This is a genomic window from Halalkalibacter okhensis (genome assembly GCF_000787375.1).
GTDB lineage: Bacteria > Bacillota > Bacilli > Bacillales > Bacillaceae_D > Halalkalibacter > Halalkalibacter okhensis.
In genome coordinates this window covers 1-57,671 of record NZ_JRJU01000002.1, presented here as the reverse complement: position 1 = coordinate 57,671, position 57,671 = coordinate 1, and the positions used below count along the sequence as shown (strand labels likewise).

The 57,671-nt window shown below is 37.4% G+C and carries 54 protein-coding genes and 8 pseudogenes (1 of these 62 running past the window's edge); 40 read left to right on the top strand and 22 right to left on the bottom strand.

What is annotated here, in order from left to right; genetic code table 11:
- A pseudogene (locus LQ50_RS24790) lies at window positions 1–3 on the top strand (transposase) (its annotated part extends 245 nt beyond the left edge of the window); the annotation flags it as partial.
- A 40-nt stretch (window positions 4–43) separates the two neighbouring features.
- Here LQ50_RS24790 and dndA read toward each other — a convergent pair.
- From dndA to dndB, 5 genes are read right to left on the bottom strand one after another with little or no spacing between them, the layout of a single operon-like run.
- The gene (dndA, locus tag LQ50_RS02050) at window positions 44–1,165 is read right to left on the bottom strand and encodes a cysteine desulfurase DndA (RefSeq protein ID WP_034625578.1); all 1,122 of its coding nucleotides are present in this window, start codon (window positions 1,163–1,165) and stop codon (window positions 44–46) included.
- An 11-nt stretch (window positions 1,166–1,176) separates the two neighbouring features.
- On the bottom strand, window positions 1,177–1,545 hold the full coding sequence (gene dndE / locus LQ50_RS02045; RefSeq protein WP_034625575.1) for a DNA sulfur modification protein DndE: 369 nt from the start codon (window positions 1,543–1,545) through the stop codon (window positions 1,177–1,179).
- On the bottom strand, window positions 1,542–3,521 hold the full coding sequence (dndD, locus tag LQ50_RS02040; RefSeq protein WP_034625566.1) for a DNA sulfur modification protein DndD: 1,980 nt from the start codon (window positions 3,519–3,521) through the stop codon (window positions 1,542–1,544). Before dndD ends, dndE begins: the two co-directional genes overlap by 4 nt.
- A 16-nt stretch (window positions 3,522–3,537) precedes the next feature.
- Entirely contained in the window at window positions 3,538–5,103 is a 1,566-nt protein-coding gene (gene dndC, locus LQ50_RS02035; RefSeq protein WP_034625564.1) for a DNA phosphorothioation system sulfurtransferase DndC, read from the bottom strand.
- Between the two features lies 1 nt (window position 5,104).
- Window positions 5,105–6,199 (bottom strand): DNA sulfur modification protein DndB, encoded by a 1,095-nt coding sequence (dndB, locus tag LQ50_RS02030; protein ID WP_034625561.1) that lies wholly within the window; start codon window positions 6,197–6,199, stop codon window positions 5,105–5,107.
- A gap of 201 nt (window positions 6,200–6,400) precedes the next feature.
- Between dndB and LQ50_RS02025 the strand changes: the two are divergent.
- Both LQ50_RS02025 and LQ50_RS02020 read left to right on the top strand, forming a co-directional pair.
- Window positions 6,401–8,113, top strand: a pseudogene (locus LQ50_RS02025) (MrcB family domain-containing protein); the annotation flags it as partial.
- Entirely contained in the window at window positions 8,082–10,547 is a 2,466-nt protein-coding gene (locus LQ50_RS02020) for a restriction endonuclease-like protein (protein WP_034625559.1), read from the top strand. The pseudogene LQ50_RS02025 and the gene LQ50_RS02020, both read left to right, overlap by 32 nt.
- Window positions 10,548–10,601: 54 nt before the next feature.
- Here LQ50_RS02020 and LQ50_RS24785 read toward each other — a convergent pair whose 3' ends face one another.
- Window positions 10,602–10,721 carry a DUF4023 domain-containing protein gene (locus LQ50_RS24785; protein ID WP_084138602.1) on the bottom strand — a complete coding sequence of 40 codons (120 nt, stop codon included), beginning with the start codon at window positions 10,719–10,721 and terminating at the stop codon, window positions 10,602–10,604.
- A gap of 105 nt (window positions 10,722–10,826) precedes the next feature.
- Between LQ50_RS24785 and LQ50_RS24780 the strand changes: the two are divergent.
- The 10 genes and pseudogenes from LQ50_RS24780 to LQ50_RS25660 all read left to right on the top strand — a co-directional run.
- Window positions 10,827–10,940 (top strand): annotated as a pseudogene (locus LQ50_RS24780) (DUF1048 domain-containing protein); the annotation flags it as partial.
- A gap of 353 nt (window positions 10,941–11,293) precedes the next feature.
- The gene (locus LQ50_RS02015) at window positions 11,294–12,307 is read left to right on the top strand and encodes a tRNA dihydrouridine synthase (RefSeq protein ID WP_034626015.1); all 1,014 of its coding nucleotides are present in this window, start codon (window positions 11,294–11,296) and stop codon (window positions 12,305–12,307) included.
- Between the two features lie 43 nt (window positions 12,308–12,350).
- On the top strand, window positions 12,351–12,551 hold the full coding sequence (locus LQ50_RS02010) for a hypothetical protein (protein WP_034625556.1): 201 nt from the start codon (window positions 12,351–12,353) through the stop codon (window positions 12,549–12,551).
- A gap of 590 nt (window positions 12,552–13,141) precedes the next feature.
- The gene (locus tag LQ50_RS26575) at window positions 13,142–13,342 is read left to right on the top strand and encodes a site-specific integrase (protein ID WP_308417910.1); all 201 of its coding nucleotides are present in this window, start codon (window positions 13,142–13,144) and stop codon (window positions 13,340–13,342) included.
- Window positions 13,287–13,709 carry a tyrosine-type recombinase/integrase gene (locus LQ50_RS02005; RefSeq protein WP_308417909.1) on the top strand — a complete coding sequence of 141 codons (423 nt, stop codon included), beginning with the start codon at window positions 13,287–13,289 and terminating at the stop codon, window positions 13,707–13,709. The genes LQ50_RS26575 and LQ50_RS02005 overlap by 56 nt, the downstream gene beginning before the upstream one ends.
- Window positions 13,710–13,751: 42 nt before the next feature.
- Window positions 13,752–15,218 (top strand): potassium/proton antiporter, encoded by a 1,467-nt coding sequence (locus LQ50_RS02000; protein ID WP_052144531.1) that lies wholly within the window; start codon window positions 13,752–13,754, stop codon window positions 15,216–15,218.
- A gap of 88 nt (window positions 15,219–15,306) precedes the next feature.
- Window positions 15,307–15,471, top strand: coding sequence for a hypothetical protein (locus LQ50_RS25300; RefSeq protein WP_161784648.1), 165 nt, complete (start codon window positions 15,307–15,309; stop codon window positions 15,469–15,471).
- A complete protein-coding gene (locus LQ50_RS25145) occupies window positions 15,468–15,644 on the top strand; it encodes a phosphatase PAP2 family protein (RefSeq protein ID WP_161784647.1) in 177 nt (58 codons plus the stop codon). The genes LQ50_RS25300 and LQ50_RS25145 overlap by 4 nt, the downstream gene beginning before the upstream one ends.
- A gap of 196 nt (window positions 15,645–15,840) precedes the next feature.
- Window positions 15,841–16,125, top strand: coding sequence for a MerR family transcriptional regulator (locus LQ50_RS25665; protein WP_237563620.1), 285 nt, complete (start codon window positions 15,841–15,843; stop codon window positions 16,123–16,125).
- A gap of 44 nt (window positions 16,126–16,169) precedes the next feature.
- The gene (locus tag LQ50_RS25660; protein ID WP_202595339.1) at window positions 16,170–16,571 is read left to right on the top strand and encodes a TipAS antibiotic-recognition domain-containing protein; all 402 of its coding nucleotides are present in this window, start codon (window positions 16,170–16,172) and stop codon (window positions 16,569–16,571) included.
- Between the two features lie 214 nt (window positions 16,572–16,785).
- Here LQ50_RS25660 and LQ50_RS01990 read toward each other — a convergent pair whose 3' ends face one another.
- The 5 genes and pseudogenes from LQ50_RS01990 to LQ50_RS01975 all read right to left on the bottom strand — a co-directional run bounded on the left by LQ50_RS01990 (window position 16,786) and on the right by LQ50_RS01975 (window position 22,482).
- Window positions 16,786–18,201 (bottom strand): MATE family efflux transporter, encoded by a 1,416-nt coding sequence (locus LQ50_RS01990; protein ID WP_034625553.1) that lies wholly within the window; start codon window positions 18,199–18,201, stop codon window positions 16,786–16,788.
- Window positions 18,202–18,259: 58 nt separating this feature from the next.
- Entirely contained in the window at window positions 18,260–19,156 is an 897-nt protein-coding gene (locus LQ50_RS01985) for a macrolide 2'-phosphotransferase (protein ID WP_034625550.1), read from the bottom strand.
- Window positions 19,157–19,178: 22 nt separating this feature from the next.
- Window positions 19,179–20,642 carry an Msr family ABC-F type ribosomal protection protein gene (locus LQ50_RS01980; protein ID WP_034625548.1) on the bottom strand — a complete coding sequence of 488 codons (1,464 nt, stop codon included), beginning with the start codon at window positions 20,640–20,642 and terminating at the stop codon, window positions 19,179–19,181.
- A 428-nt stretch (window positions 20,643–21,070) separates the two neighbouring features.
- A pseudogene (locus LQ50_RS25910) lies at window positions 21,071–21,217 on the bottom strand (NAD(+)--rifampin ADP-ribosyltransferase); the annotation flags it as partial.
- 44 nt (window positions 21,218–21,261) lie between these two features.
- Window positions 21,262–22,482 (bottom strand): MFS transporter, encoded by a 1,221-nt coding sequence (locus tag LQ50_RS01975; protein WP_034625545.1) that lies wholly within the window; start codon window positions 22,480–22,482, stop codon window positions 21,262–21,264.
- Between the two features lie 166 nt (window positions 22,483–22,648).
- On the opposite strand from LQ50_RS01975, the gene LQ50_RS01970 reads away from it, so the two are divergent.
- The 3 genes from LQ50_RS01970 to LQ50_RS01960 all read left to right on the top strand — a co-directional run bounded on the left by LQ50_RS01970 (window position 22,649) and on the right by LQ50_RS01960 (window position 25,521).
- Window positions 22,649–23,449 carry a MerR family transcriptional regulator gene (locus tag LQ50_RS01970; RefSeq protein ID WP_034625544.1) on the top strand — a complete coding sequence of 267 codons (801 nt, stop codon included), beginning with the start codon at window positions 22,649–22,651 and terminating at the stop codon, window positions 23,447–23,449.
- 696 nt (window positions 23,450–24,145) lie between these two features.
- Window positions 24,146–24,496, top strand: coding sequence for an ArsR/SmtB family transcription factor (locus tag LQ50_RS01965; protein WP_034625541.1), 351 nt, complete (start codon window positions 24,146–24,148; stop codon window positions 24,494–24,496).
- 26 nt (window positions 24,497–24,522) lie between these two features.
- Window positions 24,523–25,521 carry an NADP-dependent oxidoreductase gene (locus LQ50_RS01960; protein WP_034625540.1) on the top strand — a complete coding sequence of 333 codons (999 nt, stop codon included), beginning with the start codon at window positions 24,523–24,525 and terminating at the stop codon, window positions 25,519–25,521.
- Window positions 25,522–25,904: 383 nt separating this feature from the next.
- Here LQ50_RS01960 and LQ50_RS01955 read toward each other — a convergent pair whose 3' ends face one another.
- Window positions 25,905–26,696 (bottom strand): Cof-type HAD-IIB family hydrolase, encoded by a 792-nt coding sequence (locus LQ50_RS01955; protein WP_034625538.1) that lies wholly within the window; start codon window positions 26,694–26,696, stop codon window positions 25,905–25,907.
- A gap of 303 nt (window positions 26,697–26,999) precedes the next feature.
- Between LQ50_RS01955 and LQ50_RS01950 the strand changes: the two genes are divergently transcribed.
- Complete coding sequence (locus LQ50_RS01950; protein WP_034625535.1) at window positions 27,000–27,584, top strand: TetR/AcrR family transcriptional regulator; 585 nt, start codon at window positions 27,000–27,002, stop codon at window positions 27,582–27,584.
- Window positions 27,585–27,605: 21 nt separating this feature from the next.
- Window positions 27,606–28,526 carry a cation diffusion facilitator family transporter gene (locus tag LQ50_RS01945; RefSeq protein ID WP_052144530.1) on the top strand — a complete coding sequence of 307 codons (921 nt, stop codon included), beginning with the start codon at window positions 27,606–27,608 and terminating at the stop codon, window positions 28,524–28,526.
- Between the two features lie 434 nt (window positions 28,527–28,960).
- On the opposite strand, the gene LQ50_RS01940 is transcribed toward LQ50_RS01945, so the two are convergent.
- The 3 genes from LQ50_RS01940 to LQ50_RS26615 all read right to left on the bottom strand — a co-directional run bounded on the left by LQ50_RS01940 (window position 28,961) and on the right by LQ50_RS26615 (window position 30,193).
- Window positions 28,961–29,329: a DUF4180 domain-containing protein gene (locus LQ50_RS01940; protein ID WP_052144529.1), complete on the bottom strand. Its 369-nt coding sequence runs from the start codon at window positions 29,327–29,329 to the stop codon at window positions 28,961–28,963.
- Window positions 29,330–29,583: 254 nt separating this feature from the next.
- Complete coding sequence (locus LQ50_RS25655; RefSeq protein ID WP_034625533.1) at window positions 29,584–29,769, bottom strand: hypothetical protein; 186 nt, start codon at window positions 29,767–29,769, stop codon at window positions 29,584–29,586.
- 217 nt (window positions 29,770–29,986) lie between these two features.
- Window positions 29,987–30,193, bottom strand: a complete 207-nt coding sequence (locus LQ50_RS26615; protein ID WP_505669560.1) for a DUF6442 family protein — start codon at window positions 30,191–30,193, stop codon at window positions 29,987–29,989.
- A gap of 206 nt (window positions 30,194–30,399) precedes the next feature.
- Here LQ50_RS26615 and LQ50_RS01925 point away from each other — a divergent pair, with 206 nt between their 5' ends.
- The 5 genes and pseudogenes from LQ50_RS01925 (at window position 30,400) to LQ50_RS01905 (ending at window position 33,854) form a co-directional block, all read left to right on the top strand.
- Window positions 30,400–30,738: a PadR family transcriptional regulator gene (locus LQ50_RS01925; RefSeq protein ID WP_034626003.1), complete on the top strand. Its 339-nt coding sequence runs from the start codon at window positions 30,400–30,402 to the stop codon at window positions 30,736–30,738.
- A 2-nt stretch (window positions 30,739–30,740) separates the two neighbouring features.
- Window positions 30,741–31,079 carry a DUF1048 domain-containing protein gene (locus LQ50_RS01920; RefSeq protein WP_034625530.1) on the top strand — a complete coding sequence of 113 codons (339 nt, stop codon included), beginning with the start codon at window positions 30,741–30,743 and terminating at the stop codon, window positions 31,077–31,079.
- A 170-nt stretch (window positions 31,080–31,249) separates the two neighbouring features.
- Window positions 31,250–32,010, top strand: a pseudogene (locus LQ50_RS01915) (ABC transporter ATP-binding protein).
- The gene (locus LQ50_RS01910; protein ID WP_034625527.1) at window positions 32,011–32,760 is read left to right on the top strand and encodes an ABC transporter permease; all 750 of its coding nucleotides are present in this window, start codon (window positions 32,011–32,013) and stop codon (window positions 32,758–32,760) included.
- 386 nt (window positions 32,761–33,146) lie between these two features.
- Entirely contained in the window at window positions 33,147–33,854 is a 708-nt protein-coding gene (locus tag LQ50_RS01905; RefSeq protein ID WP_034625524.1) for an HAD family hydrolase, read from the top strand.
- 187 nt (window positions 33,855–34,041) lie between these two features.
- Here the strand turns inward: LQ50_RS01905 and LQ50_RS01900 are convergent, their stop codons facing one another.
- A complete protein-coding gene (locus tag LQ50_RS01900) occupies window positions 34,042–34,632 on the bottom strand; it encodes a molybdopterin-dependent oxidoreductase (protein ID WP_034625522.1) in 591 nt (196 codons plus the stop codon).
- Window positions 34,633–34,992: 360 nt separating this feature from the next.
- Here LQ50_RS01900 and LQ50_RS01895 point away from each other — a divergent pair, with 360 nt between their 5' ends.
- The 10 genes and pseudogenes from LQ50_RS01895 (at window position 34,993) to LQ50_RS01850 (ending at window position 43,909) form a co-directional block, all read left to right on the top strand.
- Window positions 34,993–36,003 (top strand): LLM class flavin-dependent oxidoreductase, encoded by a 1,011-nt coding sequence (locus tag LQ50_RS01895; RefSeq protein ID WP_034625519.1) that lies wholly within the window; start codon window positions 34,993–34,995, stop codon window positions 36,001–36,003.
- A gap of 514 nt (window positions 36,004–36,517) precedes the next feature.
- Window positions 36,518–36,970, top strand: a complete 453-nt coding sequence (locus LQ50_RS01890) for a MarR family winged helix-turn-helix transcriptional regulator (protein ID WP_034625517.1) — start codon at window positions 36,518–36,520, stop codon at window positions 36,968–36,970.
- Window positions 36,971–36,996: 26 nt separating this feature from the next.
- Window positions 36,997–37,515, top strand: a complete 519-nt coding sequence (gene paiA / locus LQ50_RS01885) for a spermidine/spermine N(1)-acetyltransferase (protein ID WP_034625514.1) — start codon at window positions 36,997–36,999, stop codon at window positions 37,513–37,515.
- A 22-nt stretch (window positions 37,516–37,537) separates the two neighbouring features.
- Window positions 37,538–38,137 (top strand): annotated as a pseudogene (locus LQ50_RS01880) (FMN-binding negative transcriptional regulator).
- A gap of 226 nt (window positions 38,138–38,363) precedes the next feature.
- A complete protein-coding gene (locus LQ50_RS01875) occupies window positions 38,364–38,963 on the top strand; it encodes a TetR/AcrR family transcriptional regulator (protein WP_034625511.1) in 600 nt (199 codons plus the stop codon).
- Between the two features lie 80 nt (window positions 38,964–39,043).
- The gene (locus LQ50_RS01870) at window positions 39,044–39,946 is read left to right on the top strand and encodes an Mph(B) family macrolide 2'-phosphotransferase (protein ID WP_034625508.1); all 903 of its coding nucleotides are present in this window, start codon (window positions 39,044–39,046) and stop codon (window positions 39,944–39,946) included.
- Between the two features lie 436 nt (window positions 39,947–40,382).
- Window positions 40,383–42,749, top strand: a complete 2,367-nt coding sequence (helD, locus tag LQ50_RS01865) for an RNA polymerase recycling motor HelD (RefSeq protein WP_034625505.1) — start codon at window positions 40,383–40,385, stop codon at window positions 42,747–42,749.
- Between the two features lie 267 nt (window positions 42,750–43,016).
- Window positions 43,017–43,286 carry an AbrB/MazE/SpoVT family DNA-binding domain-containing protein gene (locus tag LQ50_RS01860; protein WP_034625502.1) on the top strand — a complete coding sequence of 90 codons (270 nt, stop codon included), beginning with the start codon at window positions 43,017–43,019 and terminating at the stop codon, window positions 43,284–43,286.
- A complete protein-coding gene (locus tag LQ50_RS01855; protein ID WP_034625499.1) occupies window positions 43,279–43,689 on the top strand; it encodes a type II toxin-antitoxin system VapC family toxin in 411 nt (136 codons plus the stop codon). The genes LQ50_RS01860 and LQ50_RS01855 overlap by 8 nt, the downstream gene beginning before the upstream one ends.
- A gap of 19 nt (window positions 43,690–43,708) precedes the next feature.
- Window positions 43,709–43,909: an NUDIX hydrolase gene (locus tag LQ50_RS01850; RefSeq protein ID WP_052144527.1), complete on the top strand. Its 201-nt coding sequence runs from the start codon at window positions 43,709–43,711 to the stop codon at window positions 43,907–43,909.
- Between the two features lie 96 nt (window positions 43,910–44,005).
- Here LQ50_RS01850 and LQ50_RS01845 read toward each other — a convergent pair whose 3' ends face one another.
- On the bottom strand, window positions 44,006–44,467 hold the full coding sequence (locus LQ50_RS01845; protein ID WP_034625497.1) for a hypothetical protein: 462 nt from the start codon (window positions 44,465–44,467) through the stop codon (window positions 44,006–44,008).
- Between the two features lie 286 nt (window positions 44,468–44,753).
- On the opposite strand from LQ50_RS01845, the pseudogene LQ50_RS25905 reads away from it, so the two are divergent.
- Window positions 44,754–44,883, top strand: a pseudogene (locus LQ50_RS25905) (tRNA-dihydrouridine synthase); the annotation flags it as partial.
- Window positions 44,884–45,113: 230 nt separating this feature from the next.
- Here the strand turns inward: LQ50_RS25905 and LQ50_RS25900 are convergent.
- Both LQ50_RS25900 and LQ50_RS01835 read right to left on the bottom strand, forming a co-directional pair.
- Complete coding sequence (locus LQ50_RS25900) at window positions 45,114–45,575, bottom strand: class I SAM-dependent methyltransferase (protein WP_237563619.1); 462 nt, start codon at window positions 45,573–45,575, stop codon at window positions 45,114–45,116.
- 231 nt (window positions 45,576–45,806) lie between these two features.
- The gene (locus LQ50_RS01835) at window positions 45,807–46,244 is read right to left on the bottom strand and encodes an Rrf2 family transcriptional regulator (RefSeq protein WP_034625494.1); all 438 of its coding nucleotides are present in this window, start codon (window positions 46,242–46,244) and stop codon (window positions 45,807–45,809) included.
- Between the two features lie 193 nt (window positions 46,245–46,437).
- Here LQ50_RS01835 and LQ50_RS01830 point away from each other — a divergent pair, with 193 nt between their 5' ends.
- Entirely contained in the window at window positions 46,438–47,301 is an 864-nt protein-coding gene (locus LQ50_RS01830) for an SDR family oxidoreductase (protein WP_034625491.1), read from the top strand.
- 789 nt (window positions 47,302–48,090) lie between these two features.
- Here the strand turns inward: LQ50_RS01830 and LQ50_RS26180 are convergent.
- Complete coding sequence (locus tag LQ50_RS26180; protein WP_373279161.1) at window positions 48,091–48,573, bottom strand: aminotransferase class I/II-fold pyridoxal phosphate-dependent enzyme; 483 nt, start codon at window positions 48,571–48,573, stop codon at window positions 48,091–48,093.
- An 887-nt stretch (window positions 48,574–49,460) separates the two neighbouring features.
- On the opposite strand from LQ50_RS26180, the gene LQ50_RS01820 reads away from it, so the two are divergent.
- A complete protein-coding gene (locus tag LQ50_RS01820) occupies window positions 49,461–49,892 on the top strand; it encodes a cell wall hydrolase (RefSeq protein ID WP_034625489.1) in 432 nt (143 codons plus the stop codon).
- Window positions 49,893–50,227: 335 nt separating this feature from the next.
- Here the strand turns inward: LQ50_RS01820 and katG are convergent, their stop codons facing one another.
- Window positions 50,228–52,411 (bottom strand): catalase/peroxidase HPI, encoded by a 2,184-nt coding sequence (gene katG / locus LQ50_RS01815; protein WP_034625486.1) that lies wholly within the window; start codon window positions 52,409–52,411, stop codon window positions 50,228–50,230.
- A gap of 1,838 nt (window positions 52,412–54,249) precedes the next feature.
- Here katG and LQ50_RS01810 point away from each other — a divergent pair.
- The 4 genes and pseudogenes from LQ50_RS01810 (at window position 54,250) to LQ50_RS01795 (ending at window position 56,708) form a co-directional block, all read left to right on the top strand.
- On the top strand, window positions 54,250–54,573 hold the full coding sequence (locus LQ50_RS01810) for a PadR family transcriptional regulator (RefSeq protein WP_034625483.1): 324 nt from the start codon (window positions 54,250–54,252) through the stop codon (window positions 54,571–54,573).
- 1 nt (window position 54,574) lies between these two features.
- Window positions 54,575–54,910 (top strand): DUF1048 domain-containing protein, encoded by a 336-nt coding sequence (locus LQ50_RS01805; RefSeq protein ID WP_034625480.1) that lies wholly within the window; start codon window positions 54,575–54,577, stop codon window positions 54,908–54,910.
- Window positions 54,911–54,928: 18 nt separating this feature from the next.
- Window positions 54,929–55,279, top strand: a complete 351-nt coding sequence (locus tag LQ50_RS01800) for a DUF1048 domain-containing protein (RefSeq protein WP_034625476.1) — start codon at window positions 54,929–54,931, stop codon at window positions 55,277–55,279.
- Between the two features lie 314 nt (window positions 55,280–55,593).
- Window positions 55,594–56,708: pseudogene (locus LQ50_RS01795) on the top strand (IS4 family transposase).
- A gap of 249 nt (window positions 56,709–56,957) precedes the next feature.
- Here LQ50_RS01795 and LQ50_RS01790 read toward each other — a convergent pair.
- Complete coding sequence (locus tag LQ50_RS01790; protein WP_052144524.1) at window positions 56,958–57,500, bottom strand: transposase family protein; 543 nt, start codon at window positions 57,498–57,500, stop codon at window positions 56,958–56,960.
- Between the last annotated feature and the right edge of the window lie 171 nt (window positions 57,501–57,671).

The following is a 57,671-nucleotide window of genomic DNA, read 5'->3' as shown; positions in this document are numbered from 1 at the left end:
TACTTTCAATCGGATGGCTGTAATCACTTAGGTATCATCCTGCTTAAAGTTGTTTGAAGATATCTAATTCTTCCTTTTTAACCAAAGAAGAAAGGGAGAAACGAATGGTCGATCTTAGTCCATCAGCATGCAGACCAATGGCTTGTAATACGTGACTAGGTTTTGAAGAACTACAAGCCGAGCCTGTAGATAAAGCAACAACCCCAGCTAAATTCTTTATCAGCATTTCGTTGTTAATTCCTTTAAACTGAACACTGATAATTCCAGGGATTTTTTTTGTTTCATCGCTATTAAATACAATCACATCTCCAAATTTGGCTTTTAATATCATACGTAAATGGTTTTCTAAATCCAAAAGATATTCAACGTTCTGATCAAAGTTAGCAAAAGCTAATTGGGCTGCTTTTCCCATCCCGACTATATTATGAACTGGTAGTGTCCCGCTCCGATAATCATTTTCTTGTCCACCACCGTGGAGGAGAGGGGTAATTTTGGTTTTCAAATTATTACGATCTTTTTTTATTACAGCAACGCCAATACCTTTAGGTCCGTGAAACTTGTGAGCGGAGCATGAAAGAAAATGTAAGCCTTCTATTGTTGAGATGTCAGTAAACACTTTTCCCATAACTTGTGTAGCATCTGTATGAAAGAATACGTTTTGTTCAGCGCATAATTTGGCAATTTCTTCGATAGGCTGCAAAGAACCTATTTCATTGTTACCCCACATAATCGAAACCAATAGGGGAGGGGACTGTAACATAATTTCTTTTAGTTTGTCTAAATAGATTCGGCCATATGAGTCAACATCTAAGTAAGTGACAGTAAACCCTTTTTTTTCAAGATAGTGACATGTTTCAAGTACTGACGGATGTTCTACTTTTGAGGTAATAATATGTTGATTGTGCTCTCCGTAGTAATCAGCAATCCCTTTAATAATCATATTGTTACTCTCAGTTGCCCCGCTTGTAAATATGATCTCATCAGAATCACAACCGATTAATTTCGCTATATGTTCACGTGCTTCATTTACTGCATTCTTGGCATTAGTAGCTAAGGAATAGTACTTACTCGAAGGGTTTCCAAATTCTTCGAGTAAGTATGGAAGCATTGAGTCTTTAACTTCAGGTAGCATTTGCGTAGTAGCACTATTGTCTAGGTATAGCATTAAATCACCTACTATTGACGTAGTAAATTAAGAATAAATTTATCGTAGTTTCCTGCGTGTTGGTACTCACCTGAAAGTAGTCTAACGCCTCTTTCTAAATGAGCATTAAAAAGCTCTGGGAAGAATTCGACGTCGCTCACTTCTCTCTGAGCATGTTGAGCGATTAACGCTCTATACAAGTAGTCATGTTCACCGGTCAACGTGTTTCGGTTAAATTCAATCCCGCCAGCCTCTGATGGAGTTGGAGAAGGGACTGAGCTCTGTTTTAAAGAAAGAGAGACAGCTATTCTTGCTAGAATGTTTGGTGTTAAGTTAGTAGAAGATTGTAATTGCTTAAGTCGATCTGCTACATAACTAGATGTTTTTAATCGAAAATTCATTTAACTGTCACCTCTGATTGAGAAAGTTCAAAATAGCGATTATGAATAGTTACACTTTCCTCTGAAATAATAAAATCAAGTGTATACTCTTTGGCAACATAAGGTTTTACGATCTCGTAATGAGTTTTGTCGATTTCAGAGTCCGTACTTAAAATAATAACTTGTTCACTACAAGTAGGGATTAATTTTGATAAAACGGTTTGTTTATGAGTTTTATCTAGACGTCCTAATAGTGTATCAAAGATAAATGGTAGTCTAATACGGGAACACTTAAACATCGCCCATGCAATAGAAAGTAAAAGAATTTCTTTCTCGCCTGAAGAAAGGCGATCTTTTAAGATTTCCTGATGGTTGCTGTTGTATAAAGTTACATGAAACGTTTTGGGGTCAATTTGAAGAGCAGTAACATAATCTTTCTTTCTCATAAGATCATTTAGCATTCTTGTAGCTTCAATCTGAACATGTTGTAACTTCTTCTGTAACTGTTGTATACGGAATTGTTCACTTAACACTTGAACATTTTTTGCAATAGCAAATGAGTTTGTTGCCTTTTCACTAGCGAGCAACCTTTCTTTTTTACTATTACGGTCTTTTTCTGTCTCTGCAATTTTATATCCTAATGTTTCTCGTTCCATTTCAATTTCCGTAAGTCTTTGTTCTAGAGTAGTTAATTGTTTTGAAATGTCTTCAATTTCGGAAATGATTTCTTTGAAATCATGAGTTGAATCATTGATTTCAATTTTTTTACGAAGAGCTTTCGCTTCTTCAAGTAGACGTTGATTTTCTTCTATTGATTCAATATAAGAGTTAACATTTAACTTTTCTAATTCACTTACAGTTGATTGTATTTCACTTCTTTGAGCAAAAGATGCCCTGTGAATTAAGTCTGTTTGTGGTTTTGGGAACAAAGATAGAAAACGAGTTCGTAATTCATCAGTTTGCTCTGATGGTGCAATGTCTTTTACTAATTCATTCATTTTTGCAACAGTTAATTTTTGTGACAGTTGCTCATGCAACTCAAATGAGTGTTCCAATTCCATTTGCTCGTTTACGTCGTCAAACAAATCCTTAACTATAATCAACGGAAGTTCAGTAGCAATAAAATCTTTCATCTTCTCCGAATTATGTTTACGTTGGTTTTCTATCTCGTTAACATTAGATTGGAGAGATTTACGCTCTTCCTTAACAAGACCACCATTGAGATCAAATTGTTTCTTTAATTCTTCAGATTTTTCTTCAAGAGATACAATCTGTGTTTGGATTTTTTGTTCTTCATTAATAAATTTCTCGTATTCCCGATAAAGTGATAAAATTTCTTCATCAAGCTTATAGATATCCTCTTCGTCTTTCGTTAGTTGCTTCTCCAATTGGGCTTGTTTAATATATTGAGATAAATCTCCTTCGAGTGCCTCAAATAAATGCAAATTGAATAAAACCTTGGCTGAAGCTTTTAAGTAATCCGATAATCGGTTATCATTCACAATTCTTGAAATTTCTTCACCATCAAATAAACACATGTTAAATAGTTCAGGAGGGATGGTTTCTTTTAAGCGAGAATGATAGCCTTCTTTATCGACCTCACTTAAATACTGACCATTCCTCATTATTGAAAACTGTTCTTTAGGTGTACCGTTAGATAAGTTCCACATGCGGATAAAACGGTATTCATTTTTTACAAAGTTCTCGACCTCGGTAAACTCTAAAATAATTTGGTAGCGATCTACTCCTTCAAGCACAGCGGATTTATTTAAAAGCGAGTAAATTTGTTTATAGTAGTTATCATTTTCAGTCATAAACCCAAATGAAAAAGCGCCGAAGAGTGCTATACGTATTGAATTAAGAAGGGTAGTCTTACCGGCGCCATTCTCACCACCAAATAAAATGACATTTTGATTTGGTGGTTGAACAGATAAATCAATTTCATGAACACCCTTATAAGCACCTATATTATTTAATATTACTTTGTTTAATTGCATAATTTCATTCGTCCCCTTATAGGTGTAAATAATCTTGTTTTAGTGCCTTTTCAATTTCTTGACTAATACCACGTCTGATTTTATAGCCGTTATAGTCTTTTTCAATAGCGATAAGTCTTTTTAAGAGCTTCATGTCAACATTCATTTCTTGAGACAAAAGTTCCAAGTCAGTTATTTGTTCTGCATCGAATAAAGGACGGTCATCGAATTCCCAGTTTAAATCGTATCCCATGACTTCACGGAATATTTGTGGAACCCGATCTTCAAACTCTCCACTGTCTAACCAATAGCGTCTAATTACTTTTAGTTCCTCTTCACTAATAAGTTCATGATGTTGCTCAGAAGGGTGTTTCAAATCACGTTGCACTTCTAAAAGTTTACGTAGAATTAATTCGCGAGCTTCCATTGTAAATGGCCCTAATCCAAGACGTTGATATTTATCTTCATCTTTAATAAGGATGTTAGGCTCGTCACCAGTTGATAAATCAATATTGTGCTTAATTATATATTCTTTAAGGTCTGTTTTTTCTACAATTTCAAACGAGTCTAAAAGGATCTTTTCTTCTCGTTTTCTTGATTTCTTTGGGATAATAACAAACTCTTGTCCATCAATAGTTTCTACACGAACATCTCTATAGTAAACTTGCCCGTTCATTCTATACTTCTGTCTATATGAACGAACATCACGAATGTCTGCAAGCCAGTTTCTGAATTCGAGTAGGGGAAGCATCCAATCTTCGCCACTTTCAATAAACCCGTTTAATGCTTTATCTTCTGTCACAACTGTACACGTCCAACAACCGAATCGACTGTTCCCACAAGAACCAGCGCTCTCCTTAATCGTCTTATCAACTACTAGGGGACATTCACCACTCGATGAATCTTGATAAAGTTTATTTAAAGCATGATTATCGTCACCCCATGGTGAGTCAGAATTTAAAAGATAGTTCCAAACATCATCTAATGAAAAGTTACGGATTGGGGCAAATACAAAAGCATTTGATAGAGTTGAATGTCTCATAAGAACTTTTCCTTCAACTGTATGTGATTTCATAACATTTGCTCTCGTAGCACTTTCATCGTCACGAACACCTAAAACCATAATCACTTCACCAAAAGCAGATACTTTATCTAAGATAAATTGGTTTGCTGGTTCAATTTTCAAGCGATCAGTACACCAGCGAAACTTCTGATTTGGGGAGGGATAACCTTTTCCAATAATATTGGCCCAGAAAGATTTTTCAGCCGGTGGTTTTACTTTATGTGTTTCAATAGGTAGTCCTAGTTTTAATGCATGCTCTTGAACTCTCCGTAGAGTATCATTAATAGAAGATATAATTAACGGTGTCTCAACTAATGTATCTGAAGAGATAACATATACTTTTTTATGAAGGCTTTCCTTAGGTAAACCAGAAAGGGCTTCGAATACTAATTGGACAACTACAGTTGAATCTTTACCACCACTATAGCCGACAACCCATGGGCGATGATCTTCTAGGTACATTTCCTGTACTAATTTCTTTGCTTCATCCACCTTAGGGAAATCTTTATTTATCATATTAGAAATTAAATTATTTATCATATTACACACCTTGTTTTAATAGATTTTCCATTTCTTCCTCTTGTTCTGTTAATGGAAGAGTTAATTTTCTTTTTATAAGATTGGCAGTTAGAGTAATTGTTTGATTGGTCTTATTAATTCTACCAGTTTGACCATACGCTCGTCCCATCCAATCTTTTCTGTTGCTACGATTCCAGTCAATAGTAGATAATTTCTCTATATATTTGTTCCAATCTGAAGGGTAGTTATAGAAGAGGTAATTGCCTACCACCCCAATAGCCTCAAGGAAGACACCATGTCCAACAATAAAATTGGCTCTTAGCTCTCTGGGGTTTAGTTCTTTATCTAGTACTTGTTTCCATTCGGTCATACTACCAATTAAAGAGAACCAAAAATCTTTTAAAAACGTCTTCTCTTGTTCAGAAATAAATTCACCTTTCTTTTTACCAAGTAGCTTTTGGTTGGTGTTGAAAATGTGATTTAGCGCAAAAAGCTTCGGTGAATTTTTAGAGAGTGAAACACGTTCTTTGTCTGTATAACGTTCAAGTAAAGGTGTTTCTGCTATAATTTCTTTTGTTAACATAGCTAATTGGTCGCGGTGGTCATAAAGAATTCCGATAGAAGATGTAGTATTGACCGCATGTCTGTTTAAATCTGCGAAGATTTGCTGTGAGTTTGAAAGACCATAATCATGGTAGAACACCACAGAAATAGTTTCTTCGCCTAGTTCTGGTGATATTTTTAATGCTTCTTCTATAGCAGCGCGGCGATGCTGACCATCGTTTATTAAGAATTTAGAATCGAGCGAGACTATTAAATTACCTAAATCTTTAAAGTTTGGATTATCGCTAAAGGACTGAAACTCTATCTGACCATCAATAGAGGCAGTTAAGGATGAGAATACATATTCCTTTGAATTTTCAAGCATATAGTTTGTGATGTCCGGAACGCGTGATTTGTTAAGTATCCTTTGGGAACGGTGCTCAGGTGGAATTTCTTCTTCATCAAAGAGAAAAATTTTAGGGATAAGTCTCAAAGGGACCATTACAACGAAATACTCTTTGCCACCTTGTACACCTCTTAACGCGGGGAAATTGTAACTAAATGCAGAATTCATATACATCCACCTCTTTTACGTACGTAATATTATGTTTTTATAATATCTGATAATAAATAAGAGATCAATAGAATTGCTCAGGTTTTAGAGGTTTTTGTTAATTTTTGTTAGAGTATATATTGTAGTACATATTAATTAGTCATGTAGTCCAAATTTAGTTGAGTATTCTAAGAAATCAATCTATAGGAGTCGATAAGTGTGAGCAACCTCCACAACCAATTTTTATATATAATGAACAACTACATAGAAGCTAGACAGCAATCATTTGCAGGCAATCCAATGGGTTCCGTCCTTCGAAATGATGTTCCTGGAGAAATCAGAAGCCTCCCTTTTATCAACTCAAATTACACGATCACGGGATCTGTTGGGCAAGGAAATTGGGCAGTTGTACCTTGGGTTGCTATCATGAATTCAAATATCACTACATCAACGCAGCGTGGCTATTATATTGTCTATCTGTTTAGTGAAGATATGAAACGACTTTATCTAACACTTGCTCAAGGAGTGACAGAATCGACTCGTGAGGAAATGGCTGTAATTAATCAGGAAATACGCACTGAAATAAAGATGGACCCAAAAGTTAAAAAGGATGATCAGATTAACCTTGGACCATCAAAGAGAGCACGAGATTATGCGTATTCAACAGCTGCTTACATTATATACTCGGTTGATGATATGCCTGCTGAAGAGGAGCTCGTTTCTGACTTAGAAAAGATGACGTCCTATTATGAAAGGTATATTGAACTAAAGAGCAACCAGTATCCTGCTGCGAATACTGGTGCTGAAGCAGTTGCAGAAGATAGGGTAAAGCTTTTGTCCTCTCTGGAAGTCATCGAGCATGTTCATTCCTACATAACAAGCAAAGGCTTCTACTATGAAAAAGAAGAAGTCACAAACCTTTTTTACTCTTTAAAAACAAAACCATTCGTCATCCTATCTGGAATCTCAGGAACAGGCAAAACAAAAATCGTCCAGTGGTTTGCTGAGAGTGTAGGGGCAACGGAGGAAAATGGTCAGTTTGCTCTTATTCCGGTTCGTCCTGATTGGAGCGATGGTTCGGATTTGCTTGGGTATACAGATATTAAAGGTGAGTTCAAAGAAGGGCCGCTGACGAGTGTGTTAAAAAAAGCGCTTGATGATCCCAAGAGGCCGTATTTTGTGTTGCTAGATGAGATGAATTTAGCGCGTGTTGAGCATTATTTTAGTGATTTGTTAAGTGTGATGGAGAGTCGGAAATGGGAAGAGGGTAGATTGGTTACCTCGACGATTCTATCTAAAGAAATAGCGGGGAGAGATATTTTTTTACCTGCGAATGTGTACATCATTGGAACCGTGAATATGGATGAAACGACTCATCCTTTTAGTAAGAAGGTGTTAGACCGGGCGAATACGCTTGAGTTTAATCGAGTGAAGCTTGATTACCTTCAATTTTTACAAGATAGAGAGGAAATGGACCCTGTTGTTTTACATAATGGTGTGTTTGCAACAAAGTATCTTCATTTAAAGGATGTATATTCAGCTTATCCAGAGCTTGTCGAAGAAGTGACGAGTGTTCTAGTGGAGATTAATACCCTCTTGCAAATCAATGGATCACATGTAGGGTATCGGGTGCGGGATGAGGTTTGTTTTTATCTTGCTTATAATGAAGAAAGCAAGGTAATGGAACGAAAAACGGCACTTGATCATTGCATTTTGCAAAAGATCTTGCCACGGTTAGCTGGCAGTGATACAAGAATTGAACGGGTATTAAAGGCATTGTTCAAGTTGTTTACCAATAAAGAGATTGAGTATGCACAGGATGCTGCGATGGAGGATGTGACCTATGCGGTGTATCCAAAGAGTGCGGAGAAAGTGTTAGAGATGGTAAGGAGGTTAGAAGACGATGGCTTTACTTCCTTCTGGATCAGCTCCTAAGGAAGTCGAGCTGGTTGTAATTGAGACGACGGCGTTTTCGCTTGTGATAAAAGGAAGACCTTATCATGAGCGGTATGAAGGGCTGCAACAGTATCGAACATTGGATTTTCATGATGTGATGCAATTTGATTGGAGTGGCAACTCAGTTGAAAAGATTCTCGTCTATGATGTGGAGCAACAACAACTCGTTCCACCTTCCGATTTACGGCCGATTTTCTTTGAGAATAGTGTCTATCAAGTCATTGTCCATCCTAAAGGAGACACGGAGCTTTCGTTTTATCATGAACATCCTAGCCTTCGAAAGGCGATTGGTCGAGTAGAGCTTGGCTCGTCGTATTTGTTGATGGGCAATTTGCAGTTTCAAAATGAGGTTGGGCTCTCGACATTTGAGGTTCGGACTGAGCGAAAGACGTTGCTGCAGGTAACGTTGGAGATTTTTCCATCAAAACTTGATTACAAGCGAGATTATCAAAAGCTTTTAGAAGAAGTGAATGATGAGATCTACAATCTTGCGTATCATTTTTTGAAAAAGACATATGTAGGCGCAAAGGTGAAGCTTGATGGACAGCCTTCTTTAGCGGAGTTTTATCGATTGATCACGGTCCATTTTCAAGCGTTTTTACGGGCGATTGAACGGATCGAGCGGCAACCTCATCATAAACTCGTGAAACAGCATGAGAAAGCAAGAGGCGATCAACTGCAGCGACTAGATTCGAAGGCTCGGAGTTATTTGAGAAAGAACCCACATGTTTTTGTTGAAGTGAAAAATGGGGGCGAGTTAGCGAATCGAAACATGATGCCAAAAGAAGGACTGCGAATTCGGAAAGGGTTAACGTATGACACGCATGAAAATCGCTATGTCAAATGGATGATTGGGCGTTTAATTGAGAAACTCGAGTTTTTATATGAGAAGCTAACGGTTCAGAAATGGCGAAAGACGGAAGCGGATGAGGATCTTTTAGAGAAAGTGAAAGACATGATTCGCAAGCTAACGTTGAAAAAGAAAAACCCGTTTTGGAAAGAAGTTGGTTTATTGGACCGTTCCGTTATGAGTCTTGTTTTGCAAATGGCACCAGGCTACCGCGACGCCTTTCAAATTTATTTAACCGTTTCAAAAGGATTAGCGTTACAAGGGAAGCTGTATCAAATGTCGGTAAAAGATGTTGCAGAGTTATATGAAGTGTGGACATTCCTTAAGCTTGGTCAACTGTTACGTAAGAAATATCATCAGGTAAGTCAGGATGTGGTCAAAGTAAATCGAGACGGATTATTTGTAAGACTAGATACGAATCAATCTGCTAAGCGTGTTTTCAAGCATCCAGTGACAGACGAGAAGATTGTTTTAACGTATCAGCACACGGAGCGAAATCCAACAACGACGCAAAAGCCGGATAGTGTCCTGAGCATCGCAAAGAAAGGCAAGGATTATTCTTATGACTATGTATTTGATGCCAAATACCGAATTGATTTTGCTGTAGAAGATAGCTATTACGGAAATCGTTATAAAACTCCAGGACCGTTAGAGGAAGACATCAATACGATGCACCGCTATCGTGATTCGATTGTCGCTAAACAGAAAGGGCCATATGAGCGCACGGCTTTCGGGGCGTATGTGCTGTTTCCGTGGGAGGATGAAACAGGGTACTCGGAGCACCATTTTTATAAAAGTATTGATGAAGTGAATATTGGTGGTTTACCATTTTTACCATCAGCTACGGAGATGGTCGAACAGTTTGTTGAGCATTTAATTGAAAAGAGTCCGGAAGAGATTCAAGAGGAAGGGATTTTGCCAAGAGGAACGAAAGACGACTGGGTTTCCTCATTGGATGAATATGTCCTACTTGGACTTGTTTCGAGTGAAGATCAATATAGAAGCTGTATGCAGGAAGCTGCGTACGTATTGAATGCAGATGCGTTAAAACGGGGCTGGCAGGAAGCATCTTATGTAGCGCTGTATGTAAGCAAAGAGGCGAAGATGACTCGAAATGGTGTGTGGAATTACGGGAAAGTGAAGGATGTAGAAGTTGGAGAAGATGGCTCAGTGCGGTTTGTGGTTGATTCTTGGTTGAATTTAGGCTCTGTGATACAGCCTGTTCATTATGGAATAGCGGGGTATGCGATGACGACTCTTACTCATTTGAAGGAAGCGAAGGAGTTACCAGAGTTATTCATGAAATCGAAGGATGAACTGTCCGTTTGGCGAATGCTGCGGCGGGTATCGGACTGGATTAAGGTAGATCTCGATTCGGAACAATTAGATGAAGCTAGTAGTGTGCAGCATTTTCGGTTTAAGGATGTTGAAGTTCGGATGAATGGGGTGGAGAGTAAGATCGAGATTGTGAAAGGTGAGTTTGTTAGGGTGGTTGAATATGAGGAATTGCGGAGGAAGCCGAGTGGGGTGTTTCGTGAGGTGTTGAGGGTGATCGGGGAGTAGGTGGGGCAGGGAAAAGGATTTGTCCTGGACAAATCCTTTATTGCTCCTAATTGCTTAATGTTGTTTATTCGGTAATTTCTTTTCTGGATGTCCTTTTCCTTGACGCTGTCTATTTTGTTCATCCTTTTGTTGCTTGTCGTGTAGTTTATCGATAAATTGTTTTGTATCATCCATCATGCATCGTCCTTCCTTATCGTTATTTGCTTTATTAAGGTTCCCAATTGAGGGGGAAACATGTATTGGTCTGAGTTGAACATTCAGCAAAGAGTTGGGCCCCAAAAAGGTGTGCTTGAAATCACAGGAAGCAATGTTGCTGCTTTTTGCGATGAGATGATTGGAGATTCGAAAACGTATGCTGATCTCTATCAAGAATCGATATTTAAAAGTCGATAAGGCTAAAAGAAAATAATTGTTGTGATTGCGGAAGACCAAAGCCTAATGCCTCGGTAATTTTTTAAAGAGGATTAGGCTTTTTTACTTCAATATCGTCGACGTTCTTCTATTAGAGAAGCTATTAGGTGATGAAATAGTCTTTCATATGAAAGCAGCAAAGGAACCTGATTATTGTATAGAATTAGGCTCCATTTTTGGGTGATTTTTATGAAGTGAAAGGTCAAAATTATCTATCATTTGATAAAAAGTCCGAAAGCGTGGTATAAGAGTAAAAGGTAAAGGAATAGAGACATTCTTATTTATTATTTTTGGGGGTTCTTTTGTCCCGTTATGAGAGGATTTGAATTTTGATTATGACTGATAATTTTTGGCGTGATTTACCACGACCGTTTTTTATATTGGCACCAATGGAGGACGTAACGGATGTTGTTTTCCGGCATGTTGTAAGCGCGGCAGCTAAACCAGATGTGTTTTTTACAGAGTTCGCAAACACGGTAAGTTATTGTCATCCAGAGGGGAATCATAGTGTGCGTGGGCGTTTGACTTTTACAGAAGATGAACAACCGATTGTAGCTCATATATGGGGGGATGAACCCGAGCATTTTCGGCAAATGAGTATTGGCATGGCGAAAGAAGGCTTTCGCGGTGTGGATATCAATATGGGCTGTCCTGCACCGAATGTGGTATCAAACGGGAAGGGGTGCGGTCTGATCCGTCGTCCAGACGTTGCAGCAGAGTTGATTCAAGCAGCCAAAGCAGGGGGATTGCCTGTAAGTGTGAAGACAAGGCTTGGGTACACCGATGTAGACGAATGGCGCGGCTGGCTTACACATATATTGAAACAAGACATCGTTAATCTTTCTATTCATCTACGTACAAAAAAGGAAATGAGTAAAGTGGATGCTCATTGGGAATTGATTCCTGAAATAAAAAAACTTCGTGATGAGGTTGCACCGGATACGCTTTTGACGATTAATGGCGATATTCCAGACCGACAAACTGGCTTAGAACTTGTACGCAGGTACGGGGTTGATGGAGTGATGATTGGACGAGGTATTTTTAAAAATCCATTTGCCTTTGAAAAGGAAGCGAAAGAGCATAGCAGTAAGGAATTGCTTGATCTCTTAAGGTTGCATCTTGACCTTTATGATCAGTATTCAAAGGAACTTGTCACACGTCCATTCAAATCTCTTCATCGTTTCTTTAAGATCTATGTCAGTGGCTTTCGAGGGGCGAGTGAATTAAGAAATCAATTGATGAACACAGCGTCAACAGATGAAGTGCGGGCATTGCTTGATGATTTTGAGTCAATGAGTTTTGATACTGGGTGGACCGCGGGGACAGGTTCGTCGTCCCGTGACTCGTAAGCATATACGGAGTTGATGGAATTACGATTGGGCGGGGTTAAGGTTGCATCTGGATCTCTATGATCAGGATTCAAAGGGACTTGTCACAAGCCCATTCAAATTTCTTCATCGCTTCTTTAAGATCTATGTCAGTGGCTTTCGAGGGGCAAGTGAATTAAGCAATCAATTGATGAACAGAGTCAACAGAGGAAAGCGGGCATTGCTTGATGATTTTGAGTTAAAGAGTGTGGATACTGGTATGTAAGAGAAGGTTCCTGACCCTGGTACTTTAGAGTATTTGGGGGCAGGAATCTTTTTTTGAAGTTTGAAAATCGTGATCGTAGTCTAAGTGCATGAAGAGTAAGATGAAATTTGTGATAGGCGAGTAGGGAGAAGCTGGGAATGGATCGGAATCAGGAGTACTACTAGAGTTGAAGAAACGAACATGATGAGGTTGTTATTTATGAGTGGTATCAGGTACTATTGCTTATTTTGACTACGTAGTAGACAGATACGGTGCAGCAAAAGGTCTTTATTTTCTTAGCTGACTTATTGTAAAAGAATGTACCTAGAGTAACGAAGTACTTTAGCTTAGTAAACCAAATAAAAAAGTCGATTCCTAAATATGAACTGTACTCAATAAAATGGACAGTTTAATAAAATGCAAATCGGCTTTTTTTATTTTGGGAGTTCCCTACCCGTGAAATCCGCATTTTCTGACGTTCCCCCTACATAAAAATAAATTCTATTCAACTCTAGTATAAATACTTTCAAATCTTTTAATAAGTTAAAGTTACTTAATTTGTGATATGATTAGTTTAAGTAACATTGTTTTTTAAAAAAGGGGGGGACCACTTGGAATATGTTGAACCTATAAAAGAAATTAGGAAAATAAATGAGATAAAAAAGATTTTAGACGATAAATCAGATAGAGACCTGCTTCTTTTTGTGCTTGGGATAAATACTGGGGTAAGAGTTTGCGATTTATTAAAACTTAAAGTTGAAGGAAGACGTATGGGCCTATGGAAAACCCAAAGAATTTCTTTTTGTTATTGAAGAAAAGATTTCTGAAAGAAAAGCATACTATATAAATACAAAAGTAAAATCAGCAATAAGTAATTTTTTACAAAACCGAGAGCTTGAATTGGATGATTATCTGTTTAGGTCTAAAAAACTGAATCTCCCCATTACACGTCAGCAAGCTTACCGTATTATTAACAATGCTGCAAAGGAAGTAGGCATATCAGGTAACATTGGCACTCACACTCTTCGAAAAACGTTTGGTTATCATGCATATCGGAAAGGAATTGCGATTTCCATATTAAAGTCGATTTATAATCATTCCACCTCAGCTGAAACTCTACGCTATATCGGTATAGAGAAAAATGAAGAACATTACATAAAAATAGATGTAAATCTATAAAAGTAAGATAACTATTAATATTTAAAGAAAGAAGGCTCTATTTTGATTGATCAGTCATATAACGATTATTTTATTTTATTAAGTGCTTTGCTTTTAATCATCGGGGTTTTGACAACAAAGTTCTCTTCTCGTCTAGGAGTACCCGCTCTTATTCTTTTTATTCTTGTAGGAATGCTAACAGGTAGTGATGGCTTAGGATTTATTCATTTTGATAATCCTCAAATGGCTCAACTAATTGGTATTTTTGCCTTAATTATCATACTTTTCGAAGGTGGGTTACAGACAAAATGGTCAACGGTAAAGTCTGTGACCAAGCCAGCCCTTTCACTTGCTACGTTAGGTGTCATTTTAACGACGGTTATAGTGGCTTTGGCAGCAAAGTTAATCTTAGGTGTTTCGTGGCTTGAAGGCTTCCTGTTTGGTGCTATAGTTGGTTCAACTGATGCCGCAGCTGTATTTGCTGTGTTAAAAGGTCAGAATATTCGAGCGAGGCTAGGGGCTACGCTTGAAGCGGAATCTGGCTCCAATGATCCGATGGCAATGTTTCTGACTATTTCCTTTATCCAATTGATTCTTATTGATAACCCTTCCTATTTATTATTAGTTGGTTCTTTCTTCTGGCAAATGGGAATTGGTTTAGTTATAGGCTTACTTTTAGGAAGGTTAGCTACATTTGCGATTAATCAGATTAACCTAGATTCAAGTGGATTATATCCAGTTTTTGCTCTTGCCTTTGCTTTATTAACGTATAGTCTAACAGATATAGTACAAGCGAGTGGACTATTAGCTGTATATGTTGCGGCACTAGTTATTGGTAACTCTGATTTGACGTATCGCCAATCAATCTTTAGATTTAACGAAGGATTTGCGTGGATAGCACAGATCTTGATGTTTACGATCTTGGGACTATTGGTATTCCCATCTCAACTAATAACTTTTGATGTTATTGTTAAAGGATTATTGCTGTCAGTGATTTTAGTGCTAGTTGCACGACCGATTGCTGTTTTCCTATCAACAATAAAAATGGGTTATGACTTAAAAGAACGAGTATTTCTCTCTTGGGCTGGCTTGAGAGGGGCTGTACCAATTGTTTTAGCAACGTTCCCGATGTTAGCTGGTCTAGAGAATAGTCAATTATTTTTTAATGTTGTCTTTTTCGTCGTATTGATTTCTGCTTTAGTTCAAGGTTCGACTATTGCCACGTTTGCAGAAAAACTCGGACTGGTTGGCCCAAAGAAAATCGAACCTCCTCACTCTTTGGAACTCGTATCAATTGGTAAAGCAAATGCCGAGATTCTTGAATTCGAAGTAAGTGAAGAAACAAACATTACAAACAAGCCACTAGCAGCAATTGATTTTCCAAACGATGTTTTAATCAATGCAATAATAAGATCAAATGAACTTATTACACCGTATGGAGAGACAGAAATAAAGGTAGGAGACATCTTATATATTCTAGTAAGTAGAGAAAGTAAAGAAGAGTTGAAAAAAATGTTGAAACAAAATTAAAAATTAACCCTCCACTTCGATAGTGAAGTGGAGGAATGAAAGAAAGTTATTTTGGTTCTTTTTTTCCTTGTCAGCTGGGGGAGTCCTTTTGAACTTTGGTTTAAAACTATTATACCAACGAGAACGTCCAGGTGTAGAAAGAGAAATTGAAGTATTTGGTAATTCTCTTGATTTGATCTCTTATAGTTTTCCAAGTGGGCATACAATGAGACAAAAACGATTACCAAAAGATGGATGGCAGAAGGAATTGTGATAGCTTCTATATTTTTAATTATTGCAATTCCGTTAAGCAGGGTGGTCTTAGATGTTCATTATATATCAGACATTATTGCAGCTACTTTGATCTCGGTAAGCTGGTTTTATGGTTGGTTGTTTATATTTGAAACCAAGTCTACGGGTCATTATGAGTTAAAAATGTTACTATAAAATGGACGTGATAATTCTATTTATCTTAATTGGGTGTACCAGTAGTGCTAGTGCTGATGAACTAACAAATATTATTCATATTGATGAAGAGAAAGCATTAGAGATAATAAACAGTCTTTGAATGAAGTTCAAAATAATTGTTGACCCTTACCTTAGGTAGGGGTCTATTGTTTTCTATAGGGAGGTGAAATTCATAATGTTAACAGTGAAACAAGTGGCTGATTTAACGGGGATAACAGTTAAAACGCTCTACCATTATCACAAGGTTGGTTTATTACAACCTTGTGAAATTACCGAATCTGGATATCGGTTGTATGGAAAAAATGAATTAAAAAGATTACAAAATATTTTGTTTTATAAGGAATTAGATTTCTCGTTGGATATCATTCAAAAAATATTGAGTGAAAGAAACGTTACTATGTTTTACTTGAGCAAAAAGAATTGCTTGAAAAGAAAAAAGAGAGAATTAGTCTTATATTAAGTACGATTAATGAAACCATTTATTTTGAGGAGAGTGGAAAAGCAATGACTGAACAAAACATGTTTAAAGGGCTAAATAAAGAACAATGGCAGGAGCAGTTAAATGAGCAAAATGAGTATTTAAGAGAAAACTACCAATATGAAATTCCTGTAGATGATATAAATAGTGAGGAATTGGATGAGTCAGCTAGAGAGTCACAAGAGTTTATGGGGAAAATGGCTTTTGCGTTAAAGGAGGGATGGGGTGTTGATGATGAAAGAGTGAAGCACCTTATTTCCGATCATATTAATTTTATCAATGATCATATCATGGAGTTAGATGCGAAAGGTTTTGTTGAATCTACTTGGTTTTTTGTTAACGATGAATTTCATAAAAACATGCTAGAAGAACAACAAATTGGCTTAAGTTATTATTTGTATACTGCCTCTGTCCATTATGCGCAATAGGTTTGGACCGGTGAAATAATGATATTTAGAAAAGTATTAGTAGAAATGAGCACTTTAATGAAATAATATAGCAGATGAAACTTTTATTATGAAAATTTTCAGGCAAGGGTCTTTCTAGAGCTGTTTGGTTAATCTTTAATTTAAATCAACAAATAGATTGCAAGATTAAAGAGGCTACTCATTAGTTGATCCAACTTTTGAGTGCCTCTTTTTTTCACGTTATTTCCTTAATTGAATCCGGTAGACAAATAGTATCCTCATTTTTTCCTTTTACCAAAATGGTATCTCGATCACGATACAATAGGTAGGATGAAAGGAGAAAGGCTAAAAAGTCAGATATGGGAAAAGCGAGAAATACACCAGTAACGCCGAAAAAGCTTGGTAGAATGATTACTAATGGAATTAAAAAAATAACTTGTCTTGATAGTGAAAGGATTAAGGCAGGTTTAGGCTTGCCTAAAGCTTGATAAATTCCTCCTGCAATAATTTGTACTCCTACTACAAAGAAACAAGCAAACATCACTTTCATAGCGTCAGAACCTATTTCAATAAAAGTAGGGTCATCAGTGAAGATCCGCATACCGTGCTCTGGGAATAAGAAGACAAGGATGACGACAAGTATAGAGTTAATGACAACAAATTTAAATGATAACCATATCGTTTCTCTCATCTTTTGAAATTGTTTTGCTCCGTAGTTATATCCGACAATAGGTAACATTCCTTGCATCACACCAATCATCGGCATTACTGCAAATCCGATTAGACGCTGTACAATACCAAAGGCAGCTAAATACATATCGCCACCGTGTTGAATGAGCATGGCATTTATTGCAACCATAATAAGGCTGTTCGATGCAGATTGTACAAAGGCAGGGAATCCAATTGTCGTAATTTCTTTCGCTACAGAAACCCTAAACCGTACATTGCGTAACTGGAATGATAGTGTGCTTTTGCCTTTGTAGTAATAGAGGAAAATAAACACACTCATAATCCCTTGAGATACAACAGTTGCAATTCCTGCACCTAAAACGCCAAGTCCTAATCCAAAATCAAAGATGAAAATAGGGTCTAAGATCAAGTTTATTATGGCAGGGATAATGGTTGCTTTCATCGCAAACGTTGCATTTCCTTCTGAACGTAAAAGGCTATTTGTTGCCATTTGGAATCCGATAAATAGAAACCCTAAGAGAATAGGAAGCATATAGTCATAGGCGTAATCCATTATATTTTCTGTGGCTCCAAATAATAAGAGGATATCTTCTAAGAAGAAAACCCCTAAGATCAAGCTAATAAAACTGATGATCAGGATTAGAAAAATGAATGTTCCAAAAACCATATTTGCATCTTCATCTCTTTTTTCTCCTAACCGTCTTGATATGATAGAAGCTGCACCGATACCAACAGCACTTGATAATGTCATGACAATCATCATGACTGGAAATGCTACAGTCAATCCTGCAACCGCATCTACACCTTCTGCATATGAGATGAAGAAGATATCAACGACATTAAATAATGCCATAACAAATAGGCCGACCATCGCGGGAATCGATAAATTCCATAACAACTTCGATGGCTTTTCTGTCCTAAGTTTCTCACTCGTATTTAAAGTTTGGTTATTACGTTTCAATTTTTATTCTCCTTATCGGACTGGTCGTCAAGCTTTGCCGAGCGACCAGTCCGTTTCATTACATTTCGCTAGCAAGCATGTGTGCAGCTGTTTCGTGCATCTCTTTAAGACCTGAGATTTCAGCAAATTCAGCTACAGTGATGCCGCTTGTTGTTAGAAGTTCTACAATATGCTCATCCATTCTTGACCACGTTTTTCCACCTGCGTTGTCATAAGCGTCGATTAACTTTGTTAGTCCATCATTCCCAAAAAGGAGGTGATGGGCCATGAAATCGACAGATACATCTGCAACTCCAACTTCTGTCCAGTCAATTAAGCCCGTTACTTGATGATTTTTATTAATCAGGATATGACCTGGATGTAAGTCGCCGTGTTTTACCCCTACATGGGAGGGCCAAAGGGAGTCTTCGGCAAGCCATGCTTGCCAGCGGTCCCATAAAGTTGGATTAATCTCATATTGTTTCTTTACCCGTTCCATTCGCTGTTTCATGGAAGTTCTTAACTCACTGGCAGGAAGAATTTCAACGCCAATCTGTTTGAATTCTTCTTGAGGCAATGAGTGTAAATCTGCTAGGGCTTTTCCTAATGATTGATAATACGCAGGAGGTACATTGGATTCATCAAAACTCCATACATAGTTCTGTTGCTCCACGTCAATCGTCGCTGCAGGAATGCCACTTAGTTGCTTATAAGCAATTAAATCTTCAGAGAAGATAGACCAATCCGGAACTTGAAAGCTTGCATGGTGCTGAATGATATCTAATGCTTTTTTCTCTTGGCGTGCATGTCTCATTGATTCTGGTCTACGTGGAATTCTTAGGATCCATTTATCATCATGTTGATCTTTGGCGTAGGCTACTTGAAAGTCAACACCAGACTCATTGATTTTGATGCTGTTTTCTACAATATCCAATCCTTTATTCGTTGCTAATTGTTTAAGTTTAAGTGTATTCATGTTTATTTCCTCCAAATGTTCTCTAATAAATTTGTTTGATTCTTTTTTCTTGTATTTCATATCTATGATCTGCCACACGTTTGACAAACTCACGGTCATGGCTAACCAATAAAACGGTTCCTTCATAATTGAGCAGAAACGTCTCGAGTGCTTTCATGCTATGAATATCTAAAAAGTTTGTTGGTTCGTCTAATATGAGCATATTATAAGAGCCAAGAAACAGTTGGCAAAGTTTTAATCGTATAGCCTCACCGCCACTTAACTGAGAGGTATCTTTTTTTAGATCGTTTCCTGTAAAGTTCATCGCATGCAAAACAGCTCGGATTTTGCTTTGTTCGTAGTGGCTGTTTTCTTTCATAAATTCTAGAACTGTTTTATCCTTACTAAATTGATAATCAAGTTGTTGATACACACCAAAAACGACTTTGGGGGAGAGGGTAATGCCTTCTCCGTCATGAAGGATATGGTTTAATAACGTTGATTTTCCAGACCCATTTGAGCCAGTAATGGCAATGGTTTTGCCCAACGGGAACTGAAAGCTTGCATGGTCAAACAGTAGTGTATCCTTCATTTTAATGGTTAGTCGGTCTGCCATGATCGGAAACTTATTATGCAATTGAAGCAGTTTGGGTTGATGAAAGCGAATCGTCTTTTCCGTCTCTATCGCTTTTACTTCTTCTAATTGTTCTACTCGTTTTTCTAATGCTTTTGCCGCTCGCTGAACCGACTTTTGACTAGTATCTTTTTGTTTAGTCATAAACATGCGGTTTGCAGGTGTATTTGCTTCTTTTTTTGACATAGACTGGTTTGCTTGGGTGATTTTCTTTGCTTTTTTCATTTTTTCATCTGCAGCAGATAACAGCCTTTGTTTTTCCTTTACAAATTTTTCATGTCGTTCTTGTTGTTGGATACGTTCAAGTTCTTTTTGACGTTCATAATCAGAATAGTTACCTGTATATTCAATGATTTCGCCCTCATTTACTTCCCAGATCTTGGTCACGAGCTGATCAAGTAGAAAACGGTCGTGACTAACCAAAATAAGAGCTCCATAGTAGTACATTAATTCCTCGATCAAAAAATCAACGCCCTTTGTATCAAGGTGAGTAGTCGGTTCGTCAATAAGCAGCCCTTCATGATAAGTAGAAAATAGCTGAGCTAGCTTCAACCGAGTTTGTTCTCCACCACTCATTTGTGTGGCATGACGATCTGGTACGTTTAATTGGCGAAGTAATTTAAAATCGGATGCTTGATAAGTAGGGGACTCGGTTTGTTTAAAATACCCAAAATCAATCAAACGGTTTACATGTCCTTTATTAGGTTGGAGATCTTGGTGTAAAAGCTGTAATAACGTGCTTTTTCCACTGCCGTTTTTCCCAACGACACCAATTCGATCAAATTGATGGACTTTCAGGTTATGAATCGTGAGAATGGTTCGGTCCAAAAATGAAACTTCTATATCTTTCAATTCCAAAACTAGTTTTTGCATTATTACACTCCCTTTTTTATGGAATTTAAAGGGATGTAATCATAAAAAAACCACAGACAGGCTACTGTCTGTGGTAAAGAGTAAACGAGGTATAGCAAAATAAACGTCTTCCTTCGTAAGAGCGAAAAAAAACATACGAAAAAAAGACAGATGAATATCTGCCTTTCTTCACGTCAAAAGTGTATACTTCTCCGTTGAAGATTATTAAAAATGTGCAGACTACTCCCGTTTACTCTGCTTTATGAAAACAGAGCCTTTGAACATATTAAGTTACCTATTGTTCAAAGTTTGCTGGCGTAATCTTCCTGATGGCATCATTTTTAATAACCCTCCTTTTCGTAATATAACATACACTATACATTCGCTTATTATGATTGTCAATAAAAAATACTGAGAAAGCAGTGTCATGCCTTTATAGATGTGGAAGATTAATCGTATATTACAGCTTTTCCTTGTTCACGTAAATCTTTTAAAGATGTAAGCATATGATTGATTTGCCCTTAGGAATGTCGTTCCTAAGAACGTAATTCAGCTATTATTTTCAATGGCGATTTAGACCTATAAGAACGAGTTGATTTTTCAGTGTATCTTTAACCTAGTTCATTTTACAATAAAATGTTTATAAAGTTGCTTTGTCCTGTCTGAATGCCTTTCCTCTCCATAAAATCAAAAGGGCGATTAGTAAGCCAATCATTGTGAACGATAAGACAATATTTTGTATATCAAAACCTCTAGTGACAAGCAAAGTCACACCTGCATACGCAAGCGGGTCAAAACCGTTCATTGCTAAGAAAATAACACTCATGACTCTTCCCATAATTCTTGGATCTGTATTTTCTTGTGCCGAAGTAAAAAATGGAATCGCAACAAATGTCATAGTAAAACCAATAAAGAATGCCAGTATGGTGAGAACATATAGATTTGGAACTTGACTAAAACCAATACCGACAATTAACGTTGCAATTAAGCCGGTAATTGAAGTCAATCCACGGCGCTTAATCTTTAAAAAACCTAATACAGCAGTACTCGTAAGCATACCTAGCCCCATACCGAATTCAATGAAACTCAAATTAATAGGTGTACCACCATATGTTTCAACTAACATAGGAATGGCAATTGTTATCGCACCGAATGCAAAGAAATTTAAAGTAACTAAAATTAGAATTCCAGTTAATAGGAATTTACTGGCCTTTACATAAGAAAAACCTTCTTTAAGGTCGCGAAATGGTGTCTGTTTCACTGTATTTGCAACAGGACCTTCTTTTAAAAATGGTGGAAACATAAAAAGTGCTGATAAAAGAACAATGATGGCTGCAACTAAATAACCTGCAGTGACCCCGAAATACTCCATTACACTTCCGGAAATGATAGGCCCGATAATGAAGCCAATTTGCCCCATGCCTTGAACAATCGCATTTGCTTGTTGTATTTGATCTTTATCGACTATTTTTGGTATCAATGATGCCCCTGCTGGTCCTGAAAAAGCATCCAATGTCCCAAATATCATACCCAATAGTACAAGATGTGAGATTGATAAGCTAGAGGTATAGGATAATAAAAAGATCAACACAAGAATGACTCCTTGAATAAAACTAGTAGTAAACATGATTACCGTTTTTTTAAACTTATCAGCGATAATACCTCCGAAAGCCATCATTAGAATTCGAGGAACAGTAATAGCGATAAGGACAATTCCCAGAGAACGAGCGGATCCTAGCTCTGAAATGGCAAACCAAGTAGTAGTTGTAAAAAACGTACTAAAACCTACGAGTGCCAAAAAACCACCTATAAAAATAAATAAAAACGGACGATTTTTTAATAATGATTTTTGTGTTTCCATAACTCACATTCCTTTCACTTAATATATAATTAGATTAACGTGTGACGTAAGGTCTTAGGCAATACTTTTATTTTTGAAAGGGTTATTTACTTATGAAGTCTCTTTGATATAGTGATTATCGAGTGGTTAAATTACATATATGAAATTGAAACGAGGGATTGTATAGATGGAGTTAACGATCGGGCCATTCTCAAAACTAGTAAATACAACAATTAGAACCTTAAGGTATTATGATAAAATGGAACTTCTCCAACCGACATATCGCAATGATAAAGGACAAAAAGTATATACGCTAAAAGAGTGGGAATTGTATCAAAAAATAAGCGTCTTTAAACAATTGGGTTTGTCATTAGTTGAAATTAAAGACCAACTATCAAAAGAAAAGTTGAATACTGAAGAATTATTAAATTTACAAGAGCAAATGATTGAACAAAAAATGGAAGAACTAAACGACTCCTTACAAACAATAAGAAGGATGAAGGAACTGTATGAAAAAGAGTCCTTCTCTAACAATGAATTAGAGGATTTTACTTTTATCATGCTAGATCTATTTAGGAAAGAAAAGAAACAAATTAAAGCACTGGAGAAACATTTTCAGAATAATCCAAGTAAATTAGAAGAAATTGAGTCTCTCAAAGACCCGCAATTAAAAAAAGATCGCGATAAAGCTACAATAGAATTACTCTCTATTACAAGGAAGTTGGTATTAGATAATGGTACGGTTAATAACCCGGAAATGCATGAGGCTATAAATAACCTTATTACACCTTCCACGAGAACTTTGCTTGATCTAGTACAGGACAAGACATTTATGGAGAAATATCAGCATGAATTTAATACTTATATCCCTGAAGATTTAGGTTTATATATGTACGAAGGGTTGAAGGCTTATTTTGCTAATCAATCGAGTCATGAAGAGGATAAAGAAGATTCTTCTGGACCGCGGGGACAGGTTCGTCGTCCCTAAACTGGCGGGAACTCGTACGCGTATATGGAGTTGATGGATTATGATTGAGGGATTAAGTTAGCATCTGGAACTTGTCACACGTCTAATCAAATCTCTTCATCGTTCTTTATGGTCTATGTCAGTGGCTTTCGAGGAGCGAGTGGCAATTGATGAACACAGACTCAACAGATGAAGTGCGAGTATTGCTTGGAGACTTTCAATTAAATATTGTTGAAACTCGTATGTAAGAAGAGGTTTCTGATACCGGTACTTTAAAGTATCGGATTAGAAACCTTTTTGTATAGCTTAAAAATCGTAATAGTAGTTTAAGTGTGTTGAGGTAAGGTGGAAATTGTGATAGGTGAGGAGGGGGATCGGAGAATCTGGTGATAACTAATATAACTGTAGAAACGAACGTAATGAGTAAAAAGAGAGCAAAATGAGTGGTTAATAACTAGTGGTAACTGGTAACCCACAAGATTACTTAACTAGTATTGGAATACTAAGTTGCTTTTTTCTTTGAGCAATCATCAAACATAATTTCCTTTTTTAAGTTGCTAAACTTTTAAAGTTAATGTGCTACTTCTCCTCAAAAATATCTTCGTCTCGATTTGCTTTCTCAATATTGCACTTAACATAACAATAGTATATTGTTTTATTCTCTAGACGGTTCATCAACTTAAACTATTAAACTGAATGTTGGAGGTATTTTACTGAATGAATAAACAGGACCAAATAAATATGATTAGAGAGGATTTTATTAATTGTCAAAAAGTACTACTGGCAATTGGTGATGAAACTCGTCAATCGATCTTGTTAGTTCTAATGGGGACGGATTGTCAAACAGGATTACGTGTTGGTGAAATCACTGAACAAACACATCTTTCTCGACCTGCTGTGTCCCATCACCTTAAGGTATTACGTGATGCTGGCGTTATTTTAATGCGTAAAGAAGGGACAAAAAACTTTTATTATATTAATGTAAGTACGGAATTAGGTTTATTAAGAACGCTTATGTTAAATATTGATAAGTTCATGCAGAACTATTATGGAAATGATGGAATGTAAACACACATTATTAGGAGGTCTAGGCTATGAGAGCAATGATTATTAATAAATATGGGAAAGTGCCAATGCGTTTGGCGGAAATGCCCACACCTGAAATTGGTGAAAATGAGGTACTCGCAGAAATTCATGCAGCTAGTTTTAATCCTGTTGATTTTAAGATACGCGAAGGGAAAGTGAAATTATTAGTTAAATATAAAATGCCTCTTATTTTAGGGAATGACTTTTCTGGTGTTGTGACAAAAGTTGGCGAAAAAGTGACTCGCTTTAAAGTTGGTGACGAAATATATGCACGTCCACGTAAAAGTAAAATCGGTACTTTTGCTGAATATATCGCTATTTCTGAAGATGACATCGCCTTAAAACCTAAAAATTTGAGTTTTGAAGAAGCAGCCTCGATTCCACTGGTTGGGCTAACAACCTATCAAGCCCTAACAGATATTTTGCAATTACAAAAGGGACAAAAGATTTTAATTCAAGCTGGTGCTGGTGGTGTTGGTACATTTGCTATTCAAATGGCAAAATTAATGGGTGCCACTGTTGCAACAACTGCGAGTGATGCTGGTATGAATTTAGTAAAATCGCTTGGCGCAGATGAAATAATAAATTACAAAACAGAGAAATTTGAAGAGAAACTGAAAAACTATGATGCCGTATTTGATACACTTGGGGGCGAGATACTCGAAAAGTCTTTCGAAGTGATAAAAAGCGGAGGGAAGATTGTTTCCGTTTCGGGATTACCAAATGCCCGTTTTGGTAAAGAATATGGTTCAGGATATTTTAAAACGTTGTTGTTTTCAGTAGCAAGTCATAAAATTACTGCACTTGAAAAAAAGCATAATGCACAATATACATTTTTGTTTATGAAGCCGAGTGGAGAGCAATTACGTTTAATCGCAAACTATATTGAGACTGGCAAAATCAAACCTATAATTGATAGAGTTTTGCCATTTGAAGATGCTCAAAAAGCGATGGAGTATGCGGAGTCTGGAAGGGCGAAAGGGAAAATAATATTAAAAATTAGATAGTTGTTAAATGGTGCAAAAAAATAGCCTAACTTTTTATTTATTAGTGATCCTACTAAATGGAGCTTACATGTAGTAACTGTTCAATAACATTGATATGGTGGACTTTTTAACCGTAGATTAGATTTTTAGGGCTTGACTACGAGCCTCTGTGGGCATGATTGGTCTTGAAAAAACTGAAGCCGTTGTTTCATCAGGCGTGCCAGCTTATCATACCCACTCCTCCAAGTAAAGCCCTATCTTTGTTTACGTTGAAACCTATAATTATTTACTCAATGTAACAAGTAAACAAAGTTAGAAAATAGGCTGATTTTATATCGTTACCTGCGTTAAATACGGTCAAAAATCACACTGTGATTTTACTTCAGAAGTCATAAAATAAGAAATTAAATCACCTTGTATGATTTAAGAAGATAACGTTCTATAAACTCAGCTAAACCATCATCTTCGTGGTGTCCAGTAACGAAATCAGCTGCTGCTTTCACCTTTTCACTAGCGTTTCCCATTGCTACACCAGTCCCGACATGACGAAGCATCTCTATGTCATTTGGGCCGTCTCCAATGGCTACGACTTCATTTGGCTTTATTCGAAAAGCATCTAGTAAGCTTTTTATAGCTGCCCATTTGGAAACATTAGGAGCAACCAACTCAAAACCATCATTCCAATCAATAACTTCCGCTTCTTCTTTGAACAAAGAGGATATTTCAGGACTTGTTGTACCTGTACGTACACTATATTTGAGAACTTCTTGATAATTAGCCTGCCTTAAATCCCCTATATAACGTGGTGGAACTCCTCCGATTTTTGTCCAATAATCAATTTCTTTATTTGTTTCCTTACAATAAAGTCCGTTTGGCGTATGGATAAGAACATTCCAAGGAATTTCTGCTGTTAGATGGTGAAATCGCTCTTCGTTCAAATGTACAGTTCTCGTTTGAATAGCTCTTCCTTTTGTTGCATCGTAAATAGCAGCACCGTTTAAACAGATCATTGGGGTTCTTAACCCAATTTCTTTATGATAAGGAGCCGTTACTTCATAATGTCGACCAGTGGCAAGACATACCTTGACTCCTTGATTCATTAGCTTATAAATAGCTGTCAAATTTCGACGAGAAATATTGTTTGAGGCTTTTAATAGTGTTCCATCCATATCAATAAATATTGCGCGTACATTCATTTTGTAATGCCTCCTCATTCGTTGGTGAATTCATCATAACAATTGAGTATTAATGGCTAGTAAACTCTATGTATAGATTAAGTGAAGATTATTTAGAAGCCGGTGTTCCTGGGATGGGTTAACTACGTAAAATTATAAATCTTGCTTCTTTCGATAAAAATCATCTGATTAAGAAACAACTACTTGAACTAGCGGAAAACAGAAAAAGCTGATACGGAGTTTGAATTGAAAAAGTAGTATCACCATGTTAATATATTGAGTAGAATGACAGTCAGTCATTTTGGTTTTTAGGAGGAATGATAAATGGCGACAGAAAATAAGTATGAAATGATCGTGAATGCATCAATTAAAGTGATGAAAGAAAAAGGGTTTGAAAAAGCATCCGTATCACAAATCGTGAAGGAAGCGGGGGTTGCTCAAGGAACCTTCTATCTATACTTTGATTCCAAAAGTGCTGTAGTACCAGCTATTGCTAAACGAATACTAAATACTCTTTTTACAAAGGTAAAGGAAGTTCATCTTCAAGATAGTCATATTTTTGATACCATAGATGCGCTTGTTGATATCACCTTTGAGATAACAAGAGAATACAGAGAGTTAATTTTATTCTGTTATTCTGGATTGGCGTATTATCACTCACTTGAAATTTGGGAAGAAATTTATCAACCCTATTATAACTGGCTTGAATGTCAATTAAAGAGTGCAAAGGAAGCTGGATTATGTACGTCCAAAGTCGAATTGGCTCCTTTAGCAAGGATGATTATAAATGTTATCGAAACCTCTGCGGAAGCATTTTATCTTTCAAATCAGGGTAGCAAAGAAACAGCTATTAACAAGGATCAAGTTGTCATGTTTATAAAAAGTACACTGACTGACTATCAATCATAATTACATTGTTTGAGGTGCACTATGTTAAAATCGTTTGCTGGAGAGAAAAATTTGTTGAAAATATCAGTATTTGTTGCTCTGTTCTTTGCAATATTCGGGGTCATTTGGGGGAGTTTGGTTTCTTCTCAAATCATCTTTTTTGATGGATTGTATTCCTTAGTAAGTGTTATATTATCGCTCCTATCTCTCCTTGTAGCACAATTTATAAAAAAAGGGGACAAAATGAGTTTTCCATATGGCAAAGAAATGTTAGAACCGGTTGTCATTATTATTAAATATGCCGTCATTTTACTGCTGTGTATAATAACCCTTATAACGGCTATTGTATCCCTTTTATCTGGAGGTCAAGAAACAAGTGTAGGGCAGGCTCTTATTTTTGCCTTCGTCAATACAATTGGTTGTGTCGGGGTGTTTATCTTACTAACGAAAAATAAAGGTGAATCAGGCTTTGTTCAGGCTGAGGCGAATCAGTGGAAAATGGATACGTTAATAAGTGGTGCTGTTCTTATCGGATTCATTACAGCACTTCTTATTTCATTTACACCTTTTAAGTATTTAGTTCCTTATGTTGACCCAGTGATGGTCTTAATTGTTGTTGGTTACTTCCTCAAAACTCCAATTGTTGAAATAACCAAGACATTTAGGGAAGTGCTTGAGATGTCTGCAGACCAAAGCATTGAGGCTAAAATCAAAAAAGTAATTACTCCAATTGAAAGTAAGTACCAGATTAGTGAGTCGATATTACGTATTGCCAAGGTCGGTAATAAATTATTTATAGATATAGATTTCATCCTTGGCCCTCAATCAAAGATGGTAACAATTGCTGACCAAGATAAGATACGTGAAGAAATTATTCAGCATACAAAAGACTTAGTATATAAAAAATGGCTTACTGTCTCATTCACAAATGATAAAAAATGGGCGGAAAAGGTGTTTGCTTAAAAATAGGAAGTCATCTATTAGAAGAAATTCAACTTTTTGCGGGACGCGGGGACAGGTTCGTCGTCCCTAAACTGGCGGGAACTCGTACGCGTAAATGGAGTTGATGGAATTTTGATTGGGGGATAAAGTTAGCATCTGGAACTTGTCACACGTCTATTCAAATCTCTTCATCGTTTCTTTTAAGACCTATGTCAGTGGCTTTCGAGAGGTGAGAATGGAAGTTGTTCTAGGCCTGTAGGGAGAAAAAGGGGATGGATCGGGATCAGAGCTAACTACAGAATGGAAGAAACGAACATGATGTGAATAAATAGAGGACAAAAGGGGGCTATTAATTTGAGTTGTATCAGGCACTATTGTAGTAGCCAAATACAGCGCAGTATGATCTACTTTAGCTCCTACAAAAAAACGAGCATAAAGTTGCCCGTTTATAAACCTTAGATTGCAATAGATAATTTATCAATTGCATCTTGTTCTGAGGAAACAAAAAATATATGGTTACCCTTATTACACTCATAAATGAAATCTTTAAGAGGTTTGATAGTATAAGACGAAAAATCTCCAAAGATTGCAAACTTAATATTGTAGTTAATGAACTTTTGAAGGATACCGCCTGCGAGTTTTGTACTGAGTTTAAAGAATTCTTCTGAGATTCCATCTTTGTTTAGTGCGATTCGGTTACTGCCTGTTTCGCTGCTAAGAGTCATTATAAAATCCAACGCACTTTGTTCATCAGATAGAACAATAGAATCTGCACGAGCAATTGCAATGATTTGTCCATTCTTTTCTGCTTTTGTGATATTCAAATTAAACACTCCAATTAAATATAATTATTTATTAAAAGGTACATATGGTACATAAATAATGAGTACGAAAGAGCTGATTTCCATAGCAAGGGATTGCTTTCCAAGGAGAGAACGCTACGATTCGTCACATTCTCTCCTTGAAAATAAAACCAATTCTCTACTTGTGGTTAGGATTAATAGAATATAAAACCACATTTTATTGCATTGTTATAGTCTATAATAAGCCAGAGGCTATGCACCTGTCTAATTATGGACTATTGCTTTTTCATAATACCTGCTGCTTGGAGCTTTGCTAATAGCTTGTTAAAGTCTGCTACTAACTCAGGTAGTGTAGTTGCAGTAGAGTCAGCTTGGTGCTCTATCTGAAAACTAACCTCATCGGGTTGTATCTTAACTAGAGTGCCTAATCCGGGTATAAGCTTTTTACCCTCATGTGCCATCGTTATCACCTCCTGTCGAATTGAACTGATTTCTTAGCTTTTCTTTGGAAAACCTATAAATGAAGGGTGTACGGGAGGCCGTAGTTTTCTGCAGGTATATGAATAGTTCTACTTTAGTCACTGTAGTACCTTTCTTAAATCTACTTGATGCAAATTAAATTGTTAACAAAACCATAATGCAGTACTAATTATATAATTCCTGTTCCTATCCCTTTAACTATACCTTACTAAACTTGATTCGGTAAAAAGAGTTATATACAAGGATAAGCAGGTAGGCGAAAACAAATAGTAACAACACTTGTATATCTATACCCATCAAGGCTAATGAGAACATTAACGCTCCAAACACAAAAATCATCATGTCATATGCTTTCGCTTTTGCCTGATTATTGATTGCCAAATTTCGCTCATCTTTCTTGTCAATCTCCAGTTGCTTTGCTGCGGCGGGAGCCCTCTTTCCAATATGATAAAAGCGCCTATGCTCCCCGTAATAACGTTGCTTTTTTAATGAAAAGATTTAAGCTTGACAAGTAAATCTATTCTGTATTACTATATACCAGTATTCATTATTACTAAATACCTGTGATACAGAGTACTGAAAAATATAATGGAGTATAATGGGTGATCAATTTGGAAAATATCACAGAAATGCTAAAAGGGGTACTCGAGGGTTGTGTGCTTGAGATCATCAGTCGTGGCGAAACTTACGGCTATGAAATCACACAACAGCTGCGAGAACTTGGTTTCAATGATGTGGTTGAAGGTACAGTTTATACGATTACCATGCGGCTTGAGAAAAACAATTTGGTGGACATCGAGAAGAAGAGATCCACTGTCGGCCCGCCGAGAAAATTTTACAAACTCAATGCAGCAGGTCAAAAGCAACTTGAGATTTTTTGGGGAAAATGGGATTTTATCTCGACGAAAATGAACGAACTCAAAATTAAAGAAATCAAAAGGAGAAGGTAAAAATGAGTTTTATTGAAAAAATTATCGGAAGTCTAGATGAAAAGCGGGAGTGGAAGGCGATGGAGAGGCGTGCGAAGGCACTACCAAGTGAGTACCATCACGCATACAAAGCTATCCAAAAATATATGTGGACCGCTAGTGGTGTTACTGAGTGGAAGGACATCAAACATATTTTTGGCGGCCTTCTAGACCTCTTTGAGGAAGGTGCAGCAGAAGGCAAGAAAGTCACTGACCTCACGGGTGATGATGTGGCCGCTTTCTGTGACGAGCTAGTGAAAGATTCGAAAACTTGGATGGATAAGTATCGTACGAAGTTGAATGAGACAATTTGGAAAAAGTAAATTGAATAGTTAATTCCCACTGAATAGCTGGTTAGAAATGTGAAGTGTCACCACCACTATTCAGTTAATTTTTAACTAGGTAGTAAGTGATACAGAATATCAGTAATACTTAATAGGTAGATAAAGGTGAAAATAGCGCCCTGAAGCGCTTTTATGAGGAGGAAGAAAAAATGAGCAATTTAGCAATTTCAGTAAAAGGGTTAAAAAAAGTTTTAAAGAAAAGGAAGTTTTAAAGGGGGTAGATTTTGAAGTACAGCGTGGCGAAATTTTTGCACTGCTTGGCTCAAATGGAGCGGGTAAGACGACGACAGTTAACATTCTCTCGACAATGATGAAGCCAGATGCAGGTAAAGTTAGTGTTTGTGGCTTTGACGTCCAACACCAATCGGAACAGGTTCGCCAAAGCATCAGCCTGACTGGCCAGTTCGCAGCTTTAGACGGCATTCTCACTGGGGGAGAAAACCTGAAGATGATTGCGAAGTTACGTGGGGTTCCCAATCCCGCTCAAGTTACTGATAATTTGCTAGCAAGGTTTGGACTTTCTGATGCGGCTAATCGTCGCGCTGACAAGTATTCAGGGGGGATGAGGCGCCGACTTGACATCGCCATGAGCCTGATTGGGAAGCCGCCAGTTATTTTTCTCGACGAACCGACAACAGGGCTTGACCCCGAAGCACGGATTGAAGTTTGGGAGACAGTCAAAGAACTCGCTGGTGGTGGCACGACCATTTTGCTGACCACCCAGTACCTGGAGGAAGCCGAACAACTAGCGGACCGTATCGCTATCCTACATGGCGGAAAGATCATCACGACCGGTACCCTTACCGAACTCAAAGAAATGTTCCCACCAGCGAAAGTGGAGTACATTGAGAAGCAGCCGACATTAGAGGAAATTTTCCTCGCGATTATCGGCAAAAAGGAGGAAATTTAAATGAAAAGTAAAACAGGGGTTTTACTAGGACGTTTAATGCGCAACATTATGCGCAGCCCAGATACGATCATAACAGTCGCGATTACGCCAATTATGATGATGCTACTGTTTGTATATGTATTTGGCGGTGCTATAGAGACAGGGACGGATAACTATGTTAATTATTTACTGCCGGGAATCTTGCTGATGGCTATTGCTTCCGGCGTCGCTTACACTTCTTTGCGGCTGTTTAATGATGTAAAGAGCGGACTGATGGCACGTTTCGTTACCATGCCCATCAAGCGGTCGTCAGTATTGTGGGCACACGTGTTGACCTCGCTTGTTTCCATTGCGCTTACTGTAGTGATGGTTATTCTTGTAGCGCTCTTGATGGGCTTTCGTTCTAGTGCTGGTATTCTGGATTGGCTCATGGTCGCTGGAATACTTGGGCTTTTTACACTGGCACTGACATGGCTGGCTGTTATTCCTGGATTGACAGCAGGTTCTATGGAAGGGGCAACAGCTTACTCGTATCCGCTGGTTTTCCTTCCGTTTATCAGTTCGGCCTTTGTTCCGACCGAAACCATGCCTAAAATTGTTCGTGTATTTGCAGAGAACCAGCCAGTGACGTCCATCGTGAATGCGATCCGTGCTCTCTTGTACGACGGGTCTGTTGGCAACGATATTTGGACCTCGCTTGCTTGGTGCATCGGAATCATGGGCATCGCTTACTTCTTCGCCAGTAAAGAATTTAAACGTAAGTTAGGATGAGAATACCAGAGAAAGTGGAAATTGTTCAAAGCTAAACATAAAGACATTTAATCAAAAAATCGCTAAGGCTTTGAAAAAATAACAGAAACGTAGTATATAGGCAAAATCCTATCAAACTTTTATCTAGGTACTGCGCTATTTATGTATTGGTGGTTGATTCTCAACAATCGGTATAGTTTGATTAAGGATATAGTTTAGTATAATAGTAGGAACAGCACCATAAGTAAGGAGTTTTTCTAAAAAATTATAACAGCACCGTACCTACGTGTTAGGGTAGGTACGGTGCTGGTTTGTCTGATTAGATGAAGAGAGTAGTTAGCTTGGCTCTCTGTTTTCTCTAGCTGATAAATAAGTGATATCATTATAATATAAGGAGGGCTTTCAGAATGGATACGATAATATTTGACGTTGATGACACACTATATGATCAAGCACAATCTTTTCATAAAACGGTGAGGAAGCTTTTTCAAGAGCCATTTTCAGACGAAGAAATCGATCAATTATATAAAGCTAGTCGCAAGTATAGCGAGATTTTATTTGATCAAAGTGAAGCAGGTGAAATATCCCAATTTGAGTGGCAAACTGGACGTATCATGGCTGCCTGTAAGGATTTTAACATCCCTATAGATACGGAAAAAGCGACTATTTTTCATGAAACGTATGTGACCGAACAGAAAAACATTACCTTGTTTCCGGAAGTCGAAGAACTACTAAATGTACTTTACAAAGAAGGGAAACAACTTGGGATTCTTACAAATGGTGAAGAGAAACATCAAGCAATGAAAATTAAACAGCTCAACCTTAGTCGTTGGGTGCCGGCAGAAATGACGTTTATTTCTGGAACGATTGGTCATGCAAAACCGAAAAGAGAAGTATTTGATTTTATTGAACAGAAAATCGACCTTGACCAAACCCAAACCGTGTATATCGGGGATAATTTTGAAAAAGACATTATCGGAGCAAAACAAGCAGGCTGGCAAGCAATCTGGATGAATCATCGTAAGAAAGATTTGCCGATAAATGCTACCTATAAACCAGATAAAGAAGTACATAGTGCCAAAGAGTTGTTAGAATTATTTGTGAAAAAGGCTTAGGTCAAACATGACACTTTTTCTCCTTCTTAGCCTAATTACAACTCCTCAGCTAATCGATGTTTTCGAGCCACTCAGTTAAGCTAAGAAAAGCAGAAGACCCAAAGCTTTTCGGCTATAGGTCTTCTGTCTAAATCCGAATTTATATTGCTACTTTAGAGTTGCAATGCATAGGTACTTTTAATAAAAATCAACGATACCGCTCTTCCTTAAAGGGATTTGCCGTCATAGAATAGCCCAGCTCCTCCCAAAATCCTTCTTCATCTTCTTTCATGAATTGAATGCCAGTAGCCCATTTCGATCCCTTCCATAGGTAAAAGGAGGGAGGAGGGATAAACCTTAATGGATAGCCATGCTTTGGTGTTATTTCCGACCATTGTTCCTGATTGACATCCTTATACCGGTACACGAACAACGCATCATCGCTCATTAAATCCTTCAGCGGTAAATTTGCCGAGTAACCAAATGGGTCCCCATTATAGTAACCGAATATTTTTACATAATGGACGTCTGGACGAAGCTTTACTTTGTTTACTAACTCTCGCAACGTAATCCCTTCAAACGCCATTCCAAACTTGGACCATGTCGTCACACAGTGCATGTCAATTGTAGAAATCGTTTTTGGTAAATCCATCACTTCAGAGTAAGTGTACGTTTTCTCTTCTTCCACTTCGCCAAACAGTTTAAATCTCCATGTTTCTTCGTTAAACTCATACACGTTCCCTTGATGTAAAACAGGCCATTTCTCTGTTTCGAATTGTCCAGGAGGTAATTTTGCCATGATTTTTTCCTTTCTATGAAAAAAATAGTATTTGTATGCTTTTATTAATAAAAATGATACCGATTTTGGGATTTTTTCGCAACTAACTGAAATGCTATTAGTGTGGTAGACAATAGGGAAGGATTCTGAATCAAAACAACAGGATCAATTCGGCAGTCTATATCGAGTAACGAATGGATGTTTTCCAAAAAAAGTAGTGTGCGAACGCACGCCTTCAACTAAGTCATTTCAATTTAAATCATGTATTCTTCCTGTTATGATAAAAACAAATCACTATGTATCGTGGCGCATAATTACGAAACGAATCAAACAAATCCAAGGTCCAACTAAGTAAATTAAATAGAAAGAAGTGGATATTCCATGGCAATAACTAGACCGACAAAATCCATCAATGAAATAGCCTTTTCCGTCCTTGACCTTGCATCCATCGTACAAGGGGGGACGCCGAGCCAATCCTTCCAACATTCGATAGAGTTAGCTCAGTTAACGGAAAAACTAGGATTTAAACGTTACTGGTTAGCGGAGCACCATAATATGCCTGGCATAGCAAGCTCTGCAACATCCGTAGTCATCGGACATGTGGCGGCACATACTTCTACTATACGTGTAGGATCCGGTGGAATCATGCTACCCAACCATTCGCCATTAGTAATAGCGGAGCAATTCGGAACTCTCGAAGCTATGTTTCCAGGCCGAATTGATTTAGGGTTAGGGCGTGCACCGGGCACGGACCAACGAACAGCTAAAGCCCTTCGCGGGGCAAACTATACCAATGGCGATGATTTTCCAGAACAATTAGAACAACTGCAAGCCTATTTCCAAGGTTCGGAAGCGGTACGAGCAATCCCTGGTGAAGGAGCAAATATCCCTATTTGGTTGTTAGGTTCTAGTGGGTTTAGTGCCCGATTATCAGCACAACTCGGGATGCCGTTTGCTTTCGCCAGTCACTTTTCACCTGAAAACACACTACCAGCCCTGGAATTGTATTACGAGAACTTCCAACCGTCGGAGGACTATAAAGAGCCTTACGCAATGGTAGCAGCAAACGTCATCGCGGCGGATACGGATGAGGAAGCAGAATTGCTTGCTACTTCCATCAAACAAAGCTTTCTAAACATGATGAGGAACACACCAACACAGTTACAACCACCAGTAAAGAATCTAGATGAGCTCATGAGCCCATATGAAAAGGCAGTTTTAGAAAAACAATTAGGCTCCACGATCATCGGAAGTCCTCTTACTGTAAAGAAAAAGCTGCAATCCTTCTTAGATGAGACGAAGGCAGATGAGATAATGGTGAGTACAATGGTCTATGACCACAACGCCCGACTCTACTCCCACCAACTTGTGGCAGAAATATTGGGGTTATAGGAAAAGGACACTGATAAAGTGGTCCACGGGGACAGGTTCGTCGTCCCAGATGACTCTATATCAAAGTGTTGATACTCGTAAATAAGAAAAGGTTTCTGTCCTAGTTACTTTAAAGTATTTGGGATCAGAAACCTTTTTGTGTAGCTTAAAAATCGTAATAGTAGTTTAGGTGCCTGGAGAGTAAGATGGAAACTGTGATAGAGAGGAGGGAGAAGGAAGAGATTGATTGGAGACCTGGAGATAACTAAAATAATCGAACGTAATGAGATAAAAAGTGTACAAAATGAGATGTTATTAACTGGTGGTAACAGGTAATATTGCTTGTTTTTACTACATAGTAAGAGGGATACTAAGCAACAAATTCTATTTTAAATGAGTATAGAATAAAATTCTTTCACTTATATCGACCTCCATTTCAGTTTTTTTATTGCAAATGCAATATAATTAAGTTAGATTTAATACGAGGTTATCTTTGTTGTATTTGCAACAAAATTAGTTGCTTCAGGAGGTCATTATGAAGGAAATTCTTCGTGAAATTGGAATGATAGCAAGAGCACTAAATTCTATAAGTAATATAGAATTCAAAGAATATGACCTGACAAAAGGGCAGTATTTATACCTTGTGCGCATATGTGAAAATCCAGGAATCATTCAAGAAAAGTTAGTTGAGATGATAAAAGTAGATCGTTCAACAGCAGCTCGTGCTATAAAGAAACTAGAGATAAATGGATTCATTGAAAAAAAAGATGATGAATATAACAAAAAAATAAAAAAGCTTTTTCCAACAGAGAAAGGGAGTAATGTTTTTCCTTTCATAAAAAGAGAAAATGATCATTCCAATAAGGTGGCATTAGAGGGATTTTCAGAAGGAGAAGTGGAGACGATGTTTAATCTTCTTCAAAGAGTGAGGACAAATGTAGAAGTTGATTTTGATTTCGTGAAAAAAGGAAACAAGAGAAATTATTAATTAATATAGAAGGAGCAACTATTAAAATGACTGTAAAAATCAAAAAGTGCGATCGTGAAGATTTACAAGTGCTACAGGAAATAAGTATTGAGACATTCAACGATACATTTAAAGATCAGAATTCACCTGAAAATATGAAAGCTTATCTAGAAAAAGCATTTAATTCTAAACAGTTGGATAAGGAATTGTCCAATAGTTCATCGGAATTCTTTTTTGTTTATTTTAATAATGAAATCACTGGATATTTAAAGGTTAATACCAATGATGCTCAATCTGAAGAAATGGGTGATGAATCATTTGAAATCGAGAGGATTTATATAAAGTACAAATTTCAAAAACATGGACTTGGTAAATATCTACTAAATAAAGTTATGGAAATGGCGTTGGAACGTAATAAAACGAAGATCTGGCTAGGTGTTTGGGAAAAAAATAAAAATGCCATTGCCTTTTATAAGAAGATGGGGTTGGTTCAAACCGGAGCCCACTCTTTTTATATGGGTGATGAAGAACAAACAGATTTTATAATGACTAAAACACTCATATAACTTTTTTGAAAGGTGGATTATCATGTATATCCCTCAGCAATTTAAAGTTAAAGAGGAAACAACGGCTTAACATAGTTTTGCGACTCTTATTTCGGGGCATGATGGAATTCCATTCGCAACTCATTTACCGTTAATTTTGAACAAGGAGAATACATACTTATACGGACACTTTGCACGCCCAAATCCTCAGTGGAAAGATATAAAAAATCAAACCGTTCTTGCCTTTTTTCATGGTCCTCATTGCTATATCTCCCCATCTTGGTATGAAACGAATCAAGCAGTACCAACATGGAATTATGTGACAGTTCATGTTTATGGAGAAGTCGAACTTCTAGAGGACGAAAATGAATTAATGGGTTCTTTACATGAAATGGTATTGAAATATGAAGCTTCTGACAGTTCATATAGATTACAAGATGTAAATGCTGAGTTGCTTTTTAGTATGAGCAAAGGAATTCAAGGTTTCAGAATAAAAATCACCAAGATAGAAGGGAAAGCTAAATTAAGTCAAAATCATTCATTGCAGCGACAAGAGCTAGTTATTAATCAACTAGACCAAATTTCAAATACGGATGAGCAACAGATTGCTTCATTAATGAAGGGAAATTTAAAAAAGAAGTAACAGGTTAATGCTAACGTTTTAAAGAAAAACAACTAACAATACAAAACTATTTGCTGCGTATTACAAAAATACTGATAATACACGACCTTTAAGAGACGATTACAATTAGCGTAATCGTCTTTCTTAACGTATTGTACTTGATTTATATATCACAATATGCTAATTTTAAAAAACAAATAAATTATTTGTTTTTATGTTTTTTGTTTAGGGGGGGAGACCTAGGTCTATGGCTAAATTCACTCAATTAGAAAAAGAAAGTATTAGAAAAGAATTGTTGGAAGTAGCATATCGTTTTTTCATTGAAAAGGGTTTTAAGAGCACTTCTCTTGAGGATATTACTTCATCAGTTGGCATTGCTAAGAGTACTTTTTATGTTTTCTTCAAATCAAAAGAATTGCTATATATGGAATTGTTAACACACGAGGGAGAGCAAATGGAAGAGCAGGTCTGGCCCAAGGTTATAGCTGCAAATGATATACACTCAGCTATAAAGATTTACTTAAATAGGATGGCTTCTGAATTGGAAACCAAGATTTTAACTCAAAGGCTGATTTACGACCTTGAAGAATACAAACTGGTATCTAGAAAGTTAAGTCCAGAGTATGTTGCCTCAGAGAATTTAAGAAGTATAGTCCCTCTTATCGAGTTTATAAAGTCACGGCAAGAAAGTAAGGAGATTATTGATGAAGACCCGGGCGTGATAGCAGGAGTTTTAAGGTCAGCTTTATTAATTGGATCTCAAAAGAAAGATTTGCAGCCATACAATTATGAAAGGATTAGAGAATTATTATTCGAGGCTGTTGCTAATCAAATTATTCGGACTTAATTTAGAAAAGGTAATGATTGTTATTAGATGAAAGTCCAAAGAGTGTTAATTTATACAAGTTGTTGACAGGAGTGATTGAAATGAATAAAGATATAAAGCGAGTTATTGAAATAGCTACTAAACACAATCTGATGATTAAAGAAGAAACCATGCAATTCAATGAGTCCGGGCTAGATTTTCAGGTTGTTTTTGCAAAAGATGAAAGTGGAATTGATTGGACTCTAAGATTACCTAGACGTGAAGATGTGATGCCTAGAACAAAGGTTGAAAAACAAGTGTTAGATTTGGTAAGTATGTATGCAAAATCTTTTCAAGCACCAAACTGGATCATTTACACAGATGAACTTATAGCTTACAAGAAATTAAACGGTGTGCCAGCAGGAACGATAGATCATAATATAGGAAACTATGTTTGGGAGATAGATATTAACAATGTTCCAGAAGCCTTTCACAAGTCTCTGGGTAGAGTGTTAGCAGAGCTTCATAGCATCCCTAATGATAAAGCTAATCAGCTTGGCCTAGTGGTGCATACACCAGAAGAAGCAAGAAAGTCAATGAAGCAGCGTATGGATCGGGTAAGAGCAAAGTTTGGTGTAGGTGAGGATTTATGGAATAGATGGCAGGAATGGATTCATCATGATGAAATGTGGCCTAAGAAAACGGGACTGATTCATGGAGATGTACATGCCGGACATACGATGATTGATAAAGGTGCTAATGTGACTGGATTAATCGACTGGACTGAAGCAAAGGTTACAGATATTTCGAATGACTTTGTTTTTAACTATAAAGCCTTTGGTGAAGAAGGGTTAGAAGCTCTGATTCATGCATATAAAGAAGCTGGTGGATATGACTGGCCGATGATGAAAGAGCATATTATCGAACTTGACGCTGCATATCCAGTTTCCATTGCAGAGTTTGCATTAGTATCTGGCATCGAGGAATATGAACAGATGGCAAAGGAAGCATTGGGAGTGATATAGGGTCGGGGGGACAGGTCCGTCGTCCCACAGTTTATTAGAGTAGATCCCTTACAGGAGAAAAAAGAAATGATAAGAAAGAGAAAGAAAAATAAAGAAGAGAGGTCTAGTCTTTAGACTTTTGTCAGTAACAAAGGCTTCTAGCGGCAGAACAAACCACCCGTCACATCACGGGTGGTTTTGATTTTCTTTTAAAAGAGATTTAGAAATGACTGATAAATCCGTGAAGCGATTTTTTAAAAGCAATAGAAAGGATCGTGAATCTTTTAATCATACAATTCTATACAAATATATTGAAAAGAATGTGATCCTATGGTAAATTATATAAGTCTGTGATGTTATTTGATGATTTGATTGTATTATCCCTATCATAAATATACAACACCGTCAGTATATTAGTCAACCCTTTTATCAAATTTTTTTATGAGGAGTGCTTGCCATGAATTCGGAATTTCAGCAGGAGCAAAAACGAGTAGACTTTGTAATGGAAACCATTACGGAGGAAATCAACAGACTAGAAGAAGAAACTTCCAGGCGTAAGAAAGAAGTGGTTCAGATCCGCAAGCACTTTTGGGATGAAGTGAAGGTGAATACGGATACCTTTGATGATTACCTTGAGACCGTTATCGGCTTGCGGCAAGAAGCTCAAGCGCTGTCTGTTAGCCAAAGCACTCATAGACATGCTTCGACGCGTTTATCGACACTAAGGCTAATGGAGGCGGTTCCTTATTTTGGTCGGATCGATTTTGTCGAAGAGGGGGATTCAACTGAGGAACAATTCTATATTGGTATTTCCTCTCTTAAGGATCGTAGTGGAGAAAATTTTCTGATCTATGACTGGAGGGCTCCGATCTCAAGTGTCTACTACGATTACCAGCCTGGTCCGGCCGAGTATGAAACACCTGGAGGCACAGTCGAAGGCGAATTGGAGAAAAAGTGGCAATATCTTATTCGTGATGGCGCTCTTCAATCGATGTTCGATACGAGTCTCACCATTGGTGACGAGATTTTGCAACAGGTTCTCGGCAAAGGTACCGATAAACAGATGCACAATATCGTAGCGACCATTCAACAGGAGCAAAACCGGATTATTCGTCATGACCGTGGGAGACTGCTGATTGTTCACGGTTCAGCAGGTAGTGGCAAGACATCAGCCGCCCTGCAACGAATTGCTTATTTGCTCTACAAATATCGAGATCGGCTGAATGCTGATCAAATCATTCTTTTTTCGCCTAATTCGATGTTTAGTAGTTACGTGTCTAATGTACTGCCAGAACTTGGTGAAGAGAATATGCAACAGGTCACATTTCAAAAATACTTGAATCATCGTCTGAGTAAAGAGTTTCAAGTTGAAAATCCATACGAGCAATTGGAGTATGTTTTAACTCGGGCGAATACTCCTTCGTACAGATCAAGACTTGAAAGCACTCGTTTTAAAGCATCTACCTGTTTTTTTGAGGCGATCCAATCATATAGACAGTTCCTAGAATTATCAGGTATGCGATTTAAGAACATTACCTTCAGTGGGAAGCCAATTGTAAATGCTCAACAAATAGCAGATAGATTTTATAGTCATGATACTTCACTCCGCTTTCATAATAGACTTGAAAAATTGATGGAATGGCTGATTAAATTAATAAAAGAGGTTCAGAGGGACGAATGGAAAGAGTCGTGGGTACAGGAGGAAATCGAGTTGTTAAGCAACGATGAATACCATAAGGCGCATCGTTACTTAGCAGAAAAACGAGGCTATAAAAGAGAAGCAATTGCAGACTATGAGATGGAACCCAAAGCGCTTGCCCAATTGATTGTTCACCAAAAATTGAAGCCGTTACGAAAACGAATCCGAGCGTTTCGTTTCATTGATTTTAAGGCGATTTACAAGCAACTATATGTAGATCCTGAGCAAATCAAACGTTGGATTGAAGGGGAAACACCAGTACAGTGGGCGGATATTTGCCAAATGACGCTGGAGAGGCTGGATGAAAATAAATTATTTTATGAGGATGCAACCCCATTTTTACTATTGAAAGAGCTAATACAAGGCTTTCAGACGAACAGCTCGATCAAACAGATCGTTGTTGATGAGGCTCAGGATTATTCACCATTTCAATTTGAGTTTTTGAGACGTTTGTTTCCGGGGGCAAGGATGACAGTACTTGGCGACTTTAATCAGGCGATATTCGCTCATGCTAGCGAAAGAGTTAATTTCAACACACTTACAAGCCTTTACGGATCAGATGAAACGGAATTGATCAATATCACACGAAGTTACCGTTCTACGAAACCGATTATTGAATTTACTCGAAGACTGGTTCCTAATGGGGATAAGATTGTTCCATTTGAACGCGAAGGTGAGAAACCTGTGCTGAAACAAGTGACAGATAACGTAGAACTGCACAGCTGCATTGCAGCTAAAGTTGCAGAATTTCGAAGTCTAGGACTTAATAGCATTGCGGTCATATGCAAATCGGCGGAGGAAAGTGCACGAGCATATGAATCTTTGGCTGGCATTGATGAAATTAAACTTTTAAAGAGCAACTCGATTGAATATGAGCAAGGAGTTGTTGTTGTACCCTCGTATTTGTCTAAGGGAATCGAATTCGATGCCGTCATCATTTATGATGCATCAGAGCATGTGTACAGTGATGAGAGTCTGCGCAGAGTTTTCTATACTGCTTGCACAAGAGCGATGCATTATTTGCTACTTTACAGCGTAGGTGAACCGAGCCCATTATTACAAAATGTATTGCGAGAAGGTTTCATCCAAAGGGTCGAGGGGACAGGTCCGTCGTCCCTGCAGTAACCCTAAATGGATATAGGAAGTAGGGCTGCGATAAGCAGTCCTTATTGGCTTTAAGTGGAGCTGAAATATATGTCTATGTTTTCGCTTTTAATTGACCAAGAGCGTTAGTTGAACGGAGCTATCACATTTTATAAATGATCGTTTGCTACACAACGATACTGGTAATGTACGAAATCATTAATTATTTGTATAGTGAGTTTGCAAAATATTTAAGTAATACTTATAATAAAAGTAATACTTTCGAATAAGGTAAGAGGTGAAGTTGAAATGGAATTAGTTAGTGGGAAGGTGACGAGTAAAGGACAAATAACCATACCAAAGGAACTTAGGGAAAAGTTAGGTTTAAGTGAGGGTGACCAATTAAAATTTTTAATAGAAGACGATGAAGTGAGAATAGAGCCGGTTAAGAAAAAATTATTAAGTCAAGCAATTGGCAGAATTACTTCAAAAGAGGAAATAAATCTTGAAAAAATGAGAGAAATTGCTCACGAGGAAGCGTCTAAACATACTCTATCTGAGGGATTGGAACATGAATAAATTTCTAGTCGATACAAACGTTCTTATACGACTGCTAGTTAAAGATGATCCAATTAAATTTAATACTATAGTGAAGCTTGTAGAGAAGGTTGAAAAAAGTGAGTTAACTTTAGTAGTTCCTACTGTCGTAATCGCTGAATGCTGTTGGTTGTTAAAGTCTTTCTATAAAGTGGATAAACCCAAAATAACGGAATATCTATTAGATATCATTGAATCTGAAAATGTTGAAGTAGAGGAAGATGATGTAATTATTGCACTGAGAATGTATTCGGATAAAAATGTCGATTTTGCTGATGCGTTAATATCGAGCAAATCGAACAGTAAACTTCCTGTTTTAACTTGGGATAAAAAAGATTTTAAAAAGTTGGAATGCGAATACTATATACCAGAAGAATTATTGTAGTTACGCAGTAGGTTATAAAATGGACTTGCATGGTAAACGACCTTCTTTAACGATAAATTTTTCAGTGGGATTTGATGACTATTATCTTGTTGAAGTAGACCTTAATATTATGGAATTAACGTTACAACCAGAGGAAGTACAACGAGTGAAGTGGGCGACAAAAGAAGAAATCTTAACGATTATCGACCAAGAACCATATCATAAGAGTTTGATAGAATGATTATTTGATTCGAGAAAATACATGGGGGCTCATAGGTAACTGCGTGTTATGGTCCCCGCTTTAGCGTTAGTGGATGGATGGGGACAGGCACTGTTTCTACAACGTTTCTACCGGGATAATATCTGAAATGAGCGGTGAGTTGATTGAAAAAAGACAATACAAATCAGTAACCCCATCTTGTAGTTTGCAATCTCGAATGACAAAGCCTTCATACCCCTGGCCAATAAGGCTGTTACGGAATTTTTCATTGGCTTCTTCCATATTTAAAAGAATAGCCTCATCTTTCCAGGTGAAATGGTTTGGTTCATCTATAAATAGTTTATAAATAAAGCCAGTTACTCGCTTTTCAACTTGAATAACCTTAGGCGCTCCATCTTCCCAAAATTCCGTTTCTGACTTTTGATAAACTGTCTCCGTTCCTATTGCATAAGCTTTGGCTGAATGAATATCAGATGTAAGCCAAAATCCAATTGTACCAATAACGTTATTGACGTTTTGAACCTTTCCTTCATTAGTAAAATCTTCAATTTTATTCAAAGTACCAAAATAAGCGATCATATTCATACCTCCTATGTTTAGACTGCCCCATTCTAAGTTAATCATTTATGGATATGGGGAGTAGTGACCATTTATAAATAGAAAAAACATATGATATCAAAAAAGGGATAAACTGAAGAAAGAACTAAGGAAAGGAGTTGTGAAATATGACCAAAAAATATAATAAAGGCGGTAGCCGTAATCAAAATGCACCAGAATTACACGGCAAAGTTCCAGCTAGCGGTGATAATAATAAAGGGAATAAAAGGAAATAGATGGACCGCTGGGACAGGTTCGTCGTCCCTAAACTGGCTTAGACCTCGTACGCAGGTACGGGGTTGATGGAGTGACGATTGGGCGTGGTATTTTTAAAAATTCATTCCTACTTTGAAAAGCAGTCGAAAGAGTATAGTTGTAAGGAATTGCTCGATCTCTTAATTGGGGGCAGGAATCTACTGACTTTCCCCTTTTCAAATCTGGCTAATCTTACAATACGGACGAAGCAATATTGTTTAATTGAACTTATAGGGTAATTGTAAAAGGAAGGAACCAGTTGGTCCTTCCTTTTACAATTACTATTTTACTCCAATTATACGAACCCTTTTATAATCAGCAATCCAATTGCCTTCTTTAAACAAACTCTTTAAATTTTTTTCAACGTTTGTAATTATTTCTTTTTTGTATGTTCTGAAATACCATCAAACATATGAGTGCAGAACATATCAATCCAATTTTTTAATCCATTATCTCCATGCAATTGAGTTGGTCTATCAAAGTGTTGAGCAAAAGTCACTCTAAATCCACCTTCTTCCATTAAATTTGAATACTCAGCAATACTTGGATAAAACCAAGGAAATTGTTCCTTTTTAAATTCTAATCCAACTTCTTTTATTTGTTTGATTACTTCATCTGTTATCGTTTGAACGTTGCCCTTGCCTCCAAATTCGGCAACAAATCTTCCACCTTGTTTAAGACTTTTATAAATACCTTGTAATGCTCGGATAGGAGGCTTTACCCAATGAAGTGTTGTGTTAGAGAATACCGCATCAAATTCGCTATGATATTCTAAAATGGTAGCATCTTGCACCATAAACTGTATATGAGGGTATTTCTTGATTGCTTGTTTCACCATATTTTCAGATTTGTCTATACCTACAATATCTACGCCAAACTCGTATAAAAGGGTCGGAGGGACAGGTTCCTCGTCCCACAGGGAGATTCAATTATAAAATAGCTTTGCCTAAATAATGTTTCTTTTTGGTACGCAGTGGACCTATACTGCGAAGTAACTAAGAAAAAACCAAGATCCAGTTTCATTATTAAAGAATATAAAAAGACTTTACAATCGTTAAAGTCTTTTTTAACATTCTGTATTCTCTGTTTTAGCTATATCCTTCATCACATTTTCTAGTGTTACACTTCCTAACACTTTCTCCATCGCTAGTTGAGCTGAAACGAATAATGGCTCAATGGCTCGCTGAATATTTTTGCCGACAGGGCACTTTGGATTTGGTGTGTCATGCATGCTGAATAGTTCATTTTCTTTTACAACATTAACGGCCTTATACACGTCAAGTAAAGTAATGTCGGGTAATTCTTTCGCAAGTTTTGCTCCAGCAACACCAGGACGTACTTCGATTAATTCTGCTTTTTTTAGCATTCCCATTATTTTTCTAATCACGGCTGGGTTCGTATTTACACTGGCAGCCAAGTATTCGGAAGAACTTGCTTCTTCTTTATTAAAATCTATTAAAGTTAGTATGTGTATTCCTACTGAAAATCGGCTACTGATTGACAATTCAGTCACCATCCTATAATGATTCTTATTAAAAGCTAATCTTATCGTGTAATTAATTTGACTACAAGTATATTGTATCAAAAAAAACAAAATATATATATCGTCTTAATCTGTTGACATTTTACCTTCCTGTAACTAAAATAATCACATGTAATCAAGTTAGTTACAGGTATTTTAGGATGGAGGATGTATAATGAAATTATTAGTTACAGGAGCAACGGGGAAACTAGGTTCAAAGATAGTGGATACATTATTAAAAAGTGTATCGGCTGATCAATTAGTAGTAAGCGCTCGTAATCCAGAAAAAGCAGAAGGGCTACGTGCACAAGGAGTCGAAGTTCGGCAAGGCGATTTTGATAATCCGGAATCATTAGATGAAGCATTTGCAGGTATTGACCGTCTATTAATCATTTCTGCAGATGGTGATAATGACACGAGAATAAAACAACACGCAAATGCTGTAGCCGCAGCTGAGCGTGCCGGAATTAAATTTATTGCATACACAAGCATAGCTAACGCAACAGAAAGTACGAACTTAATGGCTCCACCACATGTAGCAACAGAGGCAGCGATTGTGAAAACTGGAATTCCATACTCTTTCCTACGTAACAACTGGTATTTGGAAAATGAAACAGACAGTATCAAAGGGGCAATCGCGGGTGCTCCATGGATGACATCTGCTGGTGAAGGAAAAGTTGGTTGGGCGACTCAACAAGATTACGCGGAAGCTGCTGCAAAAGTTTTAAGTGAAGATGGTCATGCTAATACGATCTATGAGCTTTCTGGACCCCTTTACACACAAGAAGAGTTTGTCCAAGTGCTTAGTGAAGTATTAGGTAAAGAAATTTTCGTCCAACAAGTGACAGATGATGAATATGCCGAGGTTATGAAACAAGTTGGACTTCCGGATTTTGTGATTCCAATTGTCGTTGGTATCCAAGAAAGTATTCGAAACGGATCGTTAGCTGTTGAAAGCAATGACTTTGAAAAAGTTCTAGGTCGACCTGTTACACCAATAAAAGAAGCATTATCCCAACTGGTTAAGTCTGTTTCTTAAGTATTCCTGCATATCAACTTAAGAAGTCAATTGATTATTAAAAATTATAAAATAGAATATTTATTATCAGATCAAATCGTATGATTTGGTCTCTTTTTTTACATTTAAGCTTGCTATAATTATTAATGGTATTTTAGATATAGTAGCATCAATATAGCATCCGTTTTAGTTTACTCTAACAACAGAATCAGTACATAAATTTTCATAAATGATGGAAAATATAATGAAACAATTTGAGGAGTTATTTGATGAAAATCTAAGTTTTACATGGTAGTATGTTAGAAATATTTAGCAAATATGATTTTTACGTTTTGTCCTTCTGTGTTAGAAAATACGACGGCTTGCAAACGGATCAAGGGCCCATTATTAGAGATTTAATAGAGACGGTTCAATAGTAAAGAAAATTGCAAAGGAGATCTGTTTAACAGATCTCCTTTCATTATATAGAGCAATAAAGTAGTTTTATCGATGGAGATTATACTTAATAATTTGTTATTTTCTTTTTAAGAACATATGAAAATCTATCAATACCTTTTTTTATAGATTTTAATTGAGGACGACTGAAAGAGAAGCGTAAAAATTCCTTTTTTGAACCTAAAGTTTTACCAGGGGCAAATATAACACCTTGGTTAATTGATTTTTTAAATAACATATTATGATCAATATTTTCATCATTTATCTTACACCATAAATGAATCCCTCCATTAGGCTCGAAGAAAGTTATCTCACCATTGAACTGATCAATTATTGATTGAACAATTATATCTCTTCTATTTTTTAAGTGATCTCTTAAATGTGTAAGGTGATGTTCGAGTCTAAGTGATAGTAATAATTCCGTAGCGTATAATTGGGATAAGTTAGATGACCAAAATCTAGTTGTTGTTTTAAATCGGCTATTCTTTGAATAACTGGCTGAGGTCCTGAAATCCATCCAATTCTTAAACCGGATGATAAAATTTTTGATAAAGAACTTATATATAAAACTAATCCTTGTGAATCCAAGGATTTTAGTGAGGGGATATAATTGTCATCATAACCAATAAGGCTATATGGGTCATCTTCAACTATTACAATTCCATATTTACTGCAAATATCTATAATTCTATTTCGTTTTTCGATGCTTAGAGTTGAACCGGTTGGGTTTTGATGTGTAGGATTTAAGAAAATCATTTTTATTCGGTGTTTTTGATACAAACTAAGTATTTCATCCGGTTCTATCCCATCCCTATGAACTGGTAAGAAAAAAGTATTTAATCCTTCAGAGTGAAAGATTGGTAAAGAATATGCGTAAGAAGGATCTTCAATTGCAACTGCATCTCCCGGGCTTAAAAGGGTCGGAGGGACAGGTTCCTCGTCCCAGAGAGAGATTCAATATTAAAATAGCTTTGCCTAGATGGTGTTTCTTTTTGTTAGGCAGTGGACTCATACTTGTGCATCAGCATCTTCGAAAGTTGGTGCCTTGTCCCCCCTAACTAGTAACACATTACTACGAGGTGGACTAGGGACCTTTATTTCTCTTAAAAACCCAAGTAGGGTTATTGGGCTCTGTATTCAGGAACCTTTGCTTATTATTGATGACTCTTATTTTAATTACTTTTACATCGATAAAAAAAACGAGGGAAGAAGTTTAAAAAACATATAGAAAGTTAGAAAACTTTCTTACGATCTGAGCTAAATGAGTGATTTCACAACTCTATGCCTTACTCCATTCAGCATAAATCGAGGCTTCACTTCAAATGTGATTATGAAAAACCTTAGTCAATTGGTCGTCATATAGAGATAGTCCTTGTTTTGAAACTCAACAAGGACATAGCTTTGGGAAGACGACGCATTAACTCTCAACGGCCGTTGTTTTGTTGAATAAATGTAATCATTTAAAGTGTTATTCCTGATTTAATTTGCTGAATAGCTTAGAATGTTAATATGACATTAACTTAAATGCTTTCTATGTCTGTTTTTTCAAAAACTTACTTAATATAAAATGAGCTTATTCGACTTAACTCTTGTACATTTTTCAACTACAAGCAAGATAAAATAGGTTATCAACATCATTTTAAATTCCCACTTAAAACAATCCATTACAGGAAATGTTTAAGTATTAAAATGAATGATTTCGACATATAATTTTATAAATCTCTCAAATCAAGGAGGAAATTCATTTGGCCGTCATAAAAACTAATGCAAATGACCGGAAATTGCTCGCAAGATTAATTAGAGCAGAAGCTGAAGGTGAAGGTAAACTAGGCATGTTGCTTGTAGCAAATGTTTGTGTTAACAGGGTTCGAGTAGGTTGTTTGGATTTTGTTGACATTAATTCAATTGAAAGAATGGTTTGGCAATCGCCAGGAGGATTTGAAGCTGTTCATTTTCCTTATTTTTATCAGCGGGCAAGAGAAAAGGAAATTCGATTAGCTGAGAGAGTTATCAACGGAGAGAGACATAGGCCAGCTGAATTTGCTTTATGGTTCTTTCGGCCAGATGGTCCGTGTCCAGAACAATGGTGGGGCCAATGGAATTCCGGACGTTATAAGGAGCATTGTTTTTATATCCCAACTGAATCTGATTGTCCCGATGTATATGGTGTTTATTGAAATCCAAAAATTTTAACGAAGTTCAATAAAGAAGGGGAGTATAGGCGAGGTATTCACCATCGTCTTTTACTCCCTTAACTATTGAATTTATTTTTATAATAAAGAAAACGACATCTATTTGTGCTAACTTTGTGAAACAATGTACTTACGCTAACGGGTGCTTTAGGAAAGTTAAATTTGCTTTATATTAGAACGGGATGCTTTAGCTGAACAATTTCTGTGTCATATGAAGCCCAAGTAAGACCTTCAGGTGCATTTTTGTCGTCTTTGTAGATTTCAACAATTGCTTTATTGAAAATCCGGATGAAGCGTAAAACTTCAACCGGATTTTTTTATTATCTTTTCACTTTCACATCAAACCGATCTGCATCCATCACCTTCACCCAAGCTGCCACAAAGTCATTCACAAACTTCTCTTGGCTGTCGTCCTGTGCGTAGACTTCCACAAGGGCGCGGAGGACAGAGTGGGAACCGAAAACGAGATCGACTCTTGTACCAGTGCGGACGAGTTCGCCCGAGCGGCGATCACGTGCTTCATAATAGCGTTCTCCCTCAACCGGCTTCCATTCCACACCCATATCAAGTAGGGTCACAAAGAAATCATTTGTAAGTGTGCCCACTTGATCAGTGAAAACGCCGTGTTTGTTGTCACCGTGGTTGGCTCCAAGTACGCGTAAGCCTCCGATGAGAACGGTCAATTCCTTCGCAGAGAGGTCCATTAGCTGGGCCTTGTCCACCATGAACTCTTCCGGCTTCAAGGAGTAGTCTTTCTTATGGTAGTTGCGGAATGCATCGGATACTGGCTCAAGCACTTCGAAGTTTTCATCGTCTGTTTGGTCCTGGGTGGCATCACCGCGACCCGGTGTGAACGGAACCTTTACATCAAAGCCGGCATCCTTGGCAGCTTTTTCAACGGCTGCACTTCCGCCAAGTACGATTAAATCGGCAAGGCTTACTTTTTTATCAAGGCCGCTCTGCAGGTCTTCTAACACATTAATAGCCTTTGCAAGCTGCTCTGGTTCGTTTGCTTCCCAATTCTTTTGCGGGTAGAGGCGAACGCGGGCACCATTTGCACCACCGCGCTTGTCTGAATGACGGTAGGTACTGGCAGAGGCCCAGGCCGTTTTCACGAGTTCACTCACCGAGAGTCCGGAATCCAAAATCTTCGCCTTCACATCCTCAATTTCTGCATCCGTTAAGGTATAGTTAACCTTTGGAACCGGATCCTGCCAAACGAATTCTTCCTCTGGCACTTCTGGCCCTAAATATCTGTCACGAGGCCCCATGTCACGGTGAAGCAGCTTGAACCACGCTCGGGCAAAGGCATCGGCAAACTCATCAGGATTCTGATGGAAGCGACGGGAAATCTTTTCGTATACCGGGTCCATGCGCATCGCCATGTCCGCAGTCGTCATCATCGTTTTTACTTTTTTAGACGGATCAGCGGCATCGGGAGCCAAATGCTTTTCATCCGGATCAATCGGTGCCCACTGGTAAGCGCCAGCTGGACTCTTCGTCAGTTCCCACTCATACCCGAACAGCATGTCAAAAAAGCTCATATCCCATTTGGTAGGCGTCGGTGTCCATGCACCTTCAATACCACTCGTGATGGTGAATGCACCGTGCCCGGTTTCATGGCTGCTCTTCCAACCGAATCCTTGGTGTTCGAGGCCAGCTCCTTCTGGCTCTTCTGTCACATGTGACGGGTCACCAGCACCATGGGCTTTCCCGAATGTATGTCCACCGGCAGTAAGTGCCACGGTCTCCTCATCGTTCATTCCCATCCGCTTGAAGGTATCGCGGATATCGAAGGCACTTTTCACCGGATCTGGTTCTCCATTCGGTCCCTCCGGATTGACATAAATCAAGCCCATCTGCACAGCAGCAAGCGGGTTCTCAAGATCACGCTCACCAGAATAGCGGTTGTCACCGAGCCACTCTTTCTCAGGACCCCAGTTCACGTCCTCCTCAGGGTGCCAAATATCTTCACGGCCACCACCAAATCCAATCGTCTTGCCGCCCATCGATTCAATCGCGACATTCCCTGCAAAAACGAGCAGGTCTGCCCAGGAGAGCTTGTTTCCATATTTCTTTTTGATCGGCCAGAGTAAACGGCGGGCCTTGTCCAGGTTACCGTTGTCAGGCCAGCTGTTTAATGGCGCAAAACGCTGAGAGCCACTTCCGCCGCCTCCGCGTCCATCCGCTGTACGATATGTACCTGCAGCGTGCCAGGACATCCGGATAAAGAATGGCCCATAATGTCCATAGTCTGCCGGCCACCAATCCTGGCTATCTGTCATCACATTATGTAGGTCCTCCTTCAGACCTTCATAATCAATTTTTTGAAATTCCTCTGCATAGTTAAAATCTTCCCCAAGCGGGTTTGTCTTCATGTCATGCTGGTGAAGCACATGTAAATCAAGCTGATTTGGCCACCAGTCCTTATTTTTCGTCCCTCTGATCGGTTTCTCGGAACTTTCCCCCGTAAACGGGCACTTTCCAACGTTCTCATTGTCCATATATCTTTTCCCCTTTCTGTTTGATAAGAGTCAATAGCACACAAACCTGCCTAACAACGTACGAAATTGCAATTTAGACAACATCAATTCTTATATTATAATTATAATAAATAATCAGCAGAATATTTTTAATAATTATTGTAGAATTACTAAAAAATGGTTGTACTGCTACTAATAATAAGATAACTCTAAATTAGTTGTTTATACCATAAAAGTTAATAACAGATAAACTTTGACTCCAATTAATCGGAGGAAGCAGGGGGACGGTTGTCGTTCTTCCTAGCGCTCCTCATAATACAAAAACCCCTGCAAACTTGTGCGGGGTTAGGTGTTTTGAAAACCTATTTTACTAGTTGCTTTATCAATTCCTAGTTCCTGCTCTTGAAAATCTCATTGTGGGGTCATACCGACGAAGGAAGGAAAGTTATCTATACTTGGGAGTAAAAAGTCCTTTATTCGCACCCACTATTAAGGGGATGTGTAAAAATACCCTGTTTAGATTTTTAGTTTCTTCAAAAAGATTTCGCAGAGTTTGTGAAAAGGTGTACTTAAATTAATGGATGCTAGAGTTAAACAAGAAAAATGCTTCTTGACTTCTAAGGCTTATATTAAAGTAGAAAATATATTCTAAGTGATCGCGACATTGCCATCGTTTTTTCTTTGGATTCATGTTCAGAAAGTTATGTTTTTAAAAAACTGTTATTGGTAATTTATTTCATTATTGGTTTGTATCTGTTATTAAAGTGTAATTAAAGCTGTTGATTGATAACATATATATTAGTAGAGGGGGCGAGCTAAATGAAGAAAAAGTTAAAATTGATTAGCTTAATTTTATCTCTATACCTTGAAGAAATAGGGGATTACTATTTTGTTGTTAGGTACCTTTAAGAAGACGTGTTCTTCACACTTCTTTAATTTATATTTTTTTAAAAGTATTGAAGCTTATAAAAAAATAAGCTATCATTAATTATTCACAAATTAATTATTCACAACTTTGTAACAATTGAGTTACGAGATAGCGACCCTGTTTAACGATTTTAATAGTTACATATTGTAATCCTGTCTGGTACCCAAACGATGGTTGAATCGATCAATGAAGCTTCAAGTATTGCTGAAGATTCAGCCGGATATTCTCAAAACGTTGCTGCTCAGCTGAAGAGCAAAATGCATCAATGGAAGAAATCTCATCAGCTGCAAAATCTCTTTCTAATATGGAAGAGGAACTACAAAATGCTGTAAGTCGTTTTAAAATATAGACCACTTTCATGTGAAGATATAGCAAAGAAAGTCAGCATTAGTAAAATTAGAATGGTGTTAGTAGCAGTTAAAAGGGCTCTTTTATTTCTTTTCTGATAGGGAAGTATGCATTTTCACTTACGGAAGCTTATGTTGAAGGAGATCAACTAATAAAAAAAATTTTTGCTACGTAGTACAACGATAATGGACACTACATATATTTTCAACGGCGATCACTTTTAAAGTGATCGTTTTTCGTATTTGACTAGATACTGTGCAACAAATATTTTCGTTTATGAAAGAACATACTTTTAAGTAAAGAGCTATTATTTATGGTTATCGAGAGGATTAATTTAATATACCAAACTGCATTTTACGATATACTAGTAGTAAGTAACACCGGATACTGTCAACTCTTAATAGAGAGCTGTATAAATAATTATAAGTAAAATAGTTGACACTCTTAACTACTCGGTGTTACGATGTACCAGTAATAAGTAACGCTTAATAGCTGTGTTTCTCAAATGCTATTAAATTGAAAACTCACCTTACTACTAAGTTATACTGAATATAAGTTATACAAAGTAAAGGAGGCTCTATACATGGAAAATTTAACGGAAATGCTGAAAGGATCGCTGGAAGGTTGTGTGCTGGAAATCATCAGCCGCCATGAAACCTATGGCTACGAGATTACCCGCCGCTTGAACGAACTAGGGTTTACCGAAGTCGTGGAAGGAACGGTCTACACCATCCTCGTGCGATTAGAAAAGAAAAAGCTAGTGAACATTAAAAAAAAACCGTCAGATATGGGGCCACCACGCAAGTTTTACTCACTCAATGAGGCTGGTCGCCAAGAACTTGAATTGTTTTGGAGGAAATGGGATTTTTTGACTTCGAAAATTTTTATCCTAAAAGGGGAGAAATAATATGAAGAAATTTATAGAGTTAATCATTGGCGATTTAGAAAGCAAGAAGGAATACAAAGCATTTATGAAAAAAGTAAATTCCCTACCGAAAGATTATGCCTTTGTTTTCAAAAAGATTCAAAAGTACATGTGGAATTTTGGATATGGATTTGGTGAAGAAATCCTTACTTTGTATGAACTGTTTGAAGCTAGTGCAGCAGAAGGCAAGCATGTACTAGATGTTACTGGTGAAGACGTGGCAGCATTTGCCGACGAATTGATGGCTCTCTCAAAACTAGATGGAGAATCGGAGTGTATAGTTGAACAGCAAGTAAAAATATGGACGAATAAACAATAACGTAGGAGGTTAAATACTATGGTAAATTTCATCAAAAAGATACTTGACTCGAAAAAAGAATACAAAGAAATGATGGCTCGTGTGGAAGCTTTACCAGACAATTATCCAGAAGTCTATGAAGAAATCTGTAACCATATGTGGAGTTTCTCCTCTGGAAGCGGTATGGATATGCTGAGAATCCAGTACGATCTCATTGAACTGTTTGAAGCTAGTGCGGCAGAAGGCAAAGACGTATTGGAAGTGACGGGTGAAGACGTGACAACATTCGCCAATGGACTTACCGACCAAGCGAAAAAATGGGATGATAAGTATCGCCATAATTTGAACAAAAGTATTCTGAATCGTGTGGGTAAGAAAAATATGCGTTGAAAAACCCAACTGAACAACTATTAAAGCTGTTCAGTTATATTTTTAACTAGTAAGTAGTATGACTGAATACAAGTAATACTAAGTAGTAAAATATATTAAGCTTGCCACTTAATACGATTATTATTTAGAAATAAAATATGTTTATTTTAAAAATTTATCTTTTAAAAAAAATCACTAGTGTTGCATTAATTTAATTTCACTATTATAAATACTCAAAATGTTCAATAATCTTATTTTATGCAAAGAAAAAGTCCTTTATAATGGATAAGTCAGGTGGTAATCCCGCCCAAATCCAATAATAAAGGACCATACGCATGGATAAGATTACACGAAAAACTTCATTTGGACAATGGTTTTCACCGATAAATCTTGAATTATTTGATGATCAAGTGAAAACATTGAAATTAGATTTCTATACGAAAAAACTTACGACGGAATCCTTTTTAAAATTATTACTCTACGCACAACTTGAAGAAGTAGAAAGTCTTCATGCGCTGAGTGATTGTCTTTTCGACGACCAGCTTCAAAAAGGAATTAACCTTGATTCGATCAGTATTTCTCAGCTATCACGGCGATTAAATGGGATGAATCCTGATTTATTCCAAAGGCTTTTTTTGGATTTAGTGTCACAAATTCATGCTAAAACACACTATACAAAACTCATCATGCCGTTAAAAATCATTGATTCAAGCACATTGCCACTTAATTTGACCAATCATAAATGGGCACAGTTCCGCAAAACAAAAGCGGGGTAAAGCTGCATTTGCGCCTTGTGTTTATGGAAAAAGGGAATTCCTATCCTGAAAAGGCTGTGATAACAATGGCAAAGGAACATGATCGTGGTCAACTTGAAATCATGGTAGACGACAAGGAATGCATGTATGTGTTTGACCGTGGCTATCTCGACTATGAACGCTTTGATCGTATGACAGATGATGGTTACTTTTTGCTATCTAGGTTACGTAAAAACGCAGTCATACGAGAAGTCTACGATTTTAAACTACCCGAGGATTCAAACGTTCTGTCCGACCAAATGGTGTTGATTGGCACGACTCAAAACCGTACTGAGAATTACTTTCGTCTTCTAAGAGTGCTTGATTCAAAAGGAAATGAACTTCAGTTACTCACGAATCGTTTTGATTTAAGCGCCGAAGAAATTTCAGAGATGTATAAATCACGCTGGGCGATTGAGTTGTTTTTCAAATGGATTAAGCAACATCTCAGTATCAAAAAGTTCTACGGTCAAAGTGAATGGGCGATCCACAATCAGGTGTTTATCGCATTAATCGTTTTTTGCCTACATGTTCTCGTGCAACTCGAGACGAAAAGCAAGCGAAAAACCTTACAAATTAGTCGTTATCTAAGAGCTGCTTTGTGGAAGCCAGCGCATATTTGGCTTCGAAAAATCGAAGGGAAAACCATTCCTTAATAAATAAACTGTCGTCGTCGCAAATGTCTAATTGTAAATGAATTTCCAAATGGATGGAACCACCTTTACTTGGGTATTTACCTTTTTGGCTCTAAACAGGAAGAACTTTAAAACTGAAAATTCAGTCAGTATTTATGCAACACTAGTGAAAAAAAATATATAAATCTTTTTGGCTCTTCACCAAAACATGTACTTGCTTTCTTTTAACAACTAAGTAGTTCTTCATTACATTCTAGTAAAATCCGTTGTTTATAATGCTTGGGATTCCGAGTGAAGACCTTTACGAATGGCAAAATCATCGATGCCTAAAACAAGCTGACGACTGTCTACTGCTTGTTCTTTACAGGTCGCTTGAACATGAGCACTTTCCCTTTCGCTCCATCGCTTAAAAACACGCTCCACCGTAGTCACAGGTGTTTGGGTCCGTTTAGCTGCGTGGGTAACAGTCGCTCCAAGGACTTGATAGGGTAGGGAGGCTTCAAACTGTTTCGTGTAGCGTTTTCCAGATGCTGCACACTCATATTGCCAGACGAAAGAAGCCTCACAATGCTTACACATCATACGAATGGCAGGCATGAAAAGAAAAACACGGTGTCCAAAAGCAGGAAGGTGACGTACTTTACGTTGATAAGCACTTCCTTTGCGAATCACATCCATTCCCTGACACTGAGGACAGGGCTGGAGATACTCGATCGGTTGGACATGAATAAAAAAGTCATCGTGTATGTTTTCAATATTGGAAATCGTTAGCTCTTTTAAATCGAATAGAATACTGGTAAAATGAGAGTGCATCTGTATACCTCGCTTGTTGTTGGGTGGTACTTTCAACTATAGAGGATACAGATGTTTTTTTATACTTTTTTATGGGTCAAGAACAGACTTTGGTGTTGAGCCATCTTTTTTATTCATAATTTAACATTATTGATTTTTTATGAAATTAGACAAATGGGAATAAGCTTGTGC

What these genes read in the sequence shown, in the direction of transcription:
- LQ50_RS01905 (WP_034625524.1), top strand. Translation starts at nt 33,147, where the DNA reads ATGGATACGATAATATTTGACGTTGATGACACACTATATGATCAAGCA.
- LQ50_RS02015 (WP_034626015.1), top strand. Translation starts at nt 11,294, where the DNA reads ATGACTGATAATTTTTGGCGTGATTTACCACGACCGTTTTTTATATTG.
- dndE (WP_034625575.1), bottom strand. Translation starts at nt 1,545, where the DNA reads ATGAATTTTCGATTAAAAACATCTAGTTATGTAGCAGATCGACTTAAG.
- LQ50_RS01945 (WP_052144530.1), top strand. Translation starts at nt 27,606, where the DNA reads ATGTTAAAATCGTTTGCTGGAGAGAAAAATTTGTTGAAAATATCAGTA.
- LQ50_RS01800 (WP_034625476.1), top strand. Translation starts at nt 54,929, where the DNA reads ATGGTAAATTTCATCAAAAAGATACTTGACTCGAAAAAAGAATACAAA.
- LQ50_RS01850 (WP_052144527.1), top strand. Translation starts at nt 43,709, where the DNA reads ATGGACTTGCATGGTAAACGACCTTCTTTAACGATAAATTTTTCAGTG.
- LQ50_RS24785 (WP_084138602.1), bottom strand. Translation starts at nt 10,721, where the DNA reads ATGGATGATACAAAACAATTTATCGATAAACTACACGACAAGCAACAA.
- LQ50_RS01855 (WP_034625499.1), top strand. Translation starts at nt 43,279, where the DNA reads ATGAATAAATTTCTAGTCGATACAAACGTTCTTATACGACTGCTAGTT.
- LQ50_RS01975 (WP_034625545.1), bottom strand. Translation starts at nt 22,482, where the DNA reads ATGGAAACACAAAAATCATTATTAAAAAATCGTCCGTTTTTATTTATT.
- LQ50_RS01845 (WP_034625497.1), bottom strand. Translation starts at nt 44,467, where the DNA reads ATGATCGCTTATTTTGGTACTTTGAATAAAATTGAAGATTTTACTAAT.
- LQ50_RS01920 (WP_034625530.1), top strand. Translation starts at nt 30,741, where the DNA reads ATGAGTTTTATTGAAAAAATTATCGGAAGTCTAGATGAAAAGCGGGAG.
- dndA (WP_034625578.1), bottom strand. Translation starts at nt 1,165, where the DNA reads ATGCTATACCTAGACAATAGTGCTACTACGCAAATGCTACCTGAAGTT.
- LQ50_RS25655 (WP_034625533.1), bottom strand. Translation starts at nt 29,769, where the DNA reads ATGGCACATGAGGGTAAAAAGCTTATACCCGGATTAGGCACTCTAGTT.
- paiA (WP_034625514.1), top strand. Translation starts at nt 36,997, where the DNA reads ATGACTGTAAAAATCAAAAAGTGCGATCGTGAAGATTTACAAGTGCTA.
- LQ50_RS01875 (WP_034625511.1), top strand. Translation starts at nt 38,364, where the DNA reads ATGGCTAAATTCACTCAATTAGAAAAAGAAAGTATTAGAAAAGAATTG.
- LQ50_RS01790 (WP_052144524.1), bottom strand. Translation starts at nt 57,500, where the DNA reads ATGCACTCTCATTTTACCAGTATTCTATTCGATTTAAAAGAGCTAACG.
- LQ50_RS01950 (WP_034625535.1), top strand. Translation starts at nt 27,000, where the DNA reads ATGGCGACAGAAAATAAGTATGAAATGATCGTGAATGCATCAATTAAA.
- katG (WP_034625486.1), bottom strand. Translation starts at nt 52,411, where the DNA reads ATGGACAATGAGAACGTTGGAAAGTGCCCGTTTACGGGGGAAAGTTCC.
- LQ50_RS01900 (WP_034625522.1), bottom strand. Translation starts at nt 34,632, where the DNA reads ATGGCAAAATTACCTCCTGGACAATTCGAAACAGAGAAATGGCCTGTT.
- LQ50_RS01980 (WP_034625548.1), bottom strand. Translation starts at nt 20,642, where the DNA reads ATGCAAAAACTAGTTTTGGAATTGAAAGATATAGAAGTTTCATTTTTG.
- LQ50_RS25660 (WP_202595339.1), top strand. Translation starts at nt 16,170, where the DNA reads ATGACTGAACAAAACATGTTTAAAGGGCTAAATAAAGAACAATGGCAG.
- LQ50_RS01870 (WP_034625508.1), top strand. Translation starts at nt 39,044, where the DNA reads ATGAATAAAGATATAAAGCGAGTTATTGAAATAGCTACTAAACACAAT.
- LQ50_RS02020 (WP_034625559.1), top strand. Translation starts at nt 8,082, where the DNA reads ATGGCTTTACTTCCTTCTGGATCAGCTCCTAAGGAAGTCGAGCTGGTT.
- LQ50_RS01955 (WP_034625538.1), bottom strand. Translation starts at nt 26,696, where the DNA reads ATGAATGTACGCGCAATATTTATTGATATGGATGGAACACTATTAAAA.
- LQ50_RS01860 (WP_034625502.1), top strand. Translation starts at nt 43,017, where the DNA reads ATGGAATTAGTTAGTGGGAAGGTGACGAGTAAAGGACAAATAACCATA.
- LQ50_RS01960 (WP_034625540.1), top strand. Translation starts at nt 24,523, where the DNA reads ATGAGAGCAATGATTATTAATAAATATGGGAAAGTGCCAATGCGTTTG.
- dndB (WP_034625561.1), bottom strand. Translation starts at nt 6,199, where the DNA reads ATGAATTCTGCATTTAGTTACAATTTCCCCGCGTTAAGAGGTGTACAA.
- LQ50_RS01970 (WP_034625544.1), top strand. Translation starts at nt 22,649, where the DNA reads ATGGAGTTAACGATCGGGCCATTCTCAAAACTAGTAAATACAACAATT.
- LQ50_RS01830 (WP_034625491.1), top strand. Translation starts at nt 46,438, where the DNA reads ATGAAATTATTAGTTACAGGAGCAACGGGGAAACTAGGTTCAAAGATA.
- LQ50_RS01895 (WP_034625519.1), top strand. Translation starts at nt 34,993, where the DNA reads ATGGCAATAACTAGACCGACAAAATCCATCAATGAAATAGCCTTTTCC.
- helD (WP_034625505.1), top strand. Translation starts at nt 40,383, where the DNA reads ATGAATTCGGAATTTCAGCAGGAGCAAAAACGAGTAGACTTTGTAATG.
- LQ50_RS01985 (WP_034625550.1), bottom strand. Translation starts at nt 19,156, where the DNA reads ATGAATACACTTAAACTTAAACAATTAGCAACGAATAAAGGATTGGAT.
- LQ50_RS01890 (WP_034625517.1), top strand. Translation starts at nt 36,518, where the DNA reads ATGAAGGAAATTCTTCGTGAAATTGGAATGATAGCAAGAGCACTAAAT.
- dndD (WP_034625566.1), bottom strand. Translation starts at nt 3,521, where the DNA reads ATGCAATTAAACAAAGTAATATTAAATAATATAGGTGCTTATAAGGGT.
- LQ50_RS01965 (WP_034625541.1), top strand. Translation starts at nt 24,146, where the DNA reads ATGAATAAACAGGACCAAATAAATATGATTAGAGAGGATTTTATTAAT.
- dndC (WP_034625564.1), bottom strand. Translation starts at nt 5,103, where the DNA reads ATGATAAATAATTTAATTTCTAATATGATAAATAAAGATTTCCCTAAG.
- LQ50_RS01910 (WP_034625527.1), top strand. Translation starts at nt 32,011, where the DNA reads ATGAAAAGTAAAACAGGGGTTTTACTAGGACGTTTAATGCGCAACATT.
- LQ50_RS01810 (WP_034625483.1), top strand. Translation starts at nt 54,250, where the DNA reads ATGGAAAATTTAACGGAAATGCTGAAAGGATCGCTGGAAGGTTGTGTG.
- LQ50_RS25665 (WP_237563620.1), top strand. Translation starts at nt 15,841, where the DNA reads ATGTTAACAGTGAAACAAGTGGCTGATTTAACGGGGATAACAGTTAAA.
- LQ50_RS01805 (WP_034625480.1), top strand. Translation starts at nt 54,575, where the DNA reads ATGAAGAAATTTATAGAGTTAATCATTGGCGATTTAGAAAGCAAGAAG.